We start from the raw sequence: 57,671 nt of genomic DNA on the forward strand, positions 1-57,671 counted from the left end.
TTTACCTCTTTGGTCCAACCCAACTTCGCCCTGACGACGTAGTTCTGGATATCGGTGCCTGCGAGGGGGCTTTCGCCGCGCGTGTGACGGGAAGAGTGAAGCGCGTTATCGCCGTCGAGCCCTCTCGCTTGATGTGTTCAACAATTCGTGCATTGTTCGAACTGCGGGGTCAGCCAACGCCGATTCTGCAGAATTGTTTGCTCGGCAGCCGGAACGGAAGCGCTTACTTTCTCGAGCACGATGACAATTCTGCAGGAGGAATGATTGTCGAACCTCAAAGCCCCGGATCTTATGAAATCCAGATCCACACGCTCGATGATCTAGTCGACTCACTAGATGTAAAACCGACGTTCATCAAGTGCGATGCTGAAGGCGCAGAGCCTGAGATCTTCTCTGGTGGAGCAACCTACCTGAAGAGGCATCGGCCGCTGCTGGCCATCACCACATATCACCATCCGGGAGACTACCGTGCCCTCCACGCGTTTCTGACCAATTTGGGATACAACGTGCTTGGCAAGGGTTTCCTTTACGCTCACGGAACACTCCTTGTTCAAATGATTCACGCCTGGTGAGCGCCAGGGTAAAACAGCGCTGATTCTCCACTTCCTAAGACTATTGCGTAAGATGGACCAGTTTTCGCTGGCCATTTACTCGAGCCGCTGAGGGAGCCGCGCCTAAGTAGCACGACCTGTCCACAGCATGGTGCTCTTACGAATCACTCACTCAGGTGAGAGATCAGGTGGAGAGCGGACAGCACGACTGTTGCACCACGTTGCGCAACCTGATCGGGCCCTCTTCGCCGTAACGAGGTGGGCAGAAACCTAGTTTGACAGTCGGACGCAAGTCTTTCATCTAGTGACCGGAATAGGTCATGGGTATGCAACCATGATTCTGCAAGAATGCACATGAACGCGTTGCGGCTCCTGTCAGCACGCGGGTGAACCGCCCTTCTGCTATTCGGCGCCAATCTCGAATGCTGCAATCGTACCACCGGCTTCTTCCCAGCTGGGCACAAGAACAGCAGACTCGACCGGGGTCTGGCACTTCCGCACCTTGCTCGTGGCGCCACTTGCCGGTAACGTCACACTGCTTCGTCCGTCTTGCATCCGAGTTCGACGGGGCAGCGGTCAGCTCGCAAGTTTCGATGACAATTCGTGAACCTGCATCCTCCGGGCGCCCACATTGCGGGTCTGCGCGTCGGAACGCGGAGCATCTGACGACAGAGCACCGAGTGACTGCTTAAGCCAGCTCGAAGCGAATGCAGCGCGTGCCTTCTCGCTAATCCCTCGGCCCACCTCGTCTCGATCGCGTTCGAGGTCATTGAGACGTTCCGTGTGCGATCGCGACCAGAATTGGAGAATCTGGAGAAGGTGCTAATCGAGGGCTTGCTATATCAGGGGCATAGGCAGTGTCGGACTGAAGGAAGCCGAACATCCAGCTGCCCGAGTTTGATTGTCCGCATCGGCGGGCCGGCAGCGCTCGAAGTGTCGGCGCCAGTGCAGTGCCACTGATGACAGGAGATGCTGAATAGGTTTAGTGGACATGCCACACAAGTGGCGAAAGGCAACGTGCTGGCCGGCGAACATGAACTCAGAAACTGCGCGCGACCCATCACATACTACACAGCTCAAGGTCTTTCACTTCAATGAAAGAACTTGAGCTGCCATTTGACAAACTCGTTGCCGGTGCCAAAAAGTGCCGCTACTTCTGCACCTTCAAGGGAAGGTTGAGTGACGCCTTGGCGTTGCCAGCCGATGCTTTGACGGTCACGGTGAAGGATGCGGAGTTGTTCGCGTTTGGCGTATAGCCGCACCCGGTCACGCCTACCATGCATGTAACGATCAAAAGCATAGCTGCCACCTTCTTATGTCGCCCGATTGCACAGAGGCCAAACATGCAAAGGCCCGCCAATCGAAACGTGCAGAGATAGCCGCTGGACGGGTCTTTGAGCATGGCGCTCTCATGTGTCTGTGCCACGGAGAGCTGGAGCGCTTTCGCCGTACCATCTTTTAGCGACACCGTCTCATTAATCACTGCGCAGCTTGGCGCATCAGCCGTCATACTGCCATCCGCGGCTGAAATGCTGCAGGTGAGAGTTACATTTCCCATGAAACCGTTCACTGGGGTCAAGACCAGATCTGCGGTAGCTGCATTTATCCCTGGCGACAACTGCAGCGCACCCGAAGCTGATGACAGTGTCACCGAAGGATGCGTATTGCTCACATCGACTCCGGTGCCACTCAGAGCAACAGTTTGCGAGAAGCCGGCGATGGAATCACTAAGGGTGAGCGTTCCAGTGCGCGCTCCCGGCCCGCTTGGGTCGAAGGTTACGGACACGACGCAAGAGGCTCCGCCAGCCAGAACGGGCCCACACGAACTGGTGTAGCTGAAGTCTCCCGTAACGGAGAAGACGATCTGCACATTCGCATTGCCCGTGTTGGTCACACTGATCTGCTGGGCAACACTCGGCGTTAACTCATCTTGCGCGGAGAAGACAAGCGTTCCAGGACTGACGGTGAGACTGGGGGACGACTGAGTGGGGATCGCGGAGTCGGAAAGACCGCTGGGACAATTAACTTGCTGAACGTTGTGTCTTCCGTCTGGATTGTAGACGAACTCGTAGTAAGCTCCCGGGCCGATAGCCACTGGTACGCCACCGCAGGTTAATACCGCTGGATGCCCATAAAAGCTCTGCCGTGTTCCGCCCCATCCCGTCCATGGATCAACGAAATTCGTAGCAGTGTCAGAACCCACAAAGAAATGCTGGCCACTAGACATTCCTTGGAAGTTGTTGTAATGATGCGGAGCGGTGTCCATGAGCACAAGGTAACTATAGTCGCCTACCCATGCGGTCCCCCCACCAGAAGTAGTGATCGTGAGTTGGTTTGGCGCCATACCTATAGGACCGCCGTTGGAGTACAGGTCCCCACCCCACCAGCACTGGCCATTACCGTAAGCATCAGGCCAGTCCTGGTGGCATTTGTTCCCAGAAATTACGCTTTGACCACCTATGGAGTACTCCCCGCGAAGAAAGCTCGGACCTCCAATTCCAACCTCAACACCGTCAAGATTCCCCGTCCACGTGTTGCCGATACCTACGTCATTCACTGCGTAGCATAGGCCACTCACCAGCGCCGGCGGAGATCCGGGATCTGTGGCGTTAGAGAATCCAGGTTGCCATGGCCCGATGTTCATCCAGGTGAGCTCATTCCCAAAGGCAATCCCACCGGCAGTAACAGCCCAGTCCGGTGCGTCTGCATCTGACAAACCTGATTGCCCGTTAGCTGTCCCCACGACTTGCTCTACGTTTCCGTTGGCGTCCATAAGGATCTGCCCCAGGGAGAAACGCGCGGGCACGTGAGGATATAAGGGGACGCCGCCATCAAGAGAGCCCGGTCTTAGATTTGCGAGGTTAGGATCCAAGCAGGCCGATAGTATGACGTTTTGTGAGAAGACACTGGCCCATGAGTCATTAAAGATCGCCTCTCGTGAGTGAAACTCTACCCGATTTGAAAGAATGCGCTCTTCTTGACCTTCGACGATGAGACCCATCCCGTCAGCCTGGAGAAGGTTTGATTGGATTAGGTTACCGCCGCCCCCCACGTGCATACTGCCAAGAAATGGATACTCTAATGAAGATCTGCTTCCTTTGACGAATGCACAGCCTGTACTGTACTGATTGTGACTGGCTTCTCCATCGAGCATTTGTAATTCCATCCCACCGAGGCGCCCTCTTATCTGAGAGGGATGGGCACACCACCACATGTCGACATTCGTACCAAAATTCCAGTCAAAGCTGTTGCTGATACCACCGAAGGTAGAAATGCCGGGCCCTCCAAAGAATCGTTCGTTGGTGTCTTGTACATGCACGCCACTCCCAAGCACTTGGATACCTATGTCTCCGGCTCCGGCCAAGCTCGCTTGCCCGCTCAAAGAGAAGCCTCGAATGCTCGCACCCGAGCCATTGACAATCAAGCAATCAGGCTGCTGGGGTTTGTCGGAAGTCGAGCAGCGTGTTTTGTTATCGGAGAGAAAGCCAGATGTATAGTCGATCACCAAGAGTGGCGACCCACCTGTCGCGGTGTTGTTACCGGAGTCTGTCTGCTGTATGTGGCATCCACCCGAGTAGTTCTCGGGAGTGTAACTCGAGCATACCAGGTCGACGTTTCCTGGGACGAGTAAGCGGCTTCCAGAGATAGGGTACTCTGCTGCAACAACCACTGTCGCGCGCGCACCTCTGTGGGCAATTCCCCAGCGGTACGCAGCCAGCATTGTCTGTTGCAGTGCGTTACCGGTCGATCCGTCCGTAGGATTCGCTACGCCACCATCGTACTGGACAGAAAGATCGCTAAAGATCCCATCTGGAGCGGACGCCTGAGCAGAAAGGCTGCCCGTGATCAGCGCGATCGGAACAACCAGGTGAATCAGTCTTGATCTTAGAAGGCGAAGACTGTAAGAGAGCGGAGCGAGGGTCCTCATCAAGCGCCGCGACAAGGATCTTCCTGTGTCCTGTCGCATGTCATGTCGTAGTGAGTCATATGATCCTCTGCACTGAGATCTGAAAGCAAATCTGCTTACGGGCATTTGTGAATGACGTCGTGTGAGCCGTGCGCCATATCTACAAGGCATCTATCGACAAAAACATTCTTTGCGTAACCGCAGAGGTAGGTACTTGAGGCGAGTAGACAGATGCTGATTCCCGGAACAGGGCATGGTACAGAAACGGGACGAGGGCAGTTACTGTGAGATGAGCATCATCAGTATGCAGGCGAGTCAAGCAGGCTAGCAGACCATTGCGGCTGGACTCCTGGAATTACATCCGACGATATGGTTCGCTGAAGACATAAATGGTCGCCAACGTTTGGCCGCCCGGCAGTAGCGTCTTCGAGGCGGAGGACACTTCATGGCTTCCGTATGCGACTGTGTTCTTGACGCAGCAGATCACTCCTGAATGCGTAGATCTCGTTGGAATCAGGGATGAATTGCCGCGTACGGCCGGTACCTCCTCCCATCCTCCACGTGCGAGAGGTTGGACGAGAGGTGACCTCGGGCTGCCCACATCGTCATCCTAGGCTTCATGCCCGAGTTGACCCGCATCAACCGCGAACATCCTTGATCTACAGAGTCGTCACATGCAATGGAAGTTCGACGCCGTTCGCGGGGAAGATCAGGGACAGTCAGGCCGGAGTCCACTGCAATTCTGGCGGCCGTTGAAGCTCGCGTAAGCTGGTGATCGGCTCGGAGGCGCGACGCAGGTGAGTGCACTCCCTGTGCACTACGGTTCGGGTAAGGAGCCAAACAATCGCGGCTCCCCCAAGCTTCACCAGGACCGGCGACGTTGCGCGACCTGATTGAAAGCGTTAGTCCTGGAGGGGATCCCTCTTTCCGTGCAGTTCCAATAGCACTTCTGTGACGATTCCCGAGAGCGACAAAGCTGTTCCAACTCGGCGCTTCGGGAACTTACTGGTCGCAAAAGATCTCCCTGGCTGCAGCGCAATCATTATAAATAGAAGCACTGCAGTAACTCACCAAAGACACGAATGGTGGTCTACGAGGATGTCCAAGGTTACGGAATTGAATAACTCAAGTTCTACTACACTCCGCCTCTGGTTGGTGTTAACGGAGATCGACGGCGATATCAGAAGTGACCTCGCGATGAGCCTTTTTGAAGGGTATGCGCATGCCGTTGTGAGATTTGAAGAGGCACGGACGTCTGCCGCGGAACCAGATGTCATGGCGCGCATATTGTTAGCATCAGGGCAGATGAGTGGTGACTACTCAGAGCTCGCTGCCTATATAAGAGAGATGCCAAGCAGACTCTCTCTGCTGAGAATAAGCGAGCAGGCGGTTTCGACCAACACTTTGGATTGCGCTTCGGCCTCTCGCCGTGTTCCCTACAACGCGACTTCTCGACTTCCTCTCTCAAGACAAACTGGTTCCTGCGTCTAGCCGCTGGCACAGGTGGTGACGATCAAGGTGGGTATGCAAAATCTGGGGAGATCGAAGCAACAGGAGTGGGACACACTTGTGGCTGTTAGCGCCGCGGCGGGACAGTCAGCGCCTAAGTTCCGACACCGCAGGATCGGGTCTGCCGACATATCCGAGTCGCGCCGCAGCGGACCTTCTCCAACGTCAGTAGTCCTCCAGCGTGACGGGCTTATCACTGCGAACGAAACGCTTATTGCTCGTTCGCATAGGAATGTCTGAAGCCCCATTGCCTGGACCGACCTCACGCCCAACCTCGGTTCAGGTGTCCAAGGCTACGATGCTGTGCCGCTCCAGCCCTCGGCTTCGGTCACGCGCGCGGTATGTCGTCGCTGTCCGGCGCTCGGCTTGTGCAGCATCTCGTGCGCGGTCTCGTGGACGAGGGTCGAGAACTCTTCCGCCTTCGTCTGACCGGGGAGGATGGCGATACGTCCGCCGCGCCGGACACCAGGTCATAACGAGTTCTTAGCGCCTGGAGAAGTGTTGCAGAGTGTTCCCCTGAAGTAGTTGCAGCTATGGCGCTCGTGGAGCTTAAGCATCGGCCTAGTCGGGGCGACATACGTCCGGGCATCTGGATGTGAAAAGAGGTCGCTTGGCAGCTTTGGGAATCGAAGATGGGATACGCACTCTCAACCGGCCGCAAGGAACTGGTGAACCATCGACACGGCTGTTGCGCCATCTTCGACTGCAGTCGCACATCGCTCCACTGAGTTGTCGCGTACGTCTCCAGCTGCGAACAGTCCTGGGCGGCCGATCTCCATATGAAAGGGCCGACGCTTACCTCGCGAATAGTGATCCGGGAGACAGGCCTCGCTCAAACAGCTGGTGAGCCGGAGCTCCTTCCTGCGGGCTGGACAAAGCGCAGAACCTTCTCCACAGGGAGACGCGAGGACGCCGCTTGAGGCGTCGATATCCGAAGTCTCAGCTCTCGCAGGACCGGTTCTGCGCTGGGTTGGGGCGCTATTCGGCAATTCGAAGAGCCAGCAAGCTAGGTCAGGTCTGTGCTTACGTCGGATAACAGATACTAGTTTTTGCTAGCTGGGACGCGCGAATGCTGCGGAAGGGCGTCAGCCTCTAACAAGTCCATACGCTGAGTCAGGCCGCCTTCAATGGTGTAGACGTTCCACACCTCTATGTCCGAGACAACCTTCCCTTGGAGATTCTGAACAGCTGGTGAACCCTGACGTCTGTTTGTATTCTCCCGTACGATCACTTCTAGCACTTCTACGTGAGGGTCAAATGCAGCCCATTGGCGAGTCCAGTATTCACGAATATCCCGCTTACCTTCTCTGAAGCCTCCTGTGCATTCAACAAGAGAGACGAGATAGCACCGTGGCCCACGTGACAGAAAACGTTAGCTGGCCCAAGGCTTCTGAAGCGGGCCGTGTCATACACATAGACAACCGAGAAATTGCGGCGATTTCCGTGGATTAAGGCTTAGCAACGATGGAGGTATCGTAAGCAAGGATTTCTGAAAAGAGGTTGCTTTGGTCTGTGCTGACGACCCGATTCGGTGGGCGGCCACTTGCCACCATTGTGGTTATTCATACTGCGGACTGATCCGAAGAATTGAGCGGACAGACTTCTGGTCAAAGCCGATTGGGCAACTTCCAAGCCCTTCTCCACGGCCGCAAGCATCAATAGCATCGCCGCGAGTGAGGTGGACCGGATCGCCTCCACTCGAGCCAACTCTTGATTCTTGGCGTAGAGGTTTTCAGCCATTGCTATGCAGGTCTCCGCGATTGCTGGTTGCAACGTGCCTGACCGCACGGACGCCTGCAGGATGGGAGGCACGGTCTTATGAGCCTCGAGATCGCCAAGGATCACCACGAGTACGCCTGCGAACATGCCCAACGGACGCTCGATCCCGGCTCTGCACGCAAGATTTCGGGCGCGCTTCGCTGGGTTCTTCCGCTACTTGCCGTGGCGTGGCGCTGGGACTCTCGCTAGCGCGCTGAATTTCCCTTCTCGAACCCCCTTCTGGTCATTGTTCACTGCTGCGCTGCGCGCACAATTGTGGCGATGCCCTTCACGTTAATCGAGAACTGATGATCGAAAGCTTCAATGTCGGCGGACGGGTCGCTAACCGAACCCGTGACGAACGTGCCCGCATTGTTCACGATAATGTCGAGGCGACCGAATAGGCGGTGGGTCCGCAGTACGAGCTCTTTAACCTGCGCGCTGTCGGCCTGATCAGCGTGAAGAGCTATCACTCGCTTCCTGTACTGTCCAGAGTGAGCGCTAGCTGCTCCGCGATCTCCTTAGACGAAACATAACTGAACGCAACGATCGCACCCTCTGCAACAAGGCTCTGGACGATAGTGGCACCAATACCCGCGAGCCCCCTGTCAACAGCGCTACCTTGTCTGATAGGCCTTGCACAATTCGTCTCCTGTCCGCGCGACCAGTCTGCAACGACTACACCCAGTGAGCCGCTCTAATCCGATGCCTATAAGTGTAAAGCTCCGTACAGCTGCCGGCTCCGAGGAGCAATTGAGATGGCTGCGTTCTTACGCCTCCAACTCACAACAAATGGAAGACAAGCTGCGAGTGATGCTTCTCATCATCATTGCGACGAGCCTGGACTTTTCGAAATGCAAATAAGCCGCTGAACGTAAGCTCACCGACACCTGCTTCACTTCTGCAAACTCGAGCAGGCGTCCACCCGCGTGCCACCGACAAGGGCGCAGGTCCTTGGAGAGACGCGTGAACAGACGTTGTCTTCCGTCACGCACGGCTGTGGGCGTTCACTGCAGGTAGCAGCCCAGGTATCCCCCCCACCCATGACGCCTACGTGGCAGTCATCGGGGTCGAGTGAACAGGCATTCGTCGTCTTCTTGATACACACCTGTGAGGTGGTCCGCGTCATGACCTGTATGTCTGAATGCTCTTTCACCATCGAGTTCGTGAGCCCTTCGAACGCGCGCCGGACGCCATCGGTTGATTGCAGCCGCGTTCGCACATCCGCCGATTCATAGCTCGCCATGTAGACGAACCACTTCTCGCCCTTGGCCGCAGGCGGCCCGTTCTTGTTGTATGCCGTCGTATACGGACCGAGAAATCCGGTCGGGTTTGGATAGATGGCGAAGCGGTACGTTTCGACGCCCTGCTTTTTGAGAGTGTCGAGATAATTTTCAGCCGCAGCAGGGGCGTCCGCGCTGGAATCAGGGAAGACCAGCAACCCCAATTCGAGCACCTGCGAGCCGGATTGGGCCAGTGTGTGAAGGTCGAAACGAGAATCGAGCGGCTTGACGAAGATCAAGGTCATGTTGAGTGTCTTCAGCCAGTTCGCGGCAACGGGCGTCGAGAAGAGCATATTGCCCATGTCCTGCCATTTTTGCTGATTCTCCCACCACGTCATACCCGTCCAGGTGCCTGCGCCCGTGTTCTCAGGAAGGCCCCATGTCGAATGCCACTCGCGCTCCACAAGTGGGCCTGGCTGCGCACTCAACATCGCGATGAACTGCGAGCGCCACTTGAACATCTCCAGCTTGTCGGATGTCGTACGGCGCAGCGCGATCTCCAGCATGGGGCCCGCGGGAAAACCTCCCACGCCGTCTTTGATGTCACGCCAGTTCGCAGGTAGCTGGGTCGATTCTGTGTCCGACGAAGAGCTCTGGGCCAATGCAGTCGACGGCCCAGCGAAGATGCTAAGCATGACAGCAAACGCCGAGACGAATCGTGAGACATCCCGCCATGAGCAACCACCAGCTGATTTTTTATTCCACATAACACTCTCCTAGAGACCGTTCCGTGTCACTTGGAGCTGCTCCGATCGCGCTTTTGGCAGCCGACTTCCATCCGGGACTCAACTAGCAACGCAGGCCCGCGCCATGGCTCAGGGTCATGGCATTCTGCATCCGAGATCGCCTCGACAGTATGAGCACTCGGACTTCTTCGGCCCGAGATCACCATCCAACTGATCATCTACACTTCTTTTCCCACTGAAGCGTCATGCTAGCACACTTTTACTTGACGTCAAGGTATACTCGCGTCGAGTGGCAGGGAGGAAAGAGCGACTATGAAGAGAAGCAATGAGGAGATAGTGAAAGAGCTTCTCGAAGGTGCGACGGACAAGTCTGTCGTCGACCGCCTGATGGCGGAGACTTCCGTGTACGTCTCGCTCACATTCGAGAATCCAGAACTCAACAAATTGATGCCCTGGGCCGGGACACACAAGGATGGAAGAGAGGGGGTCCTTTACACCTTTCGAACACTGAACACGTTCTGGCACATCGACGATTTCACCATCAGAGATATCTTCAGCTCAGGTGAAAATGTGGCGGTGTTTGGCACCTTTACTGTTCATTCCAAACGTCTGGACAAGATCTTTGTCTCTCCCTTTTCTGTTCATGCGAAAGTTAAAGACGGTCAGGTGTTCTACATGCAGTACCTGGAAGATACCTTCGGCACCGGCTCCACCTTCCGAGCAAATGGCGTGTGGACGTTCGCCGGCGATCCAAGTGGTGCGGACGTACAGGTAGGCGATTAGAGCACCTGCTTAGCCACAAGGGCCGCGAGGGGAGGCTGTTCGATCTCCGCTGGAAGGCCACCACTGACCGCGCACGTCCTCAAGACCACACAGGCAGGTTGAGAGATACTCGAGACAGCATGAGATCGTCTCTGTCTGCCTGCCTGTTCGCGCTGTCCTGCGCGCTTCCCTTGCTTCCCGCGGCCCGTTGCTTCTGTCAGGCATCCCACCAGCATCGCGGTGAGGTCCAGGTAAGCGGCAACCAACTCCTGCGGGACGGTCAACCCTGGATCCCGCATGGCTTCTACCAGATCGCTTTCGAGGTAGCACCCGCAAACCTGGCACGCGCGGACCAAGCTTTCTGGGCGACAGCCTACAGCCACTACTCACCGGACGAGTATGCGGAGATGCGCAACGCCGGCGCCGATTCCGTCCGGATCCAGATCGCCCAAGCAGCCGCAGATCCAGAGAGCCCAATCTACGACCGCTCTTTTCTGAGCAAAGCACTCAGTGCGATCCGTGCAGCACGGGCTGCCGGCCTCACCGTCATGGTTTGTGTGCAGGACGAGTCACACGTTCCCGGAGAAAAGGCTATCGATCTTCCCGGCGATGGCACGCGCCGCGTCTGGAGAGAGATCGCTCCGCAGTTCGCAAATGATCGCGGCGTCATGTTCGAGTTGTTGAATGAGCCTCGTCCCCAACCCAACCCGCAGAATTGGAGAAACTGGAAGGCAGCGATGACCGACACCCTGCGCACGGTGCGCGAGACGGGCGCTCGCAACGTCGCCATTGCCGACGGTCTTGGTGTGGGGCAGGTGATCGACGGCGCACCCCTGCTGGACGACCCGCAGGTTGCTTACGCCTCTCACCCTTATGCGCTCCGGCAGTACGGCCAGACTCGTCAGGCATGGGACCAGAAGTTCGGAAACTTCTCACGCAGGGCCCCGGTGATCATCACGGAGTGGCTGTCGGGCAGCTACTTCTGCAACGCAGACACACCTGAATCGACAGTGCAATTTCTGCAGTACCTGCAAGAGCACCGAATCGGGCTCGAGATGGGAATATGGGACTGGGCTCCCCGGGGCTTTGGCAGCGTTCGTCAAGGTTTTCCGAATGCGCGGTTCTCAAGCTACCGCGGCCTCTCATGCCACGAGCCGTTCTTCGGGTCCGGAGCCGTGATCGAAAAGTGGTACACCACCGGCATTCCGGCAAAACAGCCCGAATGACATCACGACGACGAGATTCGTAACGATCACATAATGCGATGAGCCGCAGCAGAAGGAAGGCGGAACCAGTATGAAGTTGATCGCCATTGAAGAGCACTTCCTGACAGCTGAGATTCGTGCGGCTTGGGCATCATCCGCGATCGGACAAGAAGGCACCGCGGCTTTCGACCTGGGAGACATCGAGGAACGGCTCAATGACCTGGGACACGGGCGAATCTCCCTGATGGACGAAGGCGGTGTGGATGTCCAGGTGTTATCTGTGACCACTCCAGCCCTGCACAACCTTGAACCGGAACAGAGTGTGGCGCTGGCGCAAAGCACGAATGACCGGCTCGCTGCTGCCATATTGAAGCACCCGACACGATTCCAAGGCTTCGCGACATTGCCGACTGCGGCGCCGCAACAGGCGGCAAGCGAGTTGGAACGCAGCGTTCAAACCCTTGGATTGGTTGGAGCGATGCTCTGTGGCCGCACGCGGGATAAGAACTTAGACCATCCGGAGTTCCGGCCGATCTTCGAAGCTGCCGCAAGGCTCGGCGTTCCGATCTTTGTGCATCCCCAGATTCCACAACGCGCTGTCAGGGAGATCTACTACTCAGGATTCGGAGATCCAATCGACACTGCATTTGCGACGTTTGGCTTGGGTTGGCACTATGAAGCTGGGATCCAATTCATCCGATTGATGCTGGCGGGCGTCTTTGACATCTTCCCAGATCTACAGATGATTCTCGGTCACTGGGGTGAAGTCGTTCTCTTCTATCTCGAACGGCTGAGCTCACTCGCGCGTGTCGCAAGACTGCAAAGACCCGTAATGGACTATGTGCGGCAGAACTTGTACATCACGCCGAGCGGGATGTGGAGCCACCCTTATTTACTCCGAACGCTTGAGATCGTTGGTCCAGAGCGAATTCTCTTCTCTACCGACTATCCTTATCAGTACCGTCCGGGTAAGCCGGGGCGAACTTTCCTGGAAGAAACCACCCTTTCTCCCGAGCAGAAGCAGATGTTTGCTCATGGAAATTGGCAGCGGCTGATTGGAACGCGCGTCGTTCCCAGACACGCTGAGCATAGCTCAGAGTCTCTCCGTGACCTGCCAACGGAGTGACCAGCAGCCAGGACCGTGCGACTCCATGATTCCCGAACATCCTCTTGTGCTAGAGAGCAAGGCTGGTCTCCTCGACCCGTAGCCTCAGCATGGCGGTGATCCTGGGACGATCTTAGACGGCTAGGGAGCGCGCTTCTAGGCCCGGAGCGAAAGCCAACGAACGCCGGCAGAGGTTCGCATTCAATGGCTTCCAGATGGAAGTGGCCAGGATTCAACGCAAACTTCACCGCGGAAGCGGGGGGCGCCATCCCAATTCCCTACAGGTCGAGAACGCGCAAACCTCGCCCTTCCCTCCCCCCTCTTTTTTCCTGGTCTGCAGAATTCGTCACTTTCTCTGACTCGGTTCACCCCGCCAGCAGCATCAAATTTGTCGCAGCCTCGTTTTTGGCGTGCGCAAATCGACCGGCAGTCTGCAGACAGCATGCGCCGGATCGGACTTACTGAACTTCCTACCGTGGCGCATTGCCGCGGTGGTAGTCTTTTCCGTTCAATGCAAGCGCTTTCAACGCTACTCTGCAGCCTTTTCAGGAGAGTCAATGATGCCCCCCGCATACTCACCCCTGTCCCGGGCCACGTCTCGGACCCCGTCTTCCTTCCTCCACCGCATCGCACCCCTTTCCTGCGTTCTGCTGTTCCTGCTGCTCGCCGTTCCCGGTTTCGCCCAGTTCAGCGCGAGTGTCCAGGGCACGGTGACGGATCCATCCTCCGCCGTGGTGCCAAATGCCACGGTTACGATCACGAATATTGAAACCAACCAGCAGGCGACCACCCAGACCGATCCCTCTGGCACCTATCACTTCGAGAGCCTCGGCCCCGGCAGCTATCAGATTCAGGTGAACGCGGCCGGCTTCGGCCCGCAGAGCGTTCCGGTCACCCTCCAGACAGCCCAGCGCGCCGGCGTGAATGTCACGATGCGGGTCGGCGGGTCCAGCAGCCAGGTGCAGGTGAACGCCACACCGCCCGCGCTGAATCCGGAAGAGAATCGCGTGCAGACGACGCTCGATACCGAGCAGGTGCGCACCCTGCCGTTGCAGAATCGTGGCACGCTCAACCTGGTGAATGCCGCACCCGGCGTTGGCGGCTACTCGCAGAATCTAGACAACTTCCAGAACGAGCAGACTCCGCAGGCTAATGCAAACGGCCACTTCTTCGGCAGTAATCTGTACGTCATCGACGGCATCGAGAGCGACAGCAACATCACCGGCGGCACCAACAACATCACGCCAAACCCGGACTCACTGCGCGAGATCTCGCTGCAGACCAACACATTCGCGGTGGATTACGCAGGGGGCGCCGGCGTTACCACCGAGCTCACCACCCGCTCCGGCGTCAACAAGTTCCACGGCACCGGTGAGATCAGCTACTACAACCAGGATCTGCAGGCGCGCTACTTCTTCACCGCGCCGAACAGTGCCATCCAGCCCTACCGCCGCTTCGAGTACGCCGCCACACTGGGCGGTCCCATCTATAAGGACAAGACGTTCTTCTTCGCCTCGGTGGAGAAGCTGGCGTCGTTGCAGCCGAATGGCACCAACTTCTTCGCCAATGAGGATCCAGCATTCGTCTCGCTTGCGCAGCAGCGCTTCCCGAACACCACCGGCACACAGATCTTGACCAGGTTTCCCGCCGTCGGGATCAACTTCCAGAGCGTGAAGTACTACACCTCGCCTGATCTGGCGACGCAATGCTCCACGCCCACCGGCGCCTGCAATGTTCCGTTCATCGACAACGTCAACCAGACGACGGCGCCGTTCAACAACGGCCTGCAGTACAGCCTGCGACTGGATCAGAACTTTCGCGGCGGCCGCGACCGCATCTACGCCTACTACTTCAACATCAACCACCAGGTCCAGACGATCGACCCGCGTCCGGCCTTCAACAGCGTGACGGGCACCTTTAGTTCGCTGTACTCGATCAACTACACGCACGTGTTCTCGCCCAGCCTGCTGAACGAGGCTGCGTTCGGCTACAAGCGTGTATCCGGCGCGCGCAACGCTCCTGAACCTGCAGTGCCTGAGCTCGCGCTCAATAACAAATACGGTGTCGGCGCCAACGGCAACCCCGCCTTCGGCGGCGGCTTCGGCCCTGGCAACTTCGCCCAGCACCAGTACACGTGGCGCGATGTCGTCACCTTTGTGCGCGGGCGCCACGATATCCGCGCCGGCTTCCAGGCTTCGCATGGCAACGACTCCGCCGACTTTGCCGGCAACTACGCGCGTCCCAGCTTCTCGTTCAACAACGGACTCGCCGATTTCGTGCAGGACAAGGTCTACCAGGAGAGCGGCGTCGCCTACGATCCGCTGACCGGGCAGGTCAAGCCCTTCCAGTTCGGGGTCCAGGGCAACAACTTCGGCGCGTTCGTGCAAGACAACTGGAAGCTGAAGGCGAACCTCACGCTCCAGCTCGGTCTGCGCTGGGATGATTTTGGCAATCCGCAAGGTTTCAAATACCGCACCTACACGTTGATCTCGAACACGATCCCGGTGCTCTCGACCAAGCTACTCAGCCCCGGACAGATCGATGCGCAGTTCGCCAACGCCTCGATCCGCGTCAGCAAGAACGTGTTCAATGGCAGCCTCAACAACAACTGGTCGCCGCGCATCGGCTTCTCCTGGGCGCCCGGCACCTCCGGCCGCATGACGGTTCACGGAGGCGCCGGCCTGTACCGCGACCAGATCAGCCTGGGCCAGGTCGTGGACCAGCTCCGCGGCAACCCGCCAGGCTGGGTCACGCCCAATTTCGGAGTCAACACCGGCAACCCGACGCAGCCCATCTACAGCTTCGGCACCAGCAATGTTTACCCCTACGGTTACATTCTGCCGGCCTTCCAGTCCGGATCGCTCGATGCGCACGGCGGCATCGTCGGGTCGGCGAGCGCGGTGCAGGGCATCGATCCGAACATCACCACTCCTCCCACCTTGAACTACGCACTGGGCATCAGCCAGCAGCTCGGCCTGAACGCGATCGCTGGCATCACCTACACCGGGTCCTACTCGTGGGACCAGCTCTCCGGCACAGACTTCAATCGCAGCGCCGGCGATCTGATCCGCAACAACGGCAGCCCCAAGCGCCTGAACCCCAGCTTCGGCAGCCTGATCTATGCGGGCAACTTCGACCAGGGCAACTACAACAGCGTCATCTTCTCGCTGCAGCAGCGCTATAAGACGGTGGACTACCAAGCCTCCTACACCTGGTCGCACGCACTGGATTACGGCACCTGCAGCACGCGGTACGTGTACAACAACGGCCTGGACTGCCCACCTGACCAGCATGGCCTGGGAACCAGCTACTACGGCAGCTCCTCCTTCGACCAGCCGAACACCTTCAAGCTCTCCGGCTCTTATCAGATCCCCTCACCGAACCAGCGGCTGCTCAAGATCGTGGCCGGCGGATGGCAGACGACGCATCTGTTCGTTGCGGAGTCAGGGACACCCTGGACTGCTGTAAATTACAACTCCTGGGGAGGCGGCGCCGACGATGGCGGTCTGCTGGTCGACGGTCGCTTCACCAGCGTGACTGCCGGCGACTACAACGCCGACGGCAATGCTCAGGACTTTCCGAATGTGCAGCCAAACATCCGCCATAAGTTCACCCACAGCGACTACAGCCGGAAGGGCGGTGTGTTCGGTCGCGACATCAACGGCGAGCCAATCGGCTTCAGTGCGCCACTGCCCGGGACCGAGGGCAATGAGCACCGCAATACCTTCCGGAATCCGGGCGTGTTCGAGTGGGACGCGAGCGTGCTCAAGAACAATCCACTACCGTGGTTCGGCGGGGAAAAGGCCAACCTTCAGTTGCGCGTGGACGGCTTCAACGTGATCAACCACACCAACTTCGGCACGGTGGATTACAACATCGGCTCCGGCACCTTCGGCCAGGCACTCTCCAGCCTGCAGCCGCGAATCATTCAGCTGGGCGCCCGGTTCGAGTTCTGAAGCACTGATTCAGAACTCTCTCCGAGTGACATCCGTACAAAAGCCGCGCCAGGTTCGCCTGGCGCGTGCTGTTTGTAGACAATAGGCACAACATGCCGTCGCTCCTCCAGCCCCCGGCCGTGATATGCATCTCTCCCGAGGCGCACCGCCGACCGAGCACTCGCCCCGCATGGCAAGCGTTGATCTTCAGGCGTGTGCAGATGTGCGCGATCGCACTCGCGTTCGCCATGTTGGCACGCACCTCGTCTGGCCAGACACAATCCCCAGGAACGCCCGAGCAGTTGCTCACCGAACATCAGTACGCGGCCGCGCTCAGCAGCGCCGAACGTGCCTTGGCTGCACATCCGGGCGACGCTCACTCCTCGATGGTGAAGAGCCTGGCGCTCGCTGGCCTCGGCAGAAATGCGCAGAGCCTGGCGAGCTTCGACCAGACCTTGCGGCTGACCCACGACAGCGTTCCGGTGCTTGAGGCCGCCTCCCAGGTCGCCTATCAGGCGCGCGATGCGCGAGCCGCGACGTATCTCAATCGCCTGCTTGCCCGCGACCCTGCCAACCAGGTGGCTCACGCTATGGCGGGCGTGCTCGCGTACGAGCGCCACGACTGCCCGGCGGCCAATGCTCACTTTGTTCACGCGGGCACCGCGCTGCGCGGCAACGTCGAGGCAGAGATGCAGGAGGGCGATTGCCTGCTCTCGACGGGGGACACCGGCCCGGCTGTCCTGCTGTTCGAGCGCCTCGCTGCGGAACACCCGGATCGTCCGGAGCTCGAGTACGACCGCGCGGTCGCTTACGTGCAAGCTGGTCGATGCCGCGATGCCGTTCCCGTCCTGCAGGCGCTCGATGCAGCGGGCCAAGGTATGCATGGCGACACGGTGAACCTGCTCGGTGCGGCCTACAACTGCGACCACAAACTCGAGGATGCGATTGCGGCCTATCGGCGTGCAGCGCAGCAGAACCCCCACGACGAACGCAACTACATCGACCTGGCCACGCTCAGCATGGAGCACGAGTCCCCTGCCGCTGCACTGGACATCCTGAATGCGGGCATCGCGCAGAATCCGGAGTCCGCAGCCTTGATCGCGCTGCGTGGCGCCGTTCGCGCCCAGACCGGAGCCAATGATGCCGCCACTGCAGACTTCGAAGCCGCCGATCGCCTGCAGCCCTCACGGCTCTACGGAGCGGTCGGGCTCGGCGTTCTGCTTCGCGACAGTAGCAAGTTGCAGCAGGCCGAGCACTTACTCCGGACGCGGCTGCGCTCGCACCCGGCTGACCCCACGCTCCACTATCTGTTGGCGGACGTGCTGGTGCGCGAGGGCGCCTCTTCCGGCGAGGCACGCTTCAACGAGGCGCATCGGCTGCTGAAGCGCGCCATCACGCTCGATCCCACGCTGGCCGTTGCCTACGGTGAACTTGGCAAGCTGGACCTGAAGACCGGGCACACCGAGGAGGCGATCGCTGAGCTTGAAAGCGGCGTGCGCTACGACGCGAACGATCGCACATCGCTCAACCAATTGGTCGCTGCATATCGTCGCATAGGACGGACCGAAGACGCAGCACGCGTCGCCGCCCGCCTGGGCAGCGCCGTTGAACACGATCGCGCAGAGCAAACGGAGCGCAACCGCGTCCACCTGACCACTGCGCCACCACAAGCAGCCGGCTCGGCGACCGCACGAGACTAGATGCCGACTCGCAGACAGACCCTCCAGGCATTGCTGGGGACCGCCGCTTACTCCGCCGCCTCCGCTCTCTTCGGCCAAGGCGTGGCGACGCGCAAAGTGAAGCCGCAGGCGCGTCTCCGAAGCACCGCGCCTCCCTTTGGGGCTCGATTTACGGACGTGGCCCAAGCTGCTGGCCTGCACGCTCCCGTCATCTACGGAGACCCGTCGCACAAGGACTACATCCTCGAAGCGATCGGCTGCGGCTGCGCCTTCTTTGACTACGACAACGATGGCTGGCTGGATATCTTCCTGCTCAGCGGACAGCGCCTGGGCGAGACACCAGGCGGCACCACCAACCGGCTCTATCACAACAATCGCGACGGCACCTTCACTGACATCACACACGATGCGGGCCTGGAACACGTGGGCTGGGCCTGCGGTGTCTGCGTGGGTGATTACAACAACGACGGTTACGAAGACCTGTTTATCACCTACTGGGGTCAAAACAAGCTCTACCGCAACAACGGCAACGGCACCTTTGCCGAGGTCACCGGGCCGGCCGGCCTGCTGTACGAAGGCAAGAAGCGGTGGGGAGCAGGATGCACCTTCGTCGACTACAACCGTGACGGGCACCTCGATCTTTTCGTCTCCAATTACATCGACTTCGATATGCAGAACGTGCCGAAGCCCGGCGCCAACGTGAATTGCAATTTCCGCAGCATCCCTGTGAACTGCGGCCCTCGCGGCCTGCCCTACGGCCGGCATTGGTTATATCGTAACAACGGCGATGGTACGTTTACGGACGTCAGTGACGCTGCCGGCGTCAGCCGCGTGAAGGAGACCTACGGACTGACCGCCGTGGCCGCCGACTTCGACGATGATGGCTGGCCGGATATCTATGTCGCCTGCGACTCGGTACCCAGCGTGCTCTTCATGAACAACCACGACGGCACCTTCCGTGAGGAGGCGCTCGCGCGTGGCGTGGCGCTGAGCGATGACGGCGTGGAGCAGGCCGGGATGGGTGTGGGCATCGGCGACTACAACCTCGACGGACGGCTCGACATCTTCAAGACACACTTCAGCGACGACACCAGCGTGCTCTATCGCAACCTGGGCAAGGGCAACTTCGACGACGCGACCGAAACCGCGCACTTGGCGGTGGAAACACGCTTTACCGGATGGGGCACCGGGATCGTCGATCTGGACAATGACGGGAACCCCGATCTGCTGCTGGTCACCGGCACGGTGTATCCGGAGGTGGAGGCCAAGCTGCCGGCGTACCCCGCGAAGACGCCGCGCGTCGTGTTTCGCAACCTCGGCAACGGCCGCTTCGACGAGCTTGTCGCGGAGGCTGGTCCCGGCATTGCTGCTGCTCACTCCAGCCGCGGCGCTGCCTTCGGCGACTTCGATAATGACGGAGACATCGACGTCCTTGTGGTCAACCTGAATGAGCCGCCGTCGCTGCTCCGCAATGATCTGCCACGCGGCGCAGGCACGCACTGGATCAAGGTGAAGCTGATCGGACGAACCTCAAACCGGTCTGCTATCGGCGCGCGTGTCACTGCGCGATACGCCGGCAAGCGGCAGGCACAGGAGGTGCTCAGCCAAAGCAGCTTCTTCTCAAGCAACGACCCCCGACTGCACTTCGGCCTGGGGCACGTCACGTCAGTTGACCTCACCGTGCGCTGGCCAAACGGAAACGAACACGTCTACGCCGCCGTGCCCGCGGACCAGATCGTCACCATCGATGAGCGCGATGGCCTCCGCATGCAGGCGGCCGGGAAGACCGGGACGGCGGAGAAGAAGCGGTAGCCAGCCGTTGCCGCCGCTCTGGATCCACTTCTTCCCTGCACCCGGTGAGGATGGTATCTATCAGCATGGCAGGGGCGGAGTGACAGTCGCATTTGACTCAACTTCGGAGTGCAGAGCATCATAGTGAAGCGCTGTCTGCTGCGACTGTCCTTTCAAACGTGATGTATTCGGCTAAATTCGCGCGGGTCCTGGTAACGCTACTATGCGTGCTTTTGGCCGTGTTCATGACAGTTGAGATAGCCCATCATCACCCGGCGGGAGTCCCCGACGGCGCTCCGACTCAGTGTCAGTTCTGCGCGACAGCTCACGTCGCCATCGCCAGCCAGCCCTCGTGGCTGACGAGCTATGTGCTTCACCTGATCGGTATCGTCTCCATTGGTGAGACCTCCCGCGGCTCCCGTACCGTGGTGCAGACCGCGTTCATCCGTCCGCCCCCCGTCGACCCTTCTTTCGCCTAAGAAGCATTTCGACATTCAGGTTTCGTAACCTCTTGGGGGTTCGTGTATGCACTCGTCTTTGGGACGTGCCGTTCATGTTTTTCTCCTCTCTTTCCTGTTCCTTTCCATCCCTGCGCTGCTGGCGCAATCCAACTCGGGCGTACTTACGGGCACGGTCACGGACCCTGGCGGGGCCATTCTCCCCGACGCCACAGTCACCGTACAGAACCCGGTCAGCGGACTCATGCGTACCGCCACGACCGATAGCGCCGGGCACTTCCAGTTCACGAATCTGCCGTTCAACGCCTATCACCTCACGGCGGAGGCGAAGGGATTTGCGGCGGTCGCCAAAGACACCTCGATTGAGTCCACGGTACCGGTGGATCTGCATGTCGCATTGAAGATTGCCAGTGCGTCGACCACCGTCACGGTCGAATCGAGCGATCTGGTGCAGGACGACCCGACGTTCCGGACCCCGGTCGATCGCAATCTCTTCGCGAAATTGCCGCTCGAGAGCCAGTCCTCCACCCTCAGTTCACTTGTCACGCTGGCGTCCCCAGGCGTCGCGGCTGATTCGAACGGTCTCTTCCACGGCCTTGGCGACCACGCGTCGAACTCCTTCTCGGTGGACGGTCAGCCGATCACGGATCAACAGAGCAAGGTCTTCTCAAACCAGATTCCCTCCAATGCGATCCAGTCGATCGAATCGATTCCCGGTGCTCCTCCCGCCGAATATGGAGGTAAGACGAGCCTGATCATCAACGTCACCACGCGCTCTGGCCAGGGCATGAACACGCCGCACGGCGAAATCACCACATCGTATGGCACCTTCGGCTCGGTCACGGGCGGCGCGAATGTGGGTTACGGCGGGACGAGGTGGGGTAACTTCTTCGAAGTAGACGGCCTCAACACCAGCCGCTTTCTGGATCCTCCCGAGTTCAAGGTCTTCCATAGCAAGGGCAATGAGCAGAACCTGTTCGATCGCGTGGACTATCAGTTCACGCCGAAGGATTCGGCTCACCTGAATTTCAACTACAGCCGCTCCTGGTTCCAGAACCCCAATTCGTACGACAACTACGGCATACAGAACGTGCTCAGCGGGGGAACGACGGCATCGCCCGTGATCGGTTTCGTGGGCGATACCGATCAGCGCTCAAAGATTCAGACCTTCGACATCGCCCCGCTCTATACGCGTGTCATCGGCGCCGATGCAGTGCTCAACTTCGGTGGATACGTTCGCAAAGACTCCTTCCACTACTACCCCAGCGCCAACCCTCTGGCTGATCTCGGACCACTTCAGAGCGAAAGCATCACGCAGGCTCGCACGCTGACCAACGCCGGACTGCGCACCGACTATACCCTGCAGAAGGGCCGTCACACGATCAAGGCCGGGGCCACGTATCAGCAAACATTTCTGCGAGAGCACGATGACATCGGTTTGATCAACTCCACGCTGAATGCTCCTTGCGTCGATAGCGACGGCAATCCTATCAGCGGACTCACCGATCCAGGGCAGTGCGCCGCATCCGGCTACGCGCCGAACGATGGCTCAGACCCGAACGTGGCTGCGACACCGTTCGATCCAGTGCTGCTGCCCTACGACTTGACACGTGCCGGCAGCGAGTACAAGTTCTTCGGCCACACCGACGTGAAGGAGCTGGGACTCTACATCCAGGACCAGATCAAGGCCGGTGACTGGGTGTTCAATCTCGGCATGCGTGGCGACCTCTACAACGGACTCACAGTCGCTCGCCAGGCGGAGCCACGACTCGGCGTCGCTTACAGTGTGCGGCCGACGAACACTGTGTTGCGCGTTTCGTACGCGCGCACACTGGAGACACCGTTCAATGAAAACCTGGTCGTCTCCAGCCTGGGCTGCGGCAACGATGTGCTCGCTCCTCTGCTCAGCTGCAACCCTGGCGTCTCGACCACGGTGACCCCGGGCTATCGCAACGAGTTCCATGCTGGATTTCAGCAAACCTTCGGCCCGCATCTCGTCGTCAGCGGCGACTACATCTGGAAGTACACGCACAGCGCATTCGACTTCTCGATCCTTGGGAACACGCCCATCTTCTTCCCGATTGACTGGCACAACTCCAAGACGCCTGGGTTCGTGCTGCGCGCCAATGTGCCCACGTATCACAACTTCACTGCCTTTGTAACCATGTCGTCAGTGGCGGCGCGCTTCTTTCCACCGCAGAATGCCGGCGCCGGCGCCACCGTGGGCCAGAGCGGCTATCCCTTCCGCATCGATCACGACGAGAAATTTAACGAAACGACTTACATCCAGTACCAGGTCCCAGGCAAACGCGGGCCCTGGCTCGGCTTCAACTGGCGCTATGACAGCGGCCTGAATGCGGGATCGACACCGTGCTACAACGTCACCGATCCAAACAGCCACTGCGGCGGCATTTTGCTCAACGGTCTCCCGGCGATCGATCTCAGCGGCTTCACTGCCGATCAGGAGTACGAAGCCGGACTGGCCTGCGACGGAGTGAAAGCCACTCCAACCAATCCGCTGCCGAGTGCCTGTCTCGCGACGCAACTCACATCGAGCCTGCTCTCCATCCCGGCGCCGGGAACGGAGAACGACGACCGGAATCCCTCACGCGTGCGGGCGCGAAGCCTGTTCGATGCTTCCGTCGGAGACGACAACGTGTTGGGGGGTGAAAAGTACAGATGGAGTCTGCGACTGACCGGGGTCAACCTGGCCAACAAGACGGCTCTGTACAACTTCCTCTCCACCTTCAGCGGCACCCACTACGTCACTCCGCGAGCGCTCACAGCAGAGATCGGCTTTCACTTCTGATCCAGCGATAGCAGCCATAGAGAGCTGAGGAGAAGCTGCATCCTCCTCAGTTCTCCTGCTCGGGATTCCGGGAGAGCCGCATGTCGGGTGAACTGAGGCTGGGGAGAGGGAGCAGGCGCGCCGTGCGGCGTATCGTTTGGAGCCGCGGCGAACTCGCGTCCTTTCTGCTCCTGATCGTGATTCTGGCGATCGTGGCAGTGGTGACTGGCCTTTGGGTAGGTACACATCACATCGATTGATCTGTCGCGGCGAGCAGCCCGCTGGCGCCATGTGCGCACGCCGTACGAACCTCATGCGTTGCTGCACCGACCCCATGATCGGTGGCGCCTTACAGTCCACTCGTCTCCAGACGGTCAGCACTGCTCACGTGTGGCTTTGCATTCCAGAAGACCGTATGCTGGTCTAACGAGATGCCTCTACGTCAAGGTTGCGCTCTGTTGCCGCACAATCGCGACGGGCATACTCGCCAATTCAACGGCCCACAGGATCCATGAACCATTTCCGGCGCTGCCCCTTGTTCTCCCTGCAGATCCTCATCTGCCTCTGCTTTTCGTTGCTGTGCGTCGCCGCCTCTTACGCGGAGCCGACAGTCCATGTCAGAATGTCTCCCGACGCGTGGCGGACAACGGGCGATGCTGCTTTCGCACAACGGAAGGGCTTTCCTAGCGGCGTTCTGGACGTTAAGACAGGCTCAGCCATCCCTCTCGGAGTGACCTTTCTGAACGGAACGATCGAATTCGATATGGGGTTCGTGGGACATGGCATTCTCGGCCTCAAGTTCCGTGAACGCGATAAAGATAACGCTGAGGTGCTCTACTTTCGGCCGCAGCCGCATTGTGAGACGTCGCCCGACTGCATCCAGTACATGCCCGAGGCCCATGGCGGATTCGAGTGGGATCTTTATGACCAGTACCAAGGCGCCGCGCCGATCCATTCGGAAGGTTGGAACCACATCAAGCTGGTCATCTTCGGCCGGCGCATGAATGTGTACGTCAACGGCGCGACCAGGCCGACGCTCTCCGTCGGGCGACTCGCAGGGGAAGAGTCGACAGGAGTTCTTGATTTTCATGGACCAGCGTCTGTGGCCAACGTCACCGTTTCACCAGGCCAGGTGAATGGCCTCACGCCCCTTGCGATCTGCGATGCCGAGTGCAAAGACCCGCGTTTCGTGCGGAACTGGCAGATCTCTCCAGCCAGGTCCCAGCCAACAGCGATGGATAAGTCGCTCGACGCAGAGATTGGCGCCGCAGCACCCTACTCAGATCTGCCGCCAACGAGGTCGGCCTGGCGTTCTGTGACCTCCGAGCCGGACGGTCTGGTCAATCTCACGCGTGAGGTTGGATCGGCCAAGGCGGGTTCGGCGATCTCGCTTGTCTGGATGAAGACCACGATCGATTCCGATCGAGAGCAACAGAAGCGGGTCTCGATCGGATTCATTCGCGAAGTCTGGGTGTACAGCAACGGGAAGCTTATCTACGCCGATAAAAACCTCTGGGGTGTGCCGAAGGCGAGCAAATCACCGGATGGTCGACTCGGTATCGAGAATGGATCCTTCCTCCTGCCACTGCACAAAGGCCGCAATGAGATCGCGATCGCGCTGGATGACAATCTGCCCGGGAATACGCAGCACTTCGGCTGGGGAATGAAGCTCCGCCTAGACAACCTGCACGGCATTCGACCCGAGCCGGCGAAAGGCATCTAGCACCGCGACTAATCTCGCCGGCCGCCACGCTTTGCGTCGATTGCAATCCCGGCTCACGCCCTCAAAACGCGACGCTACTTCTCGAGCCTCTTCGGGGAGAAGCTCGCATACAGAAGCGGCAGCACATACAAAGTAAGCACAGTCGCGGTCACTAATCCGCCGATGACGACGGTCGCCAGCGGCCGTTGGACCTCGGCTCCGCGCGAGGTGGAGAGCGCCATGGGGATGAACCCAAGGCTCGCCACCAGCGCGGTGATCATGACCGGTCGCAGCCGGTCCGATGCACCGGAGCGGACCGCATCTTCAATCGAGCAGCCGTTTGTGCGAAGCGAGTTGATATGGCTCACCATGACCACGCCGTTCAGCACAGCGATCCCAAACAGTGCGATGAAGCCAACGCTGGCCGACAGATTTAGATTGATGCCGCGCAACCAGAGCGCTGCGACGCCTCCCACCAGCGCCAGCGGCACGATCAGCAGAATGAGTAGCATCTGCTTGGCATTGCGGAAGGTCGCGTACAGCAGGCCTGCAATGATCAGCAGCGACACGGGAAAGACGATCAGCAGACGCGCCTGCGCCCGCTTCTGATTCTCATACTGCCCGCCCCACTCCAGGTGATACCCAGGTGGCATCGCTAGCTGCTTCTGGACGGCCGCCTGCGCGTCACGCACAAAGCCGCCCAGGTCGCGCCCTTCCACGTTGCTCATCACCACCACACGTCGGTGCGCCTGTTCGCGATTGATCAGGATGGGGCCACGTACCTGGCGAATCTCAGCAACCTGGTCCAGTCTCACCAGTTCCCCGTTCGCGCTCTTGAAGGTGAGCGCCCGCAGCTGGTCCGGATCATTGCGCAGTGTTGCGGGCAGACGAAACGCAATCGGAAAGCGCTGCTCCCCCTGGATCATCTCGGACACCTGGCGGCTACCATAGAGTGACTCGATCAGTTGCTGCACGTCGCTCACGGCCACACCGTAGCGAGCGGCCGCCGCGCGGTCGATCACGATCTGCAACTCCTCAGCGCCGGAGATCAGCTCCATCTGCGTCTCTGACGCACCCTTCACGCCGGCGATGATGCCGCGTGCCTGCTTGCCGAGCTGCTCGAGCGTGTTCAGGTCTTCGCCGAAGATCTTCAGCGCTGCGTCTCCCCGTGTGCCGGTGATGGTCTCGTCCATGCGCATCTCCATCGGCTGCGTGAACTCGTAGTTCACCCCGGGGAGCTTGTTCAGCTCTACAGTGATTCGGTCGGAGAGCTTTTGCTTGTCCGCCGGGCTCTCATCCTGAACTTTCTTCACATAGTTGATGTAGGAGTCCGACTCGTATTCGCCCATGGCTTCCGTCGCCAGGTCGGGGCGGCCCAGCTTCGTCGTGACGCTACGAATCTCAGGGAAGCTCATGATCGTTCCCTCGATCTGATTGCCGATACGGATCGACTCTGAAAGAGAGATGCCTGGCAGCTTCTTCGACGTGATGACGAGCGAGCCCTCATCCAGCTTTGGCATGAACTCAGTGCCGATAAACTTCAGCGAACCAAGAGCGAGCACAACCGCAATCGCGGAGACGATCAGAATCGGCTTGCGATGGCGCTCCGCCCGCGTCAGCGACCGGGTGTAGCGTGTGCGGAGCTTGTCGAACCAGCTCTGCTTCTTCGAGTTGTTCGCGTCGTGTCCACCCTGGTTCAATTGGCGCATCCTGTGCCGCAGAGCGAAGCTGCAAAGCGTGGGCACAACGAACAGCGCCAGCAGCAACGAGCCGAGCAGCGAGGAGACCACCGTGACCGCCATGGGCCGGAACATCCGGCCTTCCAAACTCTGCAGCGTCAGAACCGGCAGGTACACCGAAATGATGATCAGCACACCGAAGATGATCGGCCGCGCGACCTCGTGCGCAGCGCTGCGAATAATTTCCAGCAGGTGTTCATTCTCGTCCTTGTGCCCGCTTCCGACGGGATCACTCTGCTGCTTGTCCGCGCCGAGAGCCTGCTCTCCAATAACGTGCGTCGCTTCATGGTCACGCTCTTCCCTGCCGTGTGTTCCAGACTCGAGCCGATGGATGCAGTTCTCCACCATCACTACGGAACCATCGACGATCGTGCCGAAATCGATCGCGCCCAGGCTCATCAGGTTCACCGAAATCCCAAACACATCCATGCCGATGAACCCAAACAGAAGCGACAAAGGGATCGTCAGCGAGACAACAATTGCCGCTCGCCAGTCGCCAAGAAAGATGAGCAGAATGACGAGCACCAGCACCGCGGCCTCGATCAGGTTGTGCTCCACGGTATGCGTCGTGGCATCGATCACATCACTCTGGTCGTAGAAGGACACAATCTTCGCGCCCCCTGGCAGTTGCAGATGCGCGATCTTGTCCTTGACCTGCTGAATGAGCTTCTGCCCGTTCTCACCGCGCAGGATGATCACCATACCGCTCACCGTCTCGCCGTGCCCGTCGTTCATCACCGCGCCGTGTCGCAGCAGTGGCTCCGGCGCAATCGTGGCTACCTGATTCAGCAGTACGGGAACTCCGTTCGACGTGCTCACTACCGTGTTGCCGAGGTCTTCCACGCTCTTGGCACGGCCGAGACCGCGGATGGTGTACTGCTGCTCTGCGTGCTCGATGTAACTCCCGCCGAAGTTGGCGTTGTTGTCCGTGACCGCCTGCAGTACATCGTGCAGCGTCAGGTTGTATCTGCGCAGCGAACCCGGATCCACCTCGATCGTGTACTGCTTCGTGAGCCCGCCCCAACTGTTGATCTCGCTCACGCCCGAGATCGTCTGCAGGGCGTAGCGAATCGTCCAGTCCTGCAACGTTTTCAATTCCATCAGGCTCAGGCGCGGCGACTGCACCGTGTACTGGTAGACCTCACCGAACGCGGTCGCCATCGGGCCCATCACGGGCTGCAGCCCCTGCGGCAGCCGCCCTTGCACCTGGTTGATGCGCTCGGAGACAAGCTGCCGCACCAGGTACTTATCCATGCTGTCGTCGAAGATCACGGTCACCATCGACAGCTCCAACTTCGACGTGGAGCGCACCATCTGCAGCTTCGGGAGGCCCATCATCGAGCTCTCGACGGGAAATGTGACAAGCTGCTCGACTTCCACCGGTGACATGCCCGGGCACTGCACCGTGACCACGACCTGGTTGTTGGTCAGGTCAGGAAAGGCCTCAAGCGGCAGGTGCAGCATCACCGTGATGCCACCCACGATCAGCGTCAGCAGAAAACCCAGCACCAGCCAGCGGTTATCGAGCAAAAAGTCGATGACTTTGCCCATCAGCCTTCGCCCACGCTGCCCTTCAGCAGTTCGCCCTTCACCATGAAGGCGCCATCCGTCACGATCTTCTCTCCGGACGACAAACCCTCGGTGACCTCCACCAGCCTCTGCGAATGTACGCCAAGCTTGACCGCACGGACCTGGAATGTCGTGCCATCTGCCGTGACGAATACGACGCGCAGTCCGTTCACATCCTGCAATGCGTTCTCTGGAACGAACACCGCAGGGCGCGTACCTGTTTCGTCGATGGCTGCGGTGGCAAACATACCTGGTCGCAGCTTCGTGCCAGGGTTTGGCACCAGGACGCGGACGGGCACAGTACGCGTCTGCGGGTCCAGTTGGTCGCCCAGCATCCGGACAGTCCCGGGGAAGCTGGTATCCGGATAACCCTGCGTCGTCACCGTGGCACGCGCGCCTCGTCGCACGCCGGGCAGATCCTTCTCGTTCACCGCCGCGCTCACCCAGACCGTCGACAGGTTCGAGACGACAAAGGCTTCCGATCCCAATGTCAGCACCTGTCCCGGCGTCGCCTTGCGCTCGATCACACTGCCGGCCGCAACAGCTCGGATGGGCACCAGTTCCTTATCGTAGAGGTGGCCCGGGATCAGTGAGGCGGGTTGCACCTGTAGCAACTCCGACAGGTGCTCGCGTTCCATGTGCACGCTGGCCTGTGCATCCGCCAGGTCCTTCTGCGCTTGCTTCAGCTCCTGCTCTGCGCGCTGCGCCTCTTCCTGGCTGGCGGCTTGTAACTGCAGCAGGTGCTGATAGCGATCGCGATTGACCTGGGCAAATCGGACGGCCGCTGTCTGGCGATCCAACGCAGCGTAGGCCTGCGTGAGTGCGCCCTCTGTCTCGTGCACCGTGTGGCTGTGCATCCATGCCAGCGTCTGCCCTGCGCGCACCTGGTCGCCGGGAAGCACCAGCACGCGTTCTACCTGCCCGTCGAAAAGCACGCCGATATGATCGGTGTGCTTTTCGTCCATCCCCACCTGCCCCGCCACCGTCAACTGCCGGGGCACGCTGCGCACCTCAACTGCTGCAACACGGATGCCGGCCTTGCCCAAATCCTCAGGCGCGATCTTGACGCTGCCCACCGGCAACCCTGCATCGGCCTGGCCGGAACCTCCGCCTGCAGCACTGGACCTCGAGCTGGACTTGCCACTCGTGTCCGCTCCGCCGCCCGCAGTGTCGGAGCCACTTGTCTTGGCCTTCTGCCCTCCGTCGGAAGCACTACTCCCTTTGCAGCCGGTTGAAGATGCGCACACGGCGAGGCTCAGTACCAGCACGAAATGTAAGCGGCGGCTCATGGCTGGACTCCATAACTCAGTTGCAGTCGCAGGGCTGCCTCCCGGTAGTCGGCGTAGGTACGCAGAGCGCTGACCTCCACATCGAACTCGGTCCGCTCCGCATCCAGATAGCGCAACAGGTCGACTCCGCCAATACGGTATGCCTCCGTCATCAGCTGCAGATTCTGCCGTGCCTTCGCGCGCATATCGGGCAACAGGTCGGTGACTATTTCCTGCTCTCGCCGATAGTTCTCTTGCGCCTGCGCGATCTCGGCCCTCGCCTGCACTTCGAGCGCGAGCAGGTTATTCCGCGCCGACCGCACACTGGCCTCCGCGCGTTCGATCTCGCCCTGGTTCCTGTTACGAAATTGCAGCGGAACCTGCAGAGCCCCGTAACCCGTGTTGTTCGCAGAGTTCCTCTTGTAGCCGCCGATTAGATCGAGGTCCGGAACGCCGTTCGCCTTCTGCAGCTTCACGTCGGCCTCAGCGGACGCTAGCGCCTCGCGCGCCTCGTCGAGGTCTGCGCGTGCCGCCAGGGCACTCTCGACGGGTACTGGCTCAACGCTTGACATCGTCTCGATGGGATCGCTCAGCTGCACGTTCTGCGCTGGGGGCCTCCCCATCTGTTTGAACAACTCCAGCCGCGCCCGCGCCGCGTCCCGCTCAGTGGAGCGCAGCGTCATCTCCAGGCGATCGCGCTCGATCTGCATGCGCAGCAGATCCACGCCGCGCATCGCTCCGGCATTCACGCGCTCCTGGTGGTAGCGCACCATCTCATCCACGGCCTGCATGTCCGCCGTCAGGAGCGTCACCATGCGCTCCAGGACTGCCGCATTCCAGTAGGCAGAGGCCACGCGGCCCGCAATCATGAACCGGGCCATCTGCTCCTGCGCGCGTGCCTGTCCCAGCCGCGCATCGGCCAATGCGATCCGTTTGTGCCGCTTGCCGTCCAGTTCAAACGTCTGGCTGATGAAGGCGTAATCCTCCGTCTGGGTCGGGAAGTCGAATTCATCCGCCCACGGCCGCCAGTCCTCCGACTGCAGAAACAGCCGAGGGTTCAATCCCAGCGCTGCCTGTCGCCGCTGGCCTCGCGCTTCATCCGTGCGCGCGGTCGCCGCCTGTGCCATCGGGGCGCTCATCGCCTCCTCGATCGCCTGATGCAGAGTCAGTTGCTGTGACTGCTGTGCCGCGCAGGGAAGAACACCAAGGCAGAGCAGCAGCAACCCCCGCCGGGCTCCCCGACTCATCTCGCGCCGCGTTCTGTCGCGCGTGGCCTGTTCGCCCCCGCTTGCCCTGTGCACAGCAAGTCGGATGCGCAGGGACGGCCTTTCGCTGTTTGCCCGGGCTGGTGAGTTCGCCCGCGTCAAACGGAAAATGCGCCGCTCTCAGGTTAGCTGCGAGCCATCACTCATGTTGCTGCTGCGGCGGCATGAGGCGTCAGCGGCTGTACTTGAGCGTCATCTCTGCACCTTTTCCACTGTCGACCACCGTCGCGACCATCGCCTGGCGCGAAGCGTCGTAGGTGGCAAGCGTTCCGTCGGCGCCCTCCGCTTTCATTGCCGGGCCGCCGTGCACTTCAATGCGCAGTGCCTGCCACCACGCGGGATAGCTGCCCTCGCGCGGCGCCGCCTTCACCGTGACCGTGTCACCGCTCACATTGCAGGAGAACTGCTCCCGAAGGAACGCGCCCTTCTGGTAGTCGAGCGTCGTACCATCGTCCAGATACACGGAGCCACGGCAGGGCTGCGCGCCGCCCTCTCCGCCCTGCGGCAGATAGACCCCCAGCGTCAGCGGTCCCTGCGGAGTTTCGTTTGTGCTCTGGGTCAACGGTGCGATCGGCAGGATCGCGCCCTCCCGCACAAACACCGGCAGCACATCGACGCTGGGCTTGACGTGGAAGTCGGCCATGCGGCGCTCCATGTCCTCGCGTGCGCCGGGCTGCTCCAGATCGCGGCTGGTCAACTTCGGCAGCGGCGGCAGCTTTGCGCCGGTCCAGTAGTCGTACCAGGTGATCGGCGGTAGTTGCACAAAGTAGCTGTCGAGCTCATCCGGATACGTCGGCGGCGCCACCAGGATGTCGGGGCCGAACAGAAATTCGCTCGGTGCATCCAGGTCGATCGGGTGCTTGTCACTGGTCGCGTCGGGGAAATCGACAAACAGTGGTCGCACGATCGGCACGCCGGTGCGCGTCATCTCTTCAGTGACGGTGTAAAGATACGGCATCAGCCGGTAGCGCTCCTCAATGTAGCGGCGACGGATGTTCTCGGCCTCGGGCCCATGCACCCACGGCTCTTGCATCGCGGTGCCCTTCGCGGTGTGATCGCGATCGATCGGTTGGAACGCCGCCACCTCGAGCCACTTGGTCAGCAGGTCGGGCTGCGGCGTTCCGGCAAAGCCACCCACATCGGCGCCGGCCATTGCAAAGCCGCTCAGCCCAAGGTTCTCGATCATCGGCGTCGTCAGCCGCAGGTGGTTCCAGGTGCTCGAATTGTCGCCAGTCCACGTCGCCGCGTAGCGGTGCCCGCCTGCATAGCTCGCACGCGTCATCACGAACGGCCGCTGATTCGGCGCCGCGGTCTGCATGCCCTCGAACGTCGCGCGTGTGTTCTCCATGCCGAAGATGTTGTGAATCTCCAGGTGCGTGGCGGTGCGCTTGCGGAACCCCGGCTCGTCGATGCGATGCTGCACATCATCGGGCATCGTCTTCGACGGCACCTCAAACACAGCAGGCTCGTTCATGTCATTCCAGAAGCCCGCAACGCCCTCCTTCATGAAGTCGCCGAACAGAGGGCCCCACCACGCACGTGTTTTGGCCTGCGTGAAGTCGGGAAAGACAGAAGGCCCCGGCCAGACCGCACCGGTGTAGACCGATCCATCCGGATTCTTCACGAAGTGATCACCCGCCGCGCCAGTGTCGTACGGTTTGTAACCGCTGTTGGGCAATTTCGCCACATGCAGATCGACGATCACGACCGTGTGGAAGTTCTCTTCCGCCAGGTCCTTCACCATCTGCGCGAAGTGCGGAAACCGCTCCGTGTCTACCGTGAAGGGACGATTCTCCTTCTGATAGTCGATGTCGAGCCACAGCACGTCCGCAGGAATGTGGTCCGCGCGCAGCCGATGCGCAACGTCGCGCAACTCGGACTCCGGATAATACGAATAGCGCGACTGCTGATAACCCAGCGACCAGCGCGGCGGCAGCGGCGTGTGACCCACCAGCCACGTCCACGCGCCGAGCACCTGCTTCGGGTCCGGCCCATAGAGCACGTAGTAGTCGAGCGGGCCATCAGGCGCGGCGAAGCTCCACGCATCGCGCTGTTCCTTGTCAAACTCCCACGACGTGCGCCAGGTGTTGTCGAGGAACAGCCCGGCGGCGCGGCCCTCGTTCATGGTCAGCACGAACGGGATCGTCTTGTAGATCGGGTCCGTCGACTCCTGAAAGCCGAACGCGTCGGTATTCCACATCGTGAACGCCTGGTTGCGGCGATCGAGCGAGCCCGGCTTGTCGCCCAGCGCGAAGTAGTGCTCGGCCGCCGGCGACACCTTCGTCACGCGATAACTCGATCCGTAATACACGAGCGGACGCCCGGGCTGGTCCTGGCTCACGACATGGCCTTCGAGATCCGTCACCTTGAGCGCAGCGGTCCCGCGATCGACAGCGACAATCAGCTTGCCCGTCTTGAAACCGACAGCGCCGCCGCTCGTGGTCGGAGTGACCCGCACCTGCGCGGTCCGCGAGTCCGGCAGCACCGCCCAAGATGCGTCCTCCGGCAGCGAGCCCTCCCGGCCCACACGCACGCGGATCACATCGTCACGCAGCGCCGTGATCTCGATCAGCGTGCGGCTGCTGCGCAGCCGGATGCCGTTGGGCAGCGGCTCGCTCGCCGTGATGCGATCGACCATTGCAACCGATGCAGTCGCAGCGTGAGCCGCCGGTATCACCAGCGCAGGCGTGAGGGCGCAGGCGAGCGCTGCGGTAGCAATCAGGAGAGAAGAGCAACGGCGCACTGCGGTCGGAGCGTGCATCACTGTAGAAACCCTCAAGGTGACGTTTCAGATGGCGTTTGCAAGCGCGAGCGCATCACCAACTCGCGCTTGCACTGCGGCGAGAATACTCCAGCGCCGCGCCAGCGACTCACTCCTCCGCTGGCGGCACACCCGTGTACGGCGGAGCCATCGACCCGGCCTGTGTCCGCTCCCGCTCATGCGCGTCCAGGCGATCCGCCAAGCGCTCGACCCAGAGCCCGGGAATCGCGTATAGCAGTGCGACCAGCACCACAAGCGCAAGCGACACAATTGGGCTGCGATATGCCACCGGGATCGCCACAACATAGATCAGGACCGCGGTCGCATTCTTGCGATGCGCGGCGCGGCGCAGGTTGACCAGCTCCGCTTCATTCAGATTCTGCCGCCCGATCGCCAGATCGAGCACGAAAAACATCACGCCGCAGATCATCATCGTCCCCGCATAAATCGCCGTCGGGAACGAGCTCAGCCGCGTGCTCTCCATCCACTCCGTGAAGAACGGCACCAGCGACAGGCTGAACAGCAGCGCAATGTTCGACCAGAGGATGCCCACATCCACCCGGCGCACCCGATGGAAGAGATAGTGGTGATTGATCCAGTACACCGCAACAAAGAAGAAACTAATGATGTAGCTGATAAATAACGGCCACGCATGCAGCAGGCCGCGTGGACTGTCTGTCAACGGCACCTTCAGCTCCAGCACCATGATGGTGAGGATGATGGCGATCACACCATCGGAGAAGGCCTCAAGGCGCGCCGGGGAGAGCGGCTCGTCGCCGATCAGGCGCTGGCGGGCTGGTACGCGGTTCATGTGGGGAGAGTATCGGCTCTGCGCGTCAACTGCGCCAGTCTTATGGACGCTTCCTCGGCTTCGCGCATCTCGGCGTAGAATGGGTCCGCTTTGCGCGACCCTGCCCCCAAGACGCCGTGCTCACTTCGTTCATCCGAGGCTCCTTTCATGTCGCAAGTCCATCCGCTTCTGTCTCTGAAAGCCGCATCCGCCCCCGCTGCCCTGCTCCTCTCCGCGTCCTTGCTGCTGGCATCGGGCTGCAAGTCCGCACCCGCGCCGGAGGCCAACAACCAGCCCGCCGCGACGACGCCCACCACCACGCAGATCAACGGTGAGGATGTCGTGACGCTCGAGCGCAAGGCCAACGCTGGCGGTAAGCAGCCGGAATTCCTGAGCGCCACCGTGATTCCAGGCCGCGGCATGAATCTGTTTCAGATCACGGCCGACCTGCCGGGCAAAGGCAAGACCAACATCCTGTTCTCGCCCTCGCTCGACGAGGCGAAGAGCAAGCTGAGCGGCGGCACGGGCGACAAGTTCGGCAATGCCTCCTTCAGCTTCGGCGGCGCGTTCCTCGTGCCTTATCCGAACCGCATCCTCGGCAAACTGTCCGACGACAAGCAGTCGCTCACGACGAGCTGGCATGGCAAGACGCTCACTCTGCCCGCGAATTTCTCTGGCAAGAAAGAGGGCGCGCCAGTGCACGCGATTCACGGACTGATCAACGATGCGAAGGTCGAAGATGTACACGTGGCCGACAGTGCCGATGGACAGACCGTGACCGGCGTGTATCACGCTGGCGACTTCGGCGGACACTGGCTCTCGAAGACCGACCTCAGCTTCACCATCGCACTCGCCGGCAAGGACGTGACCGCCACCATTACCGCAAAGAACGTCGGCGATCAGCCCGAGCCGATGTCGATCGGCTGGCATCCGTACTTCGCCATCCCGAGCGGCGATCGCTCCCAGGCCAAGCTGCACGTTCCCGCGGCCCAGATGGCGATGGTCAACAACTATGACGACGTCTTCCCCACTGGCAAGCTGAAGCCGGTCAAGGGCACGCCTTACGATTACAGCGCGCCCGGTGGCAAGGCGCTCGACGGCAGCTTCCTCGATGACAACTTCTCGAAGCTGACACGCACAGACGGCGTGGTCGATGTGCAGCTCATCGACCCGAAGGCGAACTACGGTATTCATGTGCTCGGCGTCTCCCCAGAGATCAAGACGGTGCAGGTCTATGCGCCCACCGACCCGGGGAAGAACTTCGCCGCCATCGAGGAGCAGTTCAACTTCGCCGATCCGTTCGGCAAGGAGTGGCACGGCATGGACACCGGGATGGTGACACTGAAGCCCGGTGCATCCGTCACGTGGACAGTGAAGCTTGAGCTGTTCACGCCAGAAGCGAAGTAGGCTCGACGCGGTCACAAGGGGCAGAGCCACACGGCTCTGCCCCTTTCGCATTCGCGAGTGAGATCGCGGCGCATGCCATGACATTCCTCTGGTCAAACTCAAAGTCGGAACGCGCCGGAAGAAACACCACGGCCCTTTTCTGCACAAACTCGCGCGTTGGGGCCGCGCACTTCCTGTTTCGGAAAAAGTGACAGGGGAGAGCGCGAAGTGTCGTGCAACTCCGCCTTCCTCACCACGTCATAGCAGGTATGAAAGCGACACAAGTGCGCTGCCTTTGCTGCGGGTACCGGACATTGACCGCTCCCGCCACCTTTGAACTCTGCCCGGTGTGCTGGTGGCAGGACGATGGCCAGGATGAGACGGATGCCGACGTGATCCGCGGAGGCGCCAACGGTATGCTCAGCCTCAGCGCAGCTCGCGTGAACTTCCTTGCGTGCGGCGCGTCGGACCCTCGCTTTCGTGAACGCGTGCGTGCACCGCTCCAGCAGGAGCGCGCGGCCGCCTGAGCTTCGGCTCTGGCGACGCGATCACTCCATGGGGCCGTAGAGGGCTGGCGGTCGCGTGCGCAGGCTCCGCCGCCCTCGCGCCATCCTCCTCACCGCACACATACATTCCTCCCGTCACCACGACCGTCCCGCCGTGGTTTGACCCTCTTCCCAAAGCCTCATACCATGAGTGGAGAGAGCGGCCTGCGTGCGCCCCACCGGGGTGCCAGGCACCGGCTCCTCCTACCAGATCGCACCGGCACACCCAGCCGCGGAAGGCACACTTGAGCAATACAGAGACTGTTGACACCCCGACGCACCCGGAGACCACCGCCCCCGAGGGCACTGAGCAGCACGAGCACACTCACCAGCACGGTCCCACCTTCAACCCCGAGGTCACCCGCTCGGTTGAGGTCACCATTCCGGCCGATGAAGTCTCCCGCGCCATGCGGGGCACGGTGAAGAAGTACCAGAAGCAGGCGCGCATCCCGGGCTTCCGTGCAGGCAAGGTGCCCGAGTCGCTGGTCCGCTCGCGCTTCGCCGAGGGCATCCGCCAGGAAGTGCTCGAGGCCGTGATGCCGCAGCACTTCCAGCGCGCCATCGCCGAGGGTGGCCACAAGCTCGTCTCCCAGCCGCAGGTCATCGACATGTCCATGGAAGATGATCAGCCGCTCTGGTTCAAGGCCAGCTTCGAGGTCATGCCGGAGTTCTCCGTCGACGGTTACAACGACGTGAAAGTCGAGAAGCCGAGCGCTGACTTCTCCGAAGAGGACTTCCAGACCGAACTCGAGCGCGTGCGCGACTCGCGCTCCACCATGGAGCCGGTCGAAGAGGAGCGTCCGCTCGCCGACGGCGACTGGGCCCAGATCAACTTCACCGGCAACTTCACGGAAAACGGCGAAGTGGTGAACGGCCAGGACAATACGGGTCCGATCACTGGCGAGGAAGTGCTCCTCGAAGTGGGCGGCGCGAACACCCTGCCGTCCTTCACTGAGGCACTGCGCGGCGCGAGCGTCGGCCAGGAGCTCAAGTTCGAGGTCGCCTACCCTGAGGACTTCGGGGAGAAGCGTCTCGCCGGCAAGACCGTCAGCTACGACCTGACCGTCAAGGGCATCAAGCGCAAGGTGCAGCCCGAGCTGAACGACGACTTCGCTAAAGAGCTAGGCGATTACGCAACTTACGACGACTTCCTCACCCAGTTCCGCAGCAATCTGCAGACTGAAAAGACACGCCGCACCGAATCCGAAGTCCGCGATCAGTTGCTCAATGCACTCAGCGAGCGCTTTCAGTTCCCCGTTCCTGAGTCGCTGGTGCAGCAGCAGATCGATGTCCGTCTAGATCGCGGCCTTCGCGCCCTTGCGGCGCAGGGCATGCGCGAAGAGGACATGAAGCGCCTCGACTTCGCTCGCCTGCGTGCAGCCCAGCGCGATTCCGCCACAGCAGAGGTCAAATCGCTGCTGATTCTGGACCACATCGCCGAGCAGGAGAAGGTCGAAGCTACCGACGCGGAGGTCGAGCAGGAGCTCGAAATGCTATCGCTTCAGTTGCGTGAACCGGTCGATACCCTGCGCGTGCGATTGACGCAGGATGGGACGCTGGCTAGAATCCGTGAACAAATTCGTCGCGACAAGACTGCGAAGCTTCTGGTCGAGCGGCTTTAACTCCTGACACCCGGCAACCCTCAGCAACACGCAGCGCACACGAGCAGAAAAGAGACAGCATGGCATTAGTACCGATGGTCATCGAGCAGACGAGCCGGGGCGAGCGCGCCTACGACATCTACAGCCGTCTGCTGCGGGACAACATCATCTTTCTGGGAACACCGATCGACGATCAGATCGCAAACCTGGTGATCGCCCAGATGCTTTTTCTCTCCGGTGAGGACCCAGAGAAGGATCTTCAGCTCTACATCAACTCGCCGGGCGGATCGATCACGGCCGGGCTCGCGATCTACGACACGATGCAGTTCATCAAGAACGACGTGGTCACGTACTGCATCGGGCAGGCGGCCTCGATGGGCGCCTTTCTGCTCATGTCAGGCACCGCTGGCAAGCGCTTCGCGCTGCCTAACTCGCGCATTCTGATCCACCAGCCTTCGATGGGCGGGCTCTCCGGCCAGGCCACCGATATCGATATCCATGCTCGCGAAATCCTGCGCATCCGCGAGATCACGAACAACCTGATGTCCAAGCACACGGGGCAATCACTCGAGCGCATCGAGCGCGATGTGGAGCGTGACTTCATCATGAACTCCCCCCAGGCGAAGGAATACGGCATCATCGACGAGATCATCGACCGGCCGCGTACGTAGCGGTCGGCCGGGGACCGCGGCGATAAGGAGCAGTCCATGAAAACGCGCACGGGTTCCGACGAGACACTCCGCTGTTCGTTCTGCCATAAGTCGCAGGACGCTGTGGCCAAACTGATCTCCTCCCCCAGTGACTATCCGCGTGCGTACATCTGCGACGAATGCGTCGCAGTGTGCAATTCCATCCTTGACGACGACCGCACAGAGACTCAGCCCGGAGCCGCGCCTGCCCACCTGCCCAAGCCGCAGGAGGTCAAGGCGTTCCTCGATGAGTACGTGATCGGTCAGGACACGACCAAGAAGAAGCTCGCCGTTGCGGTCTACAACCATTACAAGCGTGTGCAGATGAACCGCACCCGCGGCAACGATGTCGAGCTCTCCAAGTCCAACATTCTGCTGGTCGGTCCGACCGGCAGCGGCAAGACCCTGCTCGCCCACACTCTGGCCAAAATGCTGGACGTGCCCTTTGCCATCGTCGATGCAACGACGCTGACCGAGGCCGGCTACGTCGGCGAGGACGTCGAAAACATCATCCTGAAGCTGCTCCAGGCAGCCGACGGCGACGTCGCCCGCACCCAGACCGGCATCATCTATATCGATGAGATCGACAAGATTGGTCGTAAGGATGAAAATCCCTCGATCACTCGAGACGTCTCCGGTGAAGGTGTGCAGCAGGCCCTGCTCAAGATCCTTGAGGGCACCGTCGCGAACGTTCCGCCGCAGGGCGGACGCAAGCACCCCCATCAGGAGTTCACCCCGGTCGACACCACCAACATCCTGTTCATCTGCGGCGGCGCCTTTGTCGGGCTGGAGCGGGTGATCGGACGTCGCGTCGGTAAAAAGGCGCTCGGCTTCAAGGCACTGACCGAAAAGCAGGTCAAGGCAGAGCAGGCCACCGCGGCCCAGCGCGACAACGACCTGCTGCGTCAGGCGGAGCCGCAGGATCTGATCAAATTCGGCCTCATCCCCGAGTTCGTCGGACGTCTGCCGGTCATCGGCATCCTCGACGAGCTGGATGAGGTAGCACTGGTCGAAATCTTGACCAAGCCGCGCAACGCCATCCTGAAGCAGTACCAGAAGCTGTTCGACTACGAAGGCGTGAAGCTCAACTTCAGCGCCGACGCCAGCTCCGCCGTCGCACGCGAGGCACTGCACCGCAAGGTGGGCGCCCGTGGCCTCCGCATGATCCTCGAAGAGCTGATGCTCGACCTGATGTACCACCTCCCCAGCAAGAAGCAGATCAAGGAGCTGGACATCACGGCCGAGATGGTCGAAAAGCGCGATCTGTCGCAGCAGCTGCTCGAGAAGGCCGGCTAGGCCAGCAGAACACAGGTGAGCCGGGACCCACCCGGCTCGCCACTTTCCTCCCTGTACGTCAAACTAAGGTCATCCCGAAATCCGGCTGTTTTCCGTCATGCGGAACAGTCCGGTGCCCTGCTTGATCCGCGGGTGATCCACCCCCTCTGGTTTGGTTTACAGTTTCTAGAGATCGAGAGACACCACACACCCGAGCCTGGCCGCCGAGCCTTTCCTATCCGCTCGAGCATCTATAGACGGACGGCCCGTATTTCGAACATCGGGTTCGTTTTGCTGCGACATCACGCGCGCAGCCCCAGGAAGCCGGCGCTCACCGGTACTCGTGAGCAGAAGGACACACACGTGGCCACCAGCAGAGAGCCCAAGGATCCGAAAGAGCCCAAAGAGACCCGGGAGCGCGGCGAGACACGCAAGCTGCCCATGATGCCCATCCGCGAGATGGTCATCTTCCCCTACATGATGACGCCATTCATCGTGGGCCGGGAGTCGAGCGTTCGCGCCCTGGAAGAGGCGCTCAACGGCGATCGCCGCATCTTCCTCGCCACCCAGCACGACGCCTCCATCGATGAGCCGAAGGCGGACGACGTCTACGCGGTCGGCACCATCGGCAACATCGTCCAGAGCGTCAAGATGCCGGACGGCAACATCAAGGTGCTGGTCGAGGGTCTCGAACGCGCCAAGTCGAGCGAGGTGAACGACACCGACGGCTTCTTCGTCGCCACCGTGCGCATCCCGAAGGTAGCCGCACCCGGTCCCCAGACCGAGCAGTTGATGCAGAAGGTCACCGGCCTGTTCGAGCAGTACGTCAAGCTGCAGCAGAGCCTCAACTACGAATCGATCGTCGCCGCCGTGCGCATGGACGAGCCGGGCAAGCTGGCCGACACCATCGCCGCCAACCTGCAGCTCTCCGTCGATGAGAAGCAGGAGCTCCTGAACCTCTTCGATCCGACCGAGCGCCTGGCGCGCATCGCCGACCTGCTCGACATGGAGATCGAAAAGCTCAACATGGACCGCTCGATCCAGGGTCGTGTGAAGCGGCAGATGGAGCGCGCCCAGAAGGAGTACTACCTCAACGAGAAGATCAAGGCCATCCAGAAGGAGCTGGGCCGCGGCGAGAAGAGCGAATTCGATGAACTGAAGAAGAAAATCGAAGCCGCCGGCATGACCAAGGAAGTGCAGGACAAGGCGATGCAGGAGCTCAAAAAGCTCGAAGCCATGCCGCCCATGTCCGCCGAGTCCACCGTCTCCCGCAACTACCTGGACTGGCTCCTCGCCGTGCCGTGGAAGAAGAAGTCCAAGGAGACCCGCTCGATCGATGTCGCCGAAAAGGTGCTCGACGAGGATCACTACGGCCTCGAGAAGATCAAGGAGCGCATCCTCGAATTCCTCGCTGTCCGTCAGCTCGTCAAGAACCCGAAGGGCTCGATCCTCTGCTTCGTCGGACCTCCGGGCGTCGGTAAGACCTCGCTCGGCATGTCGATCGCGAAGGCCACCGGCCGCAAGTTCGTCCGCATGTCGCTGGGCGGTGTGCGCGATGAGGCTGAAATTCGCGGTCACCGCCGCACCTACATCGGCGCGCTCCCTGGTCAAATCATCCAGTCGATGAAGAAGGCCGGCACCAAGAACCCCGTCTTCATGCTGGACGAGGTCGACAAGATGGCCTCGGACTTCCGTGGGGATCCAGCGTCGGCCCTGCTCGAAGTGCTGGACCCGGAGCAGAACTCGAGCTTCCAGGACCACTATCTCGATGTCGAGTACGACCTGTCCCAGGTGCTCTTCGTCGCCACGGCCAACGTGCTGCACACCATCCCCGGCCCGCTGCAGGACCGCATGGAAATCCTTCGCCTTCACGGCTACACCGAGACCGAGAAGATGGAGATCGCCCGTCAGTACCTGGTCAAAAAGCAGATCGAGGGCACCGGGCTCAGCGAGAAGAACATCGAGTTCACCGACGACGCGCTCACCGAGATCGTGCGCAGCTACACGCGCGAAGCCGGCGTCCGCAACCTCGAACGCGAGATCGGCAACGTCTGCCGCAAGGTGGCGCGCCGCGTCGTCAAGCTCGGGGCGAAGCACAAGGAATCGATCACGCGCGAGAACGTCAACGAGTTCCTCGGCGTCGTGAAGTTTCGCGACTCACAGGCACACGACAAGAACGAAGTCGGCCTCGTCACCGGCCTTGCCTGGACCGAGATGGGTGGCAGCATCCTCTCGACCGAAGTGCAGGTGCTCGACGGCAAAGGCAAGCTCACCCTCACCGGCCAGCTCGGCGACGTCATGCAGGAGTCGGCGCAGGCCGCTCTCTCCTACATCCGCAGCCGCGCGCACCATCTCGGCCTGGCCCGCGACTTCTACCGCAACGTCGACATTCACGTGCACGTGCCCGAGGGCGCAATCCCGAAGGATGGTCCGTCGGCCGGCATCACCATGGCGACCGCGCTGGCAAGCGCGCTCACCAAGATTCCGGTGCGCCGCGATCTCGCTATGACTGGCGAGATCACGCTCCGCGGCAAGGTGCTCGCCATCGGTGGCCTGAAGGAGAAGCTGCTCGCTGCACATCGCGCCGGCATCTTCGAGGCAATCCTGTCGAAGGAGAACGAGAAGGATGTCGCCGAACTGCCCGACAACCTGAAGAAGGCCATGAAGCTGCACTTCGTCGAGCAGATGGACGAGGTGCTGACGATCGCCCTCGAGTCGCCGCTGCCCGAGCTGAAGGAAGAGACCCCGGAAGCGCTCGTTGCCGTACAGGCCAACGTGGCGCAGGAACGGGCGCGCGCTCACCAGTAGGCACACTGTTCCAGGAAGAAGGGCTCTGCCATTGGCAGAGCCCTTTCTCTTTGTACACAACTGCAGCGCGGCTTACTTCACAGCCCAGAACGGATCTGCCTTCGCCCATGCGTCCCACACGTAGCTCATCTGTGGGTCGGCTGCGAACAGGTTCCGCTGTGACGATTCGACCGAAGCGGCCGCCAGGTCGGTATATCGCTTGCTCGTCTCTGGATCCATCTTCTCCATCATGCTGTCGCGAGCAGCGAAGAGTTGATCCACCTCCGCCATCGACGCCATCGGCGAAATCAGCAGCCAGATCCCACCGTTCTCTCTGCCATAGGCGCTCCGGTAGACCACCAGATGATGGTCCGGATTTGTCTTGTCGAGCACGGTCGAGAGTAGCTTCAGGTACTCCTCCCAGTCGTGCGTATGCCCCACCTTCACCTTCACGCGGGTGATCTCCCAGAACCGGAGATCGTTCACTGGTGCGTCCGGCTTGTGGCTCAGATCCGGGCGATAGTTATAGATCGCGCTCTCCTTCGAGACGAGCAGCGTTGCATCCTTCCGATTCGCCTCGTTTACCTTTGCGCTCGCAGCCGCATCCTTTGCGGCTTCCATTCGTGTCTTCCTCATGTCATCCAGCGAGTCATAAGGAAAGAAGAACAGGGTGCGGGGAGCGCCGGTGAGAGCATCGAGGGCGAAGTAGTGGACCGGCGATTTCGCATCCGCCGCTATCTTGGCGAGCGCTTTCTCAGAAGCCCGATGGGGTTCGCCGGCCATCTCCGGCTTCACATATTCCACATCGATGAACAGCACCTTGGGTGGGTGCGATTCCTGTGCTTTCGCTCCAATGGCAAACAGACAAAGTCCGGCCAGCACTGCAGTATGCATCTTGCGCATGTAGCTCCTTATGGAAGGGCCCTGGTGACAAATCATTCAAGTCAAGGGGAAAGGTGGAGCCCAGAGAAAGGCCGGTAGTAACGGCAGCGTGGGGAACGCTTTGGGTCTGGAGGGAGGACCAGCCCACTCTATAGCGTCACTGGCGGCGCATGCAATCCGATTGCACCGGCGTTCCTGATCCGGTACTAATGCAGCAGCGGCAGCAGGCTCGAGTCGTCATCCGTCCACAGCCGCAGACCTCTCTGCTCCTCCGTGGGATGAAGAACACTCGTCAGCTCTGGTGAGTGCAGAAACGGCTCGTTGCGCGTCATCAGCACCCACGTCGCGCGGAACTCGCCGAGCTGCTCATGCGGACCACTCACAACAGTGCGTGCCGTCAAGCCGGCCGACTCCGCCAGCAGGGCCAGCTCCGGCGCCAGGTTCACGTGCTGGTTCGAGATGTGAAAAGCGAGGATCCCATCGGGTGCCAGCTGCCGCTGGTACACGTCGAGCGCCTCGCGCGTCAGCAGATGGATCGGGATCGCATCGCCCGAGAAGGCATCGATCGCGAGCACATCGAACTGCTGCGGCGTTTCACGCGTCAGCGAGGCGCGCGCATCGCCCGCGGCAAACGTGATCGCGGCGCGTGAGTCGCGCAGGTACGTAAACAGATGCTGCGCAATGGGCAGCACCGCTGGATTCAATTCGTAGAACCGGATGCGATCTCCAGGCCTCCCGTACGCAGCAATGGTGCCCGTGCCCAGGCCGACCACACCAATGCTGCGTGGCCGCTCACCGCAGCAGTAGCGCAGCGCGAGGCCGATGCCTGAGTCCTCGGCGTAGTACGTCGTCGGCGTGTGCATCAGCTCCGGCGCAAAGATCTGCGTCCCGTGCTGGATCGTGCCGTGGGTCAGCGTGCGCATCGGGCCGATCTCCGGCAGATCGGCCTGCTTCACGCGCAGCGTACCGTAAAAGTTGCGGACAGAGACGAGCGTCTGCTGCACGTAGGCCAGGTGCAACAGCACCAGGATGTACACCAGCAGAACGCTGCCAACCGACCACAGCAGGCGCAGCGTCGGGCCCATTCGCCAGGTCACGAGCAGCGCAACCAGCGCTGTCGCCAGAAATGTCACCGGCAGGTCGTAGTTAGCAGACGTGGCCAGTGGCGCCACGATGCCAATCAGGAACGCTCCCAGCGCTCCGCCTGCCGCGAACAGGAGATAGAACATCGTCAGCTCGCGTGGGCTGCGCGGGCGTAGTGCATACGCCTCCGTATGGCAGAAGAGACTGGCGAAGAAGAGCTCCAGCAGGAAGAACGCCATGCTGAGCGAGATCGGCAGCGTCACATCGCCGCGTGAGAGCAGGTACGCCAGACCCGCCAGCATCACGGACAGAAAGCGCAGCACCAGGCCGCGCGGGATCAGGAAGTCGCCCTGCCCGTCGCCACGCGGAGCAAACGCCACGATCAACGTGACGAGATACACCGAGAGCGGCAGCACCCACAACAGCGGCACCGCTGCAATATTGGCCGTGATGTATTCGGTGACCGAGCTGAGCTGCATCGCGCCCACCATGGGCAGCAGCAGCCACAGCAGCTTGTCTCGACGGCTTGCAGAGTAGTCGGGAGGAGTCGCATCAACCGCCGTGCTTGCAACAGCACTGCGATTCGAGAATGCACGCGTCAGCACAACGAGCGGCGCCCCCACGCAGACAAACCCCGCTGCCCACCCCATCCGCTGCGCATGCAAGGAAAAGTGCGGTTCGATCACTGCCGGATACAGCGCGAGCGCAAGCAGCGACGCCGCATTCGACAGCGCATACAGCCGGTACGGCAGTCCACGGCGGCCCGTCTGCCCCAGCCAGCCCTGCAACAGCGTGCTGGTCGAGGCGAGCATTGCGAACGGCAGCCCGATCGCTGCGGTCAACGCGAGCAGCAGATCCAAGAACGGATGCGCCGCCACACCAGCCAGCCGCATCGGCCGTATCGCCCACACGACGGCCGCAATCGCCGCAAGGGCCAGCAATGCAATATGAACGGCACTCGCTACTCGAACGCGAGGCGACGTCGCCGCCCAGTGCGCGTACGCGTATCCCAGCAGCAGCGTGCTCTGAAAGAAGACGAGACAGGTGATCCAGACAGCCGCAGAGCCGCCCAGCGCAGGCAGCAGCTCCTTCGCCGCCATCGGCTCCACAACAAACAGCAGGAACGACGCCAGGCAGATACATCCACTGACCAGCCACGAGAGATGCTTCAAAACAATCTGCTCCAGATGCAAGCTAGCCATGCGAACGTAGCGACGGACCCTTGTACCAGAGCCGCGACCGCTCCGTCGTTCTCGCCATCGTGCCGGCATCACTACTGTGCGGGTCTGCGACAATCAGAACAACGATGCGCCTTCTGCCGAAATTTCTGCTCTCCGCCCTCGCCCCCGAGCAGTTCCCTGCGCCGGGCCCGCCTGAGGTCGCCTTCCTTGGCCGCTCGAATGTCGGCAAATCGAGCTTGCTCAACGCACTGGTCGGGTCCAAGCAGGCGCATGTCTCCTCGACGCCCGGCCGCACACAGGCCATCAACTTCTTCGCACTGTATGACTCGCCCACGCTCAGCGAGCCGGTGCTGATGTTCGCCGACCTTCCAGGCTACGGCTACGCCAAGATTTCGAGATCAATCAGCGCCGGCTGGCCGCTCTTCATCGAGCCCTACCTGGCCGAGCGGCCAACCCTGGCGCTCTGCATTTGCCTGGTCGATAGCAAGGTTCCGCCGCAGGAGAGCGATGCGCAGCTCATCCGCTATCTGCGCAGCGCAGGGCGTCCCTTTCTCGTGGTGGGGACCAAGGCCGACCGGCTCTCCGGCAACGAGCGCACACGCTCGGCGATCGCGCTCAAGCGCGAGCTCGGGATCGATAATCTGTTGCTCTGCTCTGCGAAGACTGACCTTGGACTGAAGGAGCTCTGGGCCCGGCTGCAAGCGGTGGTGACGGAAGGCGGAGTCCGCGCCGACTAGCGTGCGCGCCTGCTACCAGGCGGAGTAGGGCTGCCCGTCGCTGCCCGTCGCATCGGAGCCGCTGTGGATGTCATTCACACCGGGCTCCGTCTGGTCCACATTCTGCAGCGTATCGTCTGTGGCGGTCACCCACGTCGTATCGCTGTGCGTCATGGGATCCACCGGGATCTTGCGCAGATACCCGCCCTGCACCAGGTCATCCAGCGACTGCGGCGCCTTTTCCTTGTCGGCAGTGTAGGCGTCGATCGCGCCACGCAGCACGTGCAGGTCTTCGCGGAGTACGGCTTCCTTCGCTGCCTTCACTGAAGCGAGATAGTTCGGAATCGCAATGGCCGCCAGCACGGCGATGATCAGCATCACGATCATCAACTCGATGAGCGTGAAGCCGGCCTCACCCGACGCGCGGCGCACGCGCAGCCTACCACTGGCCATATTTGGTCCCGTTCAGTGCTGTTCCCTGCGATTTGGAATAAACGTCGAACACGCTCTGCCCGCCGAACGAATCGCCGTTCGGATCATCCTGCATCGACCGCATGCCCCACTCTGCTTTGCCGGTCATCGGATCGATCGGAATGCGACGCAGGAAGCGCACCTTCTTGCCTTGTATCTCGACGCCCTTCACCAGTGTGTCGAGGTCCGGAGGATAGTTGCCGCTCTCCACCTTGGTCTGAATGCCGCCTTTGTCCGCGGCATCCTTGTAGGCATCGATCGCGTGCCGCATCTCCCACAGGTCGGTGCGCAGCTCGCGCTCCTTCTCACGCTTGATATTCCACCGCGCCAGCGGCACCGCAGCCGACGCGAGAAAGCCCAGGATCGCCACCGTGATGATCAACTCGATCAGGGTGAGTCCGGCTTCGCGCGATGCACCGGCACCGAACCGGTGCTTCTGGATGAAGCGAATCATAGCTGCGTTCCTGCGCTGCCTTCCTGTGTTTGCCGAGCCCGGCCTCTACTGAGACTGGACGTGGACGATGGTGCCGGACGTGATCACCGGGAGCGCCTGCTGCTTGCTGTCCCGCACAGCCGCCTTCGCAATGCTCACGATGCTGTCTCCCACAGCATTCGCCTGGAACGTAAGGACGCACAAGGGGCCTGATCCGCTCACGCCGGCGACTCCGGGTGGCCGGGAGGCAGAGATCGCGACACCACCCGAACCGTCATCCCGGTGCACCAGCGCGACAGTCTGGCCATCGTGACCAAGGTACGTACCCGAGTCCACATTGATCAGCGTCAGCTTGGTGCGGTCATACTGCAACTGGAGCGGCACCGAGAAGACATCCGCGCCCCCGGCGACATTCACCGCAAGCTGGAAGTTCTGCCCGACCTTGGTCGGCGCCGCCGGTGCTGCCAGCGAAACAGAGACTGGAGCCGCATTGGCTGCGGGCTGGTCTGCTGCCGCGCCAGGCTGACCAGGGGTCGCGCCAGCCTGAGCAGGGGCCGCGCCAGCTTGACCCGCTGCCGCGCCAGCCTGACCCGGAGCCTGACCAGCGAGCACCTGGCCCGGCGTGACCGGAGCCTGCGCTCCCGCTGCGGGCTGAACTGCGGCTGCAGGCACGCGGATGGAGCCGATGCGCCGCAGCGAAATACTCGTACCCGTGCCCGTATCGATCTCCTGCAGGTTGAGCGGGTTCAATTCCTCACCGCGGACCACGTGCGGCACCAGCATGAACACGATCTCGTCCTTCGACGTGATCTTGTCATTGTTGCTGAACAGATACTTCAGCAGCGGGATCTGTGCCAGCCCGGGCGTGCCGGAGAAGTTGTTTTGCAGGCTCGTCTGCAACAGGCCACCGAGAATGCTGGCCTCCCCTTCCTTCAGCCGGATGGTCTGGTCGACCACGCGCTGGCTGAAGATCGGCTCATTGATGCCGCTGATCGAGACGGTGCCATTCTCCTGCGTAATCTGGAGCTTCAGCTTCAGTGTGACGTCGTGATCGTAGTGAATCACCGGCGTGATCTCGATCTCGACACCCACGTCCTGGTACTGGAACTGCGTGTTCACCAGCGAGCTGACGACCGCGGTGGCCGCGCCGGTCTGGTACGAACCCGTAGCGATCGGAATCTTCGAACCGACCTTCAGGTCAGCCTTCTGGCCATCGCTCGCGCGAATGCGCGGATTCTGCAGCACGCGCGTGTCGCTGTCGGTCAGCAGCAGGTTCGCGGTGGCCGTGCTGATCGTCACCGCGACGTTGTTCGAGTTCAGATTGCCCAGCGTGTTCAGCGTCAGGCCATTGCCATTGTTGTTGTTCGTCGTCGTGCTGCCGCTGGTCGTGCTCGTGCCGTTGCTGTTGGTCGTGCTCGTCGTCGCGGTGCTGTTCTGCAGTGCCGCTGAGAACTGCTGCGGCAGGATGATGCCCAGGTTCCGCTCGTGGTTACGATTCACTTCGAGCACGGCCACATCCACGACCACTTCCGGGCGCGCTTTATCGAGATCGTCAATCAGCTTGCGCGCCAGCAGCAGCTCGTCCGGCGTCGCCCGCATCACGATCGCATTCTGGCTGGGCACCGCGTACAGCTTGCTGTTCGTGATCACGTTGCGCAGCGCCGTCTGAACGTCGTTCAGATCGTTCGTCTGTGACGCATTCGTCAGATAGAAGGTCTGCACTGCCTGCGCATCCAGCTCCGTCCGCTTCGCGCGCGTGTTCTGCGCCACGAAGATGGTGTTGTTCGTCACCGGACGCCAGAAGGTGTTCGTGATCACGCCGAGAATGTGCAGCGCATCCATCAGCGAAACGTTTTGCAGGTCCACCTGCACGCGCTTGCCGGTGTAATCAGGATCGAACAGCACATTCACGCCCGCGATCTTGCCGATGGTTTGATAGACCACCTTCGAATCTTCGAACTCGCGGATCGTGATCGGCTCGTTCGAAACCGCCTTCAGCTCGGCGGGCGCGGCCACATCACCAAGCGGCGTCTGGTCCTGCGGCTGCAGTGAGGACTCGCCCTTCGGCGTCGTCGCTACCTTCTCCTGCGTGGACTTGATGTCCTGCTGCGCCAGCTCATTGCCCGGATCGATCTCGAGCGCCCGCGCGAACTCGGTCAGCGCGCCGCTATAGTCGCCCTGGTCGCGCAGCTTCTCACCCTGGTGGGTGTGGACCGCGGCCGCGGTAAAGCGCAGCCGGTTGTAGCTGGTCTTGTAGTAGAGATTGCCCGGCTCCCTCTGGAAAGCCGAGGCATACGCGGCGTAGGCCGCAAGGTAGTCGTCTCGCGCTTCAGCAGCCTGGCCCTCTTTGTAGAGCGCCTTGGCTGACTTGCCCCGCGCTTCGACATTGCGTGTCGCGAGCGTCGGCAGCGTGAGCAGAAGAAGGACGAGCAGGGTCCAGCGTACAGTGCGTCGGCTCATGGAACTCCACGGATAAAGGAAGCGATGAGGTGCATGCAAGTGCTCATGCACATGGACCGGGGCCCCGCTCCTGTTTGTGCTGTCGAGAGACGCCCTCACGTGCTTGCGTCTCCTGAATGAGAGCGCGCGCTCGCTGAACGGCGATTATAGCAAAGCGATACCGCCCGGGCCGGCCGCCCGGAAAGCCCTTCGATCTGCATGTTAACCTGACATTTACGCCTATGGCCCGGCAGTCCAGTCATACCGTCGCGCCGTCCCCTCCGAAGAAGCCCAAGGAGCGGGACCCGGTCGCCGCAGGTAGCCGCGACGCCTCCTTCAACCGCGCCGCAGGACACAACTACTTCCTGCTCGATCGCTTTGAGGCAGGCATCGCCCTGCGCGGCACCGAGGTCAAATCCATCCGCGAGGGCAATGCCAACCTCAAGGACGCCTACGGGCTCATCAGGGGCGGCGAAGCTTTTCTTCTCAATGCGCATATCGGTCCCTACTCGCACGGCAACGCCAGCAATCACGAGGCCGTTCGCACCCGCAAGTTATTGCTCAAGCGGGAGGAGCTCAACAAGCTCGAGGGGAAGACGCAGATCAAAGGCCACACGCTCATCCCCACGCGGCTTTATTTCCGAAACGGCCGCGTGAAGTGCGAACTCGCCGTCGCCAAAGGCAAGCAGGACTGGGACAAGCGCGAGACCGTTAAGCGCCGCGAAGCCGACCGTGAGGCCAAAGCCGCCATCGTGAGCAGCCAGCGCCGCGCCGCCAACGGCTGAGCCCCTTGCCCATCCGGGCCTAGAATCGCTACACACTCGCAACTACCAGGAGCTACATGAAGACAGAACTGTCGTCCGTTGCGCCCGCCGCGGTCGAAACGGAGATGCTGGTCGCCTTTGCCCTGAACCGTGCCGACAAGAAGGACAAGCAGGCCCCTCCTCAGATCGAGCTGCTCACGAACGAGGCGCCGGTAACAGCCGCCGCATCGCAGGCCGTCAGCGGTCGCGAGTTCTCTGCCGGCTCGGGCGAGACCCTCCTGCTGCACCAGCCTGCGGGCCTGAAGGCCGCACGCCTGCTGATCGTCGGCCTGTCGAAACCCACCCTCGCCGAGCTCCGCAAAGCTGCTGGCGCCGCGGTCCGCTTCGCCAAGCCCCGCGCGATTCGCAACCTCACTCTGCTGCTGCCCACAGGGGGCGAGTGGGATGCCGCACGCACCGCGCGCACCGCGACTGAAGCTGCCATCATCGCCGACTACGACTCCGACACCTACCGCTCCGATCGCAAGGACCGCAGCGTCGAGACGGTCACCCTGCTCGGCTCTGGCGATGCCTCCGCAAGTGGACATCGTGAGGGCGTCATCATCGCCGAGTCGCAGAACTTCGCGCGCACCCTCATCAATGAGCCCGGCAATTATCTGCCGCCAACCGAGCTCGGCCGCCGCACCGCTGCCATGGCTGCGGAACTCGGCCTTCCCTGCGAAGTGCACAGCACAGACAAGCTCAAGGAACTCAAGATGGGTGCCTTCCTCAGCGTGGCCCAGGGCTCGGCGGAGCCGCCGGCCTTGATCGTGTTGCGCTATGAGCCTGCGGATGCACCCAAGGACGGGCCCGTGCTCGGACTTGTCGGCAAGGCGATCACCTTCGACACCGGCGGCATCTCCATCAAGCCGGCAGACGGCATGGAGAAGATGAAGTACGACATGGCCGGCGGCGCAGCCATGCTCGGCGCCTTCCGCGCCATCGCGCTGCTTAAGCCGAAGGTGCGCGTCATCGCCGTGATCTGCTCTGCAGAGAACATGCCGAGCGGCACCGCGTACAAGCCGGGCGATATCACCACAGCCATGTCGGGTAAGACCATCGAAGTCATCAACACCGATGCCGAAGGCCGGCTCGTGCTCGCCGATGGTCTGCACTATGCGCAGCAGCTCGGCGCCAATCACCTCATCGACGCGGCCACGCTGACTGGTGCCGTCGCCGTCGCGCTCGGCCAGATCAACGCCGGCGTCTTCTCGAACTCCGACGAAGAGTACGCGCACTTTACTCGCGCAGCAGAGCTCTCCGGCGAGCGCTTCTGGCGTCTGCCCGTCGAAGACGAGTACCGCGAACAGATCGTCTCGCAGATCGGCGACATCAAGAACACCGGCGGCCGCTACGGCGGCTCAATCACCGCGGCGATGTTCCTCAAGGAATTCGTCGGCGACACACCGTGGCTGCACCTGGACATCGCATCCACTGCGTGGAACGACGATGCCAAGAGCTGGATCGCCTCCGGCCCTACCGGCATCGCCGTTCGCACCATCACCGAGTGGGTCCGCACCTACGCCTCGTAGGCGCATCCGCAGGCAAAACGCAAAAGGCGGACGTCGTCACCGGCGTCCGCCTCTGCCTTTCTGCTGCGACTTTGTGCTCCGGCTGCGCTTAGGCCGCGCGCTGCGCCGACTGACCGCTCACCTTGTTGATGATCGCTTTGCTGAATGCTGGAATGTCGTCCGGCTTGCGGCTGGTGATGAACTGCCCATCCTCCGCCACCTCCTGATCGACCCAGTTGGCGCCCGCGTTCTTCAGGTCCGTGTGCACCGACGGCCACGACGTCATCGTCTTGCCGCGCACCACGCCCGCCTCGATCAGCATCCACGGCCCGTGACAAATCGCCGCCACCGGCTTGCCTGACTCGACAAAGCGCTTCACGAAATCGACTGCCTCGGGCTGCATGCGCAGCTTGTCCGGATTGATCTGGCCGCCCGGCAGAATCAGCGCGTCATAGTCCTCCACCCGCGCCTGAGACACCTGCTTATCGACCGGCACCGAGTCGCCCCAGTCAGTCTGATTCCAGCCCTTGATCTGACCATCCTTCACGCTGAGGACCTCTGTCTTCGCGCCCGCAGCTTCGACATTCTTCTTCGGGTCGGTCAGCTCCACCTGCTCAAAGCCGTCCGTTGCCAGAATCGCGATCTTGCGTCCGTTCAGTTCTCCGCTCATGATTTTCATCTCCACTCCATAGGACTGCGACACGCGGAGAGCCGTTGCCAGCGGGCCCTCTCTTCAGCGCAACACATTGCATTGACGCTGCTTTAACAAAGCCGAAGCAGCCCCTCTGCACGATACTGCGCATCTGACGGTACGAACTCCCGGAGGAGACCGATCGTGACCTCACGCCGCTTGATCCCATTTGCCTTGGCCGGCACAGCGCTGCTCGCGCTCTCTGCCTGTAACAACGCACACACGACACAGATCTCGGGCGCGGGCAGCACCTTCGTCTATCCCGCGATGGGCCGCTGGACCCAGGACTACCAACAGGCTCACAAAGACGTGCGCATCAACTATCAATCGATCGGCAGTGGCGGCGGCATTCAACAGGTCAAGTCGGGCACCGTCGACTTCGGCGCATCCGACGCGGCGCTCACCGATGAGCAGCTCGGCGCAATGAAGCCAGTTCTGCAACTGCCCGAGTCCGCAGGCCCGGTTTGCATCACCTACAATTTGCCGCAGGTCACGCAGTCGCTCCACCTCTCGCCAGAGGCGATGGCCGGCATCTTCCTCGGCACGATCAAGAGCTGGCAGGATCCCGTGATCAAGGGCGCCAACCCCGGCATTGCACTGCCCAACGTGCCGATCACCGTCGTCCACCGCGCGGACAGCAGCGGCACCAGCAACATCTTCACCAGCTATCTCGCCGAAGTCAGCAAGGACTGGAAGAACAAGGTCGGCAAAGGGACACAGGTGAACTGGCCTGCGGGCAACGGCGGCAAAGGCAGCGAAGGTGTCACCGGCCAGATCCGCCAGACGCCCGGCTCCATTGGCTACGTCGAGCTCACCTACGCGCAGCAGAACAAGCTGCCCGTCGCCGCGATTGAGAATCAGGCCGGCCACTACATCCAGCCCAGCCCGGAGAGCACGACCGCCGCAATCAACGGCTTCCTCAATCAACTGCAGCAGGACCCGCGCCAGCCGATCGTCAATCCGCCCGCCGCAGCCGCCGACGCCTACCCCATCGCGGGCCTCACGTTCCTGATCATCCCGAAGGATGGCGTGGATGTCGAAAAGCGCCAGGCGCTGAAAAACTTCGTGAAGTACGTCGTAAGCGATGGCCAGAACGTCGCCACCTCGCTCAACTACGCGCCACTGCCCGACGGCGTAAAGCAGAACGACCTCAACGTGCTGAACCAGATGACCGCGCAAGGCAAGCCGCTGCAGTAGCCATTCGGCGGGTCAGCCAACAACGCGTAGCTGACTCGCCGACTCTACATCGCTTCCGGGACCGCGATCCCCAGCCAGCCCAGCACCCGGACCAGTTCACGCTCTGCAACCGCCGCAGTGGCAAGTAGCAGATTCTTCCGCACTGCATCGCTCTCCGTCAAAATGTGGAAGCGGTGGTAGAAGTTGTTGAACTGCTGCGCGAGCTGGAAGGCATGCTTCGCGAGGTACGCCGGCTCCGCAGTCGCGATGCACTGCTCCAGCAGCAGCGTCGTTTTCGATGCCGTCTGCCACAGCTCCCACAAATCCGTTCCCTCTTCGCCTTCGACGAACTGCGCCATGCCAGACCCATCGACGGCCGCCAGCGCCTCCGCGGGCGGGATCGCTGCCTTGCGAAAGATGCTGCGGGCGCGCACCACGGCGTACTGCACGTACGGCCCGGTCTCGCCCTCGAAGCTGAGCGCGTCTTCAAAGTCGAACGCGATCACGGAGTTGCGCGTGTACTTCAGCATGAAGTAGCGCAGCGCGCCGATCGCGATGGTGGTCCCAATCGCCAGCCGCTCCGCCTCGCTTAGCTCCGGGTGCCGCGCGTTCACTTCGCGCGTCGCCGCGGCGATCAGCCGGTCGATCAGGTCGTCTGCCTTCACGCCAAAGCCCTTGCGTCCGGAGACCTCGATGTACGCGCGCCCGCGATCCTCGGCGGAAAGCGTGTAGCCCAGCTCTTCTGCACAGCGCGGCGTCAACGCCACCATCTCGTAGGAGAAATGCGTGTAGCGGTCCGCCGCATCGGTATAGCCAAGGCCGCGCAGCGCCTCGATCACGTTTGCCTGGGGGTCGGCCTGCCGCGAATCGATCACGTTGTAGATCGCTTGCGCGCCACCGAAGTGCGGATGCTCGGCTTCGCCCTGCTCTGCCGAGATCCAGCACGCGTGGTCCGCGTAGGTGAAGAACGGACGATAGCCGAAGTCGCGCCCCAGCAGTCCGAATTTCCACAGGTGATACGCGATGTCCTTGCCGACGTACGTCACCGTGCCGTTCGAGCGCACGATCACCTTCGCGTCTTCATCCGTCTCTGCACTCGCATCCGCGTCGCTGCCGGCGCGCCGCATCACCCAGCAACCAGTGTTCTTGCCCGCGGTCTCGTAGTACAGCACGCCGCGCTCTTTCAACTGCGCGAACGCCAGATCCCAGAAGTGCAGGTGCAGGATCTCGCTCTCCCGCGGCAGAAAGTCGTATTCGATGCCCAGCCGTTGCATCGTCTCGAGATGCCGCCGCAGGACCGCATTCGAGATCGTATCCGCGGCTGCGGCAATCTCGTTCCCGCCCGCCTCAATCGCATGCAGCGTCCCGAGCCGCAGCCCGCGCCGCTGCTGCTTCACCGCTGCATCATCCACCTCGTCGTACCAGGCCGACACACGCGCATACACATCCCAGCAGTAGTAATCCAGCCGCTCATTGCGCGCACTCAGCTCGCGGAACAGGATCGCGATCTGCTCCTGCGACAGGTTCTCGAGGTGCATCAGGCCAACGACCACATCGGCAACCTGCACGCCCGTGTTGTCGATGTAGTTCTGCACATCCACACGCTGTCCGGCCGCGCGCAGCATACGCACAAATGTGTCACCCAGAATCGCGTTGCGCAGGTGGCCGACATGCGCTGCCTTGTTTGGATTGATGCTGGTGTGCTCCACCAGCGAGTGAATGCCCTGGCCGAACGCGGCGCTCTCCTGCTCGCGCGCGACTGCGCTCAGCGCTGCCGTTCGATCCAGCCGCGCATTCAGATAGCCCGCACCCGCCACCTCGAAGCTTGCGAAGCCGGGGAGCGGCTGCTCCTTCAACGCCGCAAGTAACTCGGCAGCGATCTGTTTCGGCGCGCGGCGCAGCGGCCGAGCCAGCTCAAACGCCAGCGGTGTCGCATAGTCGCCCAGCGCCACCTGCGGCGGCTGCTCGATCGCAACCCGCACTGCGGCCAGCCCGAAGCGCTCCTCGACGATGCTGCGCAACCGCTCGCGCAGCCTCTGTTGCATCTCTCTGTACAGGGTGAAATCCTCGGGTCGCGCGCCGGGCAAAGCAGCGCGAAACTATTGATTTTGCTGCTGATTTTAGCAGAGCCGCAGCGCGCCTCTCTGTTTGACGCTCGCCGGGCGCGTCCCTAAGATGAACAGGAGTCTCGGTCGCCGCCGACGCATGCAGCCCGCCTGAGCTGGAAGCAAGAACCCACCGATGACCGACCGCACGCCCTTCTACATCACCACGCCGATCTACTACGTGAATGCGCGGCCGCACCTCGGCACCGCCTACTCCACCATCGTCACGGACACGATCGCGCGCCTCAAGCGAGCCGAAGGCCACGACGTCTACTTCCTCACCGGCACCGATGAGCACGGGCAGAAAATCCAGCGCTCTGCACGCGCCATGAACTGCACCCCGCAGCACTTCGTCGATGAGGTAGCCGCTGAATTCCGCGCGCTCTGGCAGAAGCTCGGGCTCAGCAACAACGACTTCATCCGCACCACCGAGCCACGCCACACGCAAGGCGTGCAGCAGCTGTTCACGCTGCTCAAGGAGCGCGGCTTCATCTACAAGGGCTCCTACACCGGCCAGTATTGCGTGTTCGACGAAGCCTACGTGGAAGGCCCGCCCGGCACCCTCTGCCCGGACTGCGGCCGCCTCACTGAGACAGTCAGCGAAGAGAACTACTTCTTCAAGCTCTCCGCCTTCGAGCGCCGTCTGCTCGAGTACTACGACGAGCACCCGGAGTTCATCCGCCCCGAAACGCGCCGCAACGAAGTGCTCGCCTTTGTGCGCAGCGGCCTGCGCGATCTCTCCATCAGCCGCACCAGCTTCACCTGGGGCATCCCCGTGCCGGGCGATGAAAAGCACGTCATCTACGTGTGGATGGACGCGCTCGCCAACTACATCACGGCGCTCGGCTGGGGCAGCGCGGATGACTCGCTCTACCGTCGCTACTGGGCCGATCCAGCGCTCGCCGGCACCGGCACGCCGCTGCACATCATCGGCAAAGAGATCTCGCGCTTCCACTGCGTCTACTGGCCGGCCTTCTTGATGGCCGCGGGCCTGCCGCTGCCGCACTCGATCTACGCGCACGGCTGGCTGCTCTTCGAGCAGAGCAAGATGTCGAAGTCGCGCGGCAACATCGTGCGCGCGGAGACGATTCACGAAGTGCTCGGCAACGACGCGCTGCGCTACTTCCTCTTGCGTGAAGTCGTCTTCGGCCAGGACGGCAGCTTCTCCTTCGACGCGCTCGTGCAGCGCTACAACGCCGACCTCGCCAACGGCTACGGCAACCTCGTCAGCCGCACACTCGCCATGATCACGCGCTACTTCGGCAGTGTCGTGCCGAGCGGCGCCAGCGACCCCGCCGTGCGCGAAGCTGCCGAGTCGGCCATCGCCACGGTGCGCGAGCGCATGGACGCGTTCGACTTCTCGCGCGCGCTCGAAGCTCTCTGGCA

General features: G+C 61.3%; 35 protein-coding genes and 3 pseudogenes (1 of these 38 running past the window's edge). 22 read left to right on the forward strand and 16 right to left on the reverse strand.

The window, feature by feature from the left end; genetic code table 11:
* Positions 1 to 572, forward strand: a 572-nt coding sequence (locus tag AC5IJH_RS09575) for an FkbM family methyltransferase (protein WP_491902593.1), incomplete at its 5' end; no start/stop codon positions are given.
* 1,129 nt (positions 573 to 1,701) lie between these two features.
* Here AC5IJH_RS09575 and AC5IJH_RS09580 read toward each other — a convergent pair.
* Both AC5IJH_RS09580 and AC5IJH_RS09585 read right to left on the reverse strand, forming a co-directional pair.
* On the reverse strand, positions 1,702 to 4,056 hold the full coding sequence (locus AC5IJH_RS09580; protein WP_491902643.1) for a choice-of-anchor D domain-containing protein: 2,355 nt from the start codon (positions 4,054 to 4,056) through the stop codon (positions 1,702 to 1,704).
* A gap of 2,238 nt (positions 4,057 to 6,294) precedes the next feature.
* Positions 6,295 to 6,434 (reverse strand): annotated as a pseudogene (locus tag AC5IJH_RS09585) (DUF1738 domain-containing protein); the annotation flags it as partial.
* A 1,351-nt stretch (positions 6,435 to 7,785) separates the two neighbouring features.
* Between AC5IJH_RS09585 and AC5IJH_RS09590 the strand changes: the two are divergent.
* Entirely contained in the window at positions 7,786 to 7,935 is a 150-nt protein-coding gene (locus tag AC5IJH_RS09590) for a hypothetical protein (protein WP_491902594.1), read from the forward strand.
* 41 nt (positions 7,936 to 7,976) lie between these two features.
* Here AC5IJH_RS09590 and AC5IJH_RS09595 read toward each other — a convergent pair.
* Together AC5IJH_RS09595 and AC5IJH_RS09600 are read right to left on the reverse strand one after the other, a co-directional pair.
* Positions 7,977 to 8,210 (reverse strand): annotated as a pseudogene (locus AC5IJH_RS09595) (SDR family NAD(P)-dependent oxidoreductase); the annotation flags it as partial.
* A 410-nt stretch (positions 8,211 to 8,620) separates the two neighbouring features.
* Complete coding sequence (locus tag AC5IJH_RS09600; protein ID WP_491902595.1) at positions 8,621 to 9,538, reverse strand: hypothetical protein; 918 nt, start codon at positions 9,536 to 9,538, stop codon at positions 8,621 to 8,623.
* A gap of 492 nt (positions 9,539 to 10,030) precedes the next feature.
* Between AC5IJH_RS09600 and AC5IJH_RS09605 the strand changes: the two genes are divergently transcribed.
* The 9 genes from AC5IJH_RS09605 to AC5IJH_RS09645 all read left to right on the forward strand — a co-directional run bounded on the left by AC5IJH_RS09605 (position 10,031) and on the right by AC5IJH_RS09645 (position 25,140).
* Positions 10,031 to 10,477 carry a nuclear transport factor 2 family protein gene (locus AC5IJH_RS09605; RefSeq protein ID WP_491902596.1) on the forward strand — a complete coding sequence of 149 codons (447 nt, stop codon included), beginning with the start codon at positions 10,031 to 10,033 and terminating at the stop codon, positions 10,475 to 10,477.
* A 119-nt stretch (positions 10,478 to 10,596) separates the two neighbouring features.
* Positions 10,597 to 11,682 carry a glycoside hydrolase family 5 protein gene (locus tag AC5IJH_RS09610; protein WP_491902597.1) on the forward strand — a complete coding sequence of 362 codons (1,086 nt, stop codon included), beginning with the start codon at positions 10,597 to 10,599 and terminating at the stop codon, positions 11,680 to 11,682.
* 70 nt (positions 11,683 to 11,752) lie between these two features.
* A complete protein-coding gene (locus AC5IJH_RS09615) occupies positions 11,753 to 12,787 on the forward strand; it encodes an amidohydrolase family protein (protein WP_491902598.1) in 1,035 nt (344 codons plus the stop codon).
* 536 nt (positions 12,788 to 13,323) lie between these two features.
* A complete protein-coding gene (locus AC5IJH_RS09620; RefSeq protein ID WP_491902599.1) occupies positions 13,324 to 16,722 on the forward strand; it encodes a TonB-dependent receptor in 3,399 nt (1,132 codons plus the stop codon).
* Between the two features lie 200 nt (positions 16,723 to 16,922).
* Entirely contained in the window at positions 16,923 to 18,401 is a 1,479-nt protein-coding gene (locus AC5IJH_RS09625; protein WP_491902600.1) for a tetratricopeptide repeat protein, read from the forward strand.
* A complete protein-coding gene (locus AC5IJH_RS09630; RefSeq protein WP_491902601.1) occupies positions 18,402 to 20,192 on the forward strand; it encodes a CRTAC1 family protein in 1,791 nt (596 codons plus the stop codon).
* Positions 20,193 to 20,416: 224 nt separating this feature from the next.
* Entirely contained in the window at positions 20,417 to 20,650 is a 234-nt protein-coding gene (locus AC5IJH_RS09635; RefSeq protein ID WP_491902602.1) for a hypothetical protein, read from the forward strand.
* A gap of 58 nt (positions 20,651 to 20,708) precedes the next feature.
* Complete coding sequence (locus AC5IJH_RS09640; protein ID WP_491902603.1) at positions 20,709 to 23,438, forward strand: carboxypeptidase regulatory-like domain-containing protein; 2,730 nt, start codon at positions 20,709 to 20,711, stop codon at positions 23,436 to 23,438.
* Positions 23,439 to 24,147: 709 nt separating this feature from the next.
* Complete coding sequence (locus tag AC5IJH_RS09645) at positions 24,148 to 25,140, forward strand: hypothetical protein (protein WP_491902604.1); 993 nt, start codon at positions 24,148 to 24,150, stop codon at positions 25,138 to 25,140.
* A gap of 74 nt (positions 25,141 to 25,214) precedes the next feature.
* Here AC5IJH_RS09645 and AC5IJH_RS09650 read toward each other — a convergent pair whose 3' ends face one another.
* The 5 genes from AC5IJH_RS09650 to AC5IJH_RS09670 all read right to left on the reverse strand — a co-directional run bounded on the left by AC5IJH_RS09650 (position 25,215) and on the right by AC5IJH_RS09670 (position 34,532).
* Positions 25,215 to 28,409, reverse strand: coding sequence for an efflux RND transporter permease subunit (locus tag AC5IJH_RS09650; RefSeq protein WP_491902605.1), 3,195 nt, complete (start codon positions 28,407 to 28,409; stop codon positions 25,215 to 25,217).
* Complete coding sequence (locus AC5IJH_RS09655) at positions 28,409 to 29,716, reverse strand: efflux RND transporter periplasmic adaptor subunit (protein ID WP_491902606.1); 1,308 nt, start codon at positions 29,714 to 29,716, stop codon at positions 28,409 to 28,411. The genes AC5IJH_RS09650 and AC5IJH_RS09655 overlap by 1 nt, the downstream gene beginning before the upstream one ends.
* Positions 29,713 to 30,834 (reverse strand): TolC family protein, encoded by a 1,122-nt coding sequence (locus tag AC5IJH_RS09660; protein WP_491902607.1) that lies wholly within the window; start codon positions 30,832 to 30,834, stop codon positions 29,713 to 29,715. Before AC5IJH_RS09660 ends, AC5IJH_RS09655 begins: the two co-directional genes overlap by 4 nt.
* 298 nt (positions 30,835 to 31,132) lie before the next feature.
* Positions 31,133 to 33,721 (reverse strand): glycoside hydrolase family 31 protein, encoded by a 2,589-nt coding sequence (locus AC5IJH_RS09665; RefSeq protein WP_491902608.1) that lies wholly within the window; start codon positions 33,719 to 33,721, stop codon positions 31,133 to 31,135.
* 109 nt (positions 33,722 to 33,830) lie between these two features.
* Entirely contained in the window at positions 33,831 to 34,532 is a 702-nt protein-coding gene (locus AC5IJH_RS09670; RefSeq protein ID WP_491902609.1) for a TMEM175 family protein, read from the reverse strand.
* Between the two features lie 147 nt (positions 34,533 to 34,679).
* On the opposite strand from AC5IJH_RS09670, the gene AC5IJH_RS09675 reads away from it, so the two are divergent.
* The 6 genes and pseudogenes from AC5IJH_RS09675 to lon all read left to right on the forward strand — a co-directional run bounded on the left by AC5IJH_RS09675 (position 34,680) and on the right by lon (position 42,815).
* The gene (locus tag AC5IJH_RS09675; protein ID WP_491902610.1) at positions 34,680 to 35,918 is read left to right on the forward strand and encodes an aldose 1-epimerase; all 1,239 of its coding nucleotides are present in this window, start codon (positions 34,680 to 34,682) and stop codon (positions 35,916 to 35,918) included.
* Between the two features lie 248 nt (positions 35,919 to 36,166).
* The gene (locus AC5IJH_RS09680; protein WP_491902611.1) at positions 36,167 to 36,424 is read left to right on the forward strand and encodes a CPCC family cysteine-rich protein; all 258 of its coding nucleotides are present in this window, start codon (positions 36,167 to 36,169) and stop codon (positions 36,422 to 36,424) included.
* A 263-nt stretch (positions 36,425 to 36,687) separates the two neighbouring features.
* Positions 36,688 to 38,064 carry a trigger factor gene (gene tig / locus AC5IJH_RS09685; RefSeq protein ID WP_491902612.1) on the forward strand — a complete coding sequence of 459 codons (1,377 nt, stop codon included), beginning with the start codon at positions 36,688 to 36,690 and terminating at the stop codon, positions 38,062 to 38,064.
* Between the two features lie 50 nt (positions 38,065 to 38,114).
* A pseudogene (gene clpP, locus AC5IJH_RS09690) lies at positions 38,115 to 38,714 on the forward strand (ATP-dependent Clp endopeptidase proteolytic subunit ClpP); the annotation flags it as partial.
* 36 nt (positions 38,715 to 38,750) lie between these two features.
* The gene (clpX, locus tag AC5IJH_RS09695; protein ID WP_491902613.1) at positions 38,751 to 40,028 is read left to right on the forward strand and encodes an ATP-dependent Clp protease ATP-binding subunit ClpX; all 1,278 of its coding nucleotides are present in this window, start codon (positions 38,751 to 38,753) and stop codon (positions 40,026 to 40,028) included.
* A 342-nt stretch (positions 40,029 to 40,370) separates the two neighbouring features.
* On the forward strand, positions 40,371 to 42,815 hold the full coding sequence (gene lon / locus AC5IJH_RS09700) for an endopeptidase La (RefSeq protein WP_491902614.1): 2,445 nt from the start codon (positions 40,371 to 40,373) through the stop codon (positions 42,813 to 42,815).
* 72 nt (positions 42,816 to 42,887) lie between these two features.
* Here the strand turns inward: lon and AC5IJH_RS09705 are convergent, their stop codons facing one another.
* Entirely contained in the window at positions 42,888 to 43,697 is an 810-nt protein-coding gene (locus AC5IJH_RS09705) for a hypothetical protein (protein WP_491902615.1), read from the reverse strand.
* Between the two features lie 185 nt (positions 43,698 to 43,882).
* Entirely contained in the window at positions 43,883 to 45,931 is a 2,049-nt protein-coding gene (locus AC5IJH_RS09710) for a fused MFS/spermidine synthase (protein ID WP_491902616.1), read from the reverse strand.
* A 134-nt stretch (positions 45,932 to 46,065) separates the two neighbouring features.
* Between AC5IJH_RS09710 and yihA the strand changes: the two genes are divergently transcribed.
* A complete protein-coding gene (yihA, locus tag AC5IJH_RS09715; protein WP_491902617.1) occupies positions 46,066 to 46,677 on the forward strand; it encodes a ribosome biogenesis GTP-binding protein YihA/YsxC in 612 nt (203 codons plus the stop codon).
* A 12-nt stretch (positions 46,678 to 46,689) separates the two neighbouring features.
* On the opposite strand, the gene AC5IJH_RS09720 is transcribed toward yihA, so the two are convergent.
* From AC5IJH_RS09720 to AC5IJH_RS09730, 3 genes are read right to left on the reverse strand one after another with little or no spacing between them, the layout of a single operon-like run.
* Positions 46,690 to 47,109 (reverse strand): type II secretion system protein, encoded by a 420-nt coding sequence (locus AC5IJH_RS09720; protein ID WP_491902618.1) that lies wholly within the window; start codon positions 47,107 to 47,109, stop codon positions 46,690 to 46,692.
* A complete protein-coding gene (locus AC5IJH_RS09725; RefSeq protein ID WP_491902619.1) occupies positions 47,096 to 47,581 on the reverse strand; it encodes a type II secretion system protein in 486 nt (161 codons plus the stop codon). Before AC5IJH_RS09725 ends, AC5IJH_RS09720 begins: the two co-directional genes overlap by 14 nt.
* A gap of 45 nt (positions 47,582 to 47,626) precedes the next feature.
* Positions 47,627 to 50,020 (reverse strand): secretin GspD/PilQ domain-containing protein, encoded by a 2,394-nt coding sequence (locus AC5IJH_RS09730; protein WP_491902620.1) that lies wholly within the window; start codon positions 50,018 to 50,020, stop codon positions 47,627 to 47,629.
* 221 nt (positions 50,021 to 50,241) lie between these two features.
* On the opposite strand from AC5IJH_RS09730, the gene smpB reads away from it, so the two are divergent.
* Together smpB and AC5IJH_RS09740 are read left to right on the forward strand one after the other, a co-directional pair.
* On the forward strand, positions 50,242 to 50,784 hold the full coding sequence (gene smpB, locus AC5IJH_RS09735; RefSeq protein WP_491902621.1) for an SsrA-binding protein SmpB: 543 nt from the start codon (positions 50,242 to 50,244) through the stop codon (positions 50,782 to 50,784).
* Positions 50,785 to 50,840: 56 nt separating this feature from the next.
* Positions 50,841 to 52,334, forward strand: a complete 1,494-nt coding sequence (locus AC5IJH_RS09740) for a leucyl aminopeptidase (protein WP_491902622.1) — start codon at positions 50,841 to 50,843, stop codon at positions 52,332 to 52,334.
* 88 nt (positions 52,335 to 52,422) lie between these two features.
* Here AC5IJH_RS09740 and AC5IJH_RS09745 read toward each other — a convergent pair whose 3' ends face one another.
* Complete coding sequence (locus AC5IJH_RS09745; protein ID WP_491902623.1) at positions 52,423 to 52,983, reverse strand: type 1 glutamine amidotransferase domain-containing protein; 561 nt, start codon at positions 52,981 to 52,983, stop codon at positions 52,423 to 52,425.
* A 165-nt stretch (positions 52,984 to 53,148) separates the two neighbouring features.
* On the opposite strand from AC5IJH_RS09745, the gene pstS reads away from it, so the two are divergent.
* Entirely contained in the window at positions 53,149 to 54,201 is a 1,053-nt protein-coding gene (gene pstS, locus AC5IJH_RS09750) for a phosphate ABC transporter substrate-binding protein PstS (RefSeq protein ID WP_491902624.1), read from the forward strand.
* Positions 54,202 to 54,245: 44 nt separating this feature from the next.
* Here the strand turns inward: pstS and AC5IJH_RS09755 are convergent, their stop codons facing one another.
* Positions 54,246 to 56,225, reverse strand: coding sequence for an arginine--tRNA ligase (locus tag AC5IJH_RS09755; RefSeq protein ID WP_491902625.1), 1,980 nt, complete (start codon positions 56,223 to 56,225; stop codon positions 54,246 to 54,248).
* A 196-nt stretch (positions 56,226 to 56,421) separates the two neighbouring features.
* On the opposite strand from AC5IJH_RS09755, the gene metG reads away from it, so the two are divergent.
* Positions 56,422 to 57,671: the 5' portion of a methionine--tRNA ligase gene (gene metG, locus AC5IJH_RS09760; RefSeq protein WP_491902626.1), read on the forward strand. It continues 862 nt past the right edge of the window; only the first 1,250 of its 2,112 coding nucleotides appear in the window; it begins with the start codon at positions 56,422 to 56,424; its stop codon lies off the right edge, out of view.

It is taken from the genome of Candidatus Dedyshia acidiphila (genome assembly GCF_051025295.1).
Lineage (GTDB): Bacteria > Acidobacteriota > Terriglobia > Terriglobales > Acidobacteriaceae > KBS-83.

Bases quoted from the DNA above. Each gene is read 5' to 3' on its own strand.
- AC5IJH_RS09590 (WP_491902594.1), top strand. From the start codon at position 7,786: ATGAGCCTCGAGATCGCCAAGGATCACCACGAGTACGCCTGCGAACAT.
- AC5IJH_RS09610 (WP_491902597.1), top strand. From the start codon at position 10,597: ATGAGATCGTCTCTGTCTGCCTGCCTGTTCGCGCTGTCCTGCGCGCTT.
- AC5IJH_RS09615 (WP_491902598.1), top strand. From the start codon at position 11,753: ATGAAGTTGATCGCCATTGAAGAGCACTTCCTGACAGCTGAGATTCGT.
- AC5IJH_RS09620 (WP_491902599.1), top strand. From the start codon at position 13,324: ATGATGCCCCCCGCATACTCACCCCTGTCCCGGGCCACGTCTCGGACC.
- AC5IJH_RS09625 (WP_491902600.1), top strand. From the start codon at position 16,923: ATGTGCGCGATCGCACTCGCGTTCGCCATGTTGGCACGCACCTCGTCT.
- AC5IJH_RS09630 (WP_491902601.1), top strand. From the start codon at position 18,402: ATGCCGACTCGCAGACAGACCCTCCAGGCATTGCTGGGGACCGCCGCT.
- AC5IJH_RS09635 (WP_491902602.1), top strand. From the start codon at position 20,417: ATGACAGTTGAGATAGCCCATCATCACCCGGCGGGAGTCCCCGACGGC.
- AC5IJH_RS09650 (WP_491902605.1), bottom strand. From the start codon at position 28,409: ATGGGCAAAGTCATCGACTTTTTGCTCGATAACCGCTGGCTGGTGCTG.
- AC5IJH_RS09655 (WP_491902606.1), bottom strand. From the start codon at position 29,716: ATGAGCCGCCGCTTACATTTCGTGCTGGTACTGAGCCTCGCCGTGTGC.
- AC5IJH_RS09660 (WP_491902607.1), bottom strand. From the start codon at position 30,834: ATGAGCGCCCCGATGGCACAGGCGGCGACCGCGCGCACGGATGAAGCG.
- AC5IJH_RS09665 (WP_491902608.1), bottom strand. From the start codon at position 33,721: ATGCACGCTCCGACCGCAGTGCGCCGTTGCTCTTCTCTCCTGATTGCT.
- AC5IJH_RS09670 (WP_491902609.1), bottom strand. From the start codon at position 34,532: ATGAACCGCGTACCAGCCCGCCAGCGCCTGATCGGCGACGAGCCGCTC.
- AC5IJH_RS09675 (WP_491902610.1), top strand. From the start codon at position 34,680: ATGTCGCAAGTCCATCCGCTTCTGTCTCTGAAAGCCGCATCCGCCCCC.
- AC5IJH_RS09680 (WP_491902611.1), top strand. From the start codon at position 36,167: ATGAAAGCGACACAAGTGCGCTGCCTTTGCTGCGGGTACCGGACATTG.
- clpX (WP_491902613.1), top strand. From the start codon at position 38,751: ATGAAAACGCGCACGGGTTCCGACGAGACACTCCGCTGTTCGTTCTGC.
- AC5IJH_RS09705 (WP_491902615.1), bottom strand. From the start codon at position 43,697: ATGCGCAAGATGCATACTGCAGTGCTGGCCGGACTTTGTCTGTTTGCC.
- yihA (WP_491902617.1), top strand. From the start codon at position 46,066: ATGCGCCTTCTGCCGAAATTTCTGCTCTCCGCCCTCGCCCCCGAGCAG.
- AC5IJH_RS09720 (WP_491902618.1), bottom strand. From the start codon at position 47,109: ATGGCCAGTGGTAGGCTGCGCGTGCGCCGCGCGTCGGGTGAGGCCGGC.
- AC5IJH_RS09725 (WP_491902619.1), bottom strand. From the start codon at position 47,581: ATGATTCGCTTCATCCAGAAGCACCGGTTCGGTGCCGGTGCATCGCGC.
- AC5IJH_RS09730 (WP_491902620.1), bottom strand. From the start codon at position 50,020: ATGAGCCGACGCACTGTACGCTGGACCCTGCTCGTCCTTCTTCTGCTC.
- smpB (WP_491902621.1), top strand. From the start codon at position 50,242: ATGGCCCGGCAGTCCAGTCATACCGTCGCGCCGTCCCCTCCGAAGAAG.
- AC5IJH_RS09740 (WP_491902622.1), top strand. From the start codon at position 50,841: ATGAAGACAGAACTGTCGTCCGTTGCGCCCGCCGCGGTCGAAACGGAG.
- AC5IJH_RS09745 (WP_491902623.1), bottom strand. From the start codon at position 52,983: ATGAGCGGAGAACTGAACGGACGCAAGATCGCGATTCTGGCAACGGAC.
- AC5IJH_RS09755 (WP_491902625.1), bottom strand. From the start codon at position 56,225: ATGCAACAGAGGCTGCGCGAGCGGTTGCGCAGCATCGTCGAGGAGCGC.